The organism is Microvirga terrae, assembly GCF_013307435.2.
In the GTDB taxonomy this organism is placed as follows: Bacteria; Pseudomonadota; Alphaproteobacteria; order Rhizobiales; family Beijerinckiaceae; genus Microvirga; species Microvirga terrae.
This window is the reverse complement of sequence record NZ_CP102845.1, coordinates 1,577,937-1,634,001: the sequence shown is the minus strand read 5'-3', so window position 1 is coordinate 1,634,001 and position 56,065 is coordinate 1,577,937. Positions and strand designations below refer to the sequence as shown.

Annotated in this window: 51 protein-coding genes and 1 other RNA gene (2 of these 52 only partly in view); 20 read left to right on the top strand and 32 right to left on the bottom strand. The window is 65.5% G+C overall.

Features of this window, described 5'->3' with window-relative positions; all coding sequences use genetic code 11:
* On the top strand, positions 1–77 hold the end of the coding sequence (locus HPT29_RS07715; protein ID WP_173948358.1) for a hypothetical protein. Its footprint begins 79 nt before the window's first position; 77 of the gene's 156 nt are visible here — the last part of the coding sequence; its start codon lies off the left edge, out of view; its stop codon occupies positions 75–77.
* Positions 78–392: 315 nt separating this feature from the next.
* Positions 393–533: a hypothetical protein gene (locus HPT29_RS07710; RefSeq protein ID WP_173948357.1), complete on the top strand. Its 141-nt coding sequence runs from the start codon at positions 393–395 to the stop codon at positions 531–533.
* 24 nt (positions 534–557) lie between these two features.
* On the opposite strand, the gene HPT29_RS07705 is transcribed toward HPT29_RS07710, so the two are convergent.
* Together HPT29_RS07705 and ilvC are read right to left on the bottom strand one after the other, a co-directional pair.
* Positions 558–2,309 (bottom strand): patatin-like phospholipase family protein, encoded by a 1,752-nt coding sequence (locus HPT29_RS07705; protein WP_173948356.1) that lies wholly within the window; start codon positions 2,307–2,309, stop codon positions 558–560.
* A gap of 123 nt (positions 2,310–2,432) precedes the next feature.
* Entirely contained in the window at positions 2,433–3,452 is a 1,020-nt protein-coding gene (ilvC, locus tag HPT29_RS07700; protein ID WP_173948355.1) for a ketol-acid reductoisomerase, read from the bottom strand.
* A gap of 280 nt (positions 3,453–3,732) precedes the next feature.
* On the opposite strand from ilvC, the gene HPT29_RS07695 reads away from it, so the two are divergent.
* The gene (locus tag HPT29_RS07695) at positions 3,733–4,278 is read left to right on the top strand and encodes a DUF924 family protein (RefSeq protein ID WP_173948354.1); all 546 of its coding nucleotides are present in this window, start codon (positions 3,733–3,735) and stop codon (positions 4,276–4,278) included.
* A 4-nt stretch (positions 4,279–4,282) separates the two neighbouring features.
* Here HPT29_RS07695 and ilvN read toward each other — a convergent pair whose 3' ends face one another.
* Genes ilvN through HPT29_RS07680 form a run of 3 tightly spaced genes read right to left on the bottom strand, consistent with a single transcriptional unit; the run spans position 4,283 to position 7,327 of the window.
* A complete protein-coding gene (gene ilvN, locus HPT29_RS07690; protein WP_173948353.1) occupies positions 4,283–4,828 on the bottom strand; it encodes an acetolactate synthase small subunit in 546 nt (181 codons plus the stop codon).
* Between the two features lie 28 nt (positions 4,829–4,856).
* Positions 4,857–5,537, bottom strand: coding sequence for a glutathione S-transferase family protein (locus tag HPT29_RS07685; RefSeq protein ID WP_173948352.1), 681 nt, complete (start codon positions 5,535–5,537; stop codon positions 4,857–4,859).
* Between the two features lie 17 nt (positions 5,538–5,554).
* Positions 5,555–7,327: an acetolactate synthase 3 large subunit gene (locus HPT29_RS07680; protein WP_173948351.1), complete on the bottom strand. Its 1,773-nt coding sequence runs from the start codon at positions 7,325–7,327 to the stop codon at positions 5,555–5,557.
* Positions 7,328–7,602: 275 nt separating this feature from the next.
* Between HPT29_RS07680 and HPT29_RS07675 the strand changes: the two genes are divergently transcribed.
* Positions 7,603–8,430: an RMD1 family protein gene (locus HPT29_RS07675; protein ID WP_173948350.1), complete on the top strand. Its 828-nt coding sequence runs from the start codon at positions 7,603–7,605 to the stop codon at positions 8,428–8,430.
* On the opposite strand, the gene miaA is transcribed toward HPT29_RS07675, so the two are convergent.
* The gene (gene miaA, locus HPT29_RS07670; RefSeq protein ID WP_432807279.1) at positions 8,390–9,340 is read right to left on the bottom strand and encodes a tRNA (adenosine(37)-N6)-dimethylallyltransferase MiaA; all 951 of its coding nucleotides are present in this window, start codon (positions 9,338–9,340) and stop codon (positions 8,390–8,392) included. The two genes, HPT29_RS07675 and miaA, sit on opposite strands and share 41 nt — an antisense overlap.
* Before the next feature lie 14 nt (positions 9,341–9,354).
* Here miaA and serB point away from each other — a divergent pair, with 14 nt between their 5' ends.
* The gene (gene serB / locus HPT29_RS07665; protein WP_173948349.1) at positions 9,355–10,260 is read left to right on the top strand and encodes a phosphoserine phosphatase SerB; all 906 of its coding nucleotides are present in this window, start codon (positions 9,355–9,357) and stop codon (positions 10,258–10,260) included.
* A gap of 94 nt (positions 10,261–10,354) precedes the next feature.
* Complete coding sequence (locus HPT29_RS28610; protein WP_173948348.1) at positions 10,355–12,757, top strand: cadherin domain-containing protein; 2,403 nt, start codon at positions 10,355–10,357, stop codon at positions 12,755–12,757.
* A gap of 186 nt (positions 12,758–12,943) precedes the next feature.
* On the opposite strand, the gene HPT29_RS07650 is transcribed toward HPT29_RS28610, so the two are convergent.
* The 10 genes from HPT29_RS07650 to HPT29_RS07605 all read right to left on the bottom strand — a co-directional run bounded on the left by HPT29_RS07650 (position 12,944) and on the right by HPT29_RS07605 (position 22,357).
* Positions 12,944–13,765 (bottom strand): alpha/beta fold hydrolase, encoded by an 822-nt coding sequence (locus tag HPT29_RS07650; protein WP_173948347.1) that lies wholly within the window; start codon positions 13,763–13,765, stop codon positions 12,944–12,946.
* A gap of 222 nt (positions 13,766–13,987) precedes the next feature.
* Positions 13,988–15,931 carry an acetate--CoA ligase gene (gene acs / locus HPT29_RS07645; RefSeq protein ID WP_173948346.1) on the bottom strand — a complete coding sequence of 648 codons (1,944 nt, stop codon included), beginning with the start codon at positions 15,929–15,931 and terminating at the stop codon, positions 13,988–13,990.
* Positions 15,932–16,111: 180 nt separating this feature from the next.
* Positions 16,112–17,626: a DegQ family serine endoprotease gene (locus HPT29_RS07640; RefSeq protein WP_173948345.1), complete on the bottom strand. Its 1,515-nt coding sequence runs from the start codon at positions 17,624–17,626 to the stop codon at positions 16,112–16,114.
* 189 nt (positions 17,627–17,815) lie between these two features.
* A complete protein-coding gene (locus HPT29_RS07635) occupies positions 17,816–18,007 on the bottom strand; it encodes a DUF2065 domain-containing protein (protein ID WP_173948344.1) in 192 nt (63 codons plus the stop codon).
* A 6-nt stretch (positions 18,008–18,013) separates the two neighbouring features.
* Positions 18,014–18,946: a protease modulator HflC gene (gene hflC, locus HPT29_RS07630; RefSeq protein WP_173948343.1), complete on the bottom strand. Its 933-nt coding sequence runs from the start codon at positions 18,944–18,946 to the stop codon at positions 18,014–18,016.
* Positions 18,943–20,085, bottom strand: coding sequence for an FtsH protease activity modulator HflK (hflK, locus tag HPT29_RS07625; RefSeq protein WP_173948342.1), 1,143 nt, complete (start codon positions 20,083–20,085; stop codon positions 18,943–18,945). The genes hflC and hflK overlap by 4 nt, the downstream gene beginning before the upstream one ends.
* Positions 20,086–20,221: 136 nt before the next feature.
* Complete coding sequence (locus HPT29_RS07620) at positions 20,222–20,734, bottom strand: dihydrofolate reductase (RefSeq protein WP_173948341.1); 513 nt, start codon at positions 20,732–20,734, stop codon at positions 20,222–20,224.
* Positions 20,731–21,213: a GNAT family N-acetyltransferase gene (locus HPT29_RS07615; protein WP_173948340.1), complete on the bottom strand. Its 483-nt coding sequence runs from the start codon at positions 21,211–21,213 to the stop codon at positions 20,731–20,733. The genes HPT29_RS07620 and HPT29_RS07615 overlap by 4 nt, the downstream gene beginning before the upstream one ends.
* A gap of 37 nt (positions 21,214–21,250) precedes the next feature.
* Positions 21,251–21,556 carry a DUF2293 domain-containing protein gene (locus HPT29_RS07610; RefSeq protein ID WP_173948339.1) on the bottom strand — a complete coding sequence of 102 codons (306 nt, stop codon included), beginning with the start codon at positions 21,554–21,556 and terminating at the stop codon, positions 21,251–21,253.
* Positions 21,557–21,562: 6 nt separating this feature from the next.
* Positions 21,563–22,357, bottom strand: coding sequence for a thymidylate synthase (locus HPT29_RS07605; RefSeq protein ID WP_173948338.1), 795 nt, complete (start codon positions 22,355–22,357; stop codon positions 21,563–21,565).
* A 483-nt stretch (positions 22,358–22,840) separates the two neighbouring features.
* On the opposite strand from HPT29_RS07605, the gene ssrA reads away from it, so the two are divergent.
* Positions 22,841–23,197: a transfer-messenger RNA gene (ssrA, locus tag HPT29_RS07600) on the top strand.
* Positions 23,198–23,220: 23 nt separating this feature from the next.
* Complete coding sequence (locus HPT29_RS07595) at positions 23,221–23,823, top strand: SspB family protein (RefSeq protein WP_173948337.1); 603 nt, start codon at positions 23,221–23,223, stop codon at positions 23,821–23,823.
* An 18-nt stretch (positions 23,824–23,841) separates the two neighbouring features.
* Here the strand turns inward: HPT29_RS07595 and HPT29_RS07590 are convergent, their stop codons facing one another.
* The gene (locus tag HPT29_RS07590; RefSeq protein ID WP_173948336.1) at positions 23,842–25,260 is read right to left on the bottom strand and encodes a cytochrome P450; all 1,419 of its coding nucleotides are present in this window, start codon (positions 25,258–25,260) and stop codon (positions 23,842–23,844) included.
* An 88-nt stretch (positions 25,261–25,348) separates the two neighbouring features.
* On the opposite strand from HPT29_RS07590, the gene fumC reads away from it, so the two are divergent.
* The 3 genes from fumC to HPT29_RS07575 are packed head-to-tail and all read left to right on the top strand — an operon-like array spanning position 25,349 to position 27,198.
* Positions 25,349–26,743 carry a class II fumarate hydratase gene (gene fumC, locus HPT29_RS07585; protein ID WP_173948335.1) on the top strand — a complete coding sequence of 465 codons (1,395 nt, stop codon included), beginning with the start codon at positions 25,349–25,351 and terminating at the stop codon, positions 26,741–26,743.
* A gap of 14 nt (positions 26,744–26,757) precedes the next feature.
* Complete coding sequence (locus HPT29_RS07580) at positions 26,758–26,946, top strand: DUF4169 family protein (protein ID WP_173948334.1); 189 nt, start codon at positions 26,758–26,760, stop codon at positions 26,944–26,946.
* The gene (locus HPT29_RS07575) at positions 26,947–27,198 is read left to right on the top strand and encodes a ribbon-helix-helix domain-containing protein (protein ID WP_173948333.1); all 252 of its coding nucleotides are present in this window, start codon (positions 26,947–26,949) and stop codon (positions 27,196–27,198) included.
* A gap of 978 nt (positions 27,199–28,176) precedes the next feature.
* On the opposite strand, the gene HPT29_RS07570 is transcribed toward HPT29_RS07575, so the two are convergent.
* On the bottom strand, positions 28,177–31,740 hold the full coding sequence (locus HPT29_RS07570) for an AsmA family protein (RefSeq protein WP_173947406.1): 3,564 nt from the start codon (positions 31,738–31,740) through the stop codon (positions 28,177–28,179).
* An 82-nt stretch (positions 31,741–31,822) separates the two neighbouring features.
* On the bottom strand, positions 31,823–33,238 hold the full coding sequence (locus HPT29_RS07565; RefSeq protein ID WP_173947405.1) for an FAD-binding oxidoreductase: 1,416 nt from the start codon (positions 33,236–33,238) through the stop codon (positions 31,823–31,825).
* A 183-nt stretch (positions 33,239–33,421) separates the two neighbouring features.
* Here HPT29_RS07565 and HPT29_RS07560 point away from each other — a divergent pair, with 183 nt between their 5' ends.
* Positions 33,422–33,964 (top strand): thioesterase family protein, encoded by a 543-nt coding sequence (locus HPT29_RS07560; RefSeq protein WP_173947404.1) that lies wholly within the window; start codon positions 33,422–33,424, stop codon positions 33,962–33,964.
* Here HPT29_RS07560 and HPT29_RS07555 read toward each other — a convergent pair.
* Positions 33,961–34,236 carry a hypothetical protein gene (locus HPT29_RS07555; RefSeq protein WP_173947403.1) on the bottom strand — a complete coding sequence of 92 codons (276 nt, stop codon included), beginning with the start codon at positions 34,234–34,236 and terminating at the stop codon, positions 33,961–33,963. The two genes, HPT29_RS07560 and HPT29_RS07555, sit on opposite strands and share 4 nt — an antisense overlap.
* Before the next feature lie 148 nt (positions 34,237–34,384).
* Between HPT29_RS07555 and HPT29_RS07550 the strand changes: the two genes are divergently transcribed.
* On the top strand, positions 34,385–36,760 hold the full coding sequence (locus tag HPT29_RS07550) for an ATP-dependent helicase (RefSeq protein WP_173947402.1): 2,376 nt from the start codon (positions 34,385–34,387) through the stop codon (positions 36,758–36,760).
* Positions 36,761–36,888: 128 nt separating this feature from the next.
* Here the strand turns inward: HPT29_RS07550 and HPT29_RS07545 are convergent, their stop codons facing one another.
* On the bottom strand, positions 36,889–37,770 hold the full coding sequence (locus HPT29_RS07545) for a manganese catalase (RefSeq protein ID WP_173947401.1): 882 nt from the start codon (positions 37,768–37,770) through the stop codon (positions 36,889–36,891).
* Between the two features lie 203 nt (positions 37,771–37,973).
* Between HPT29_RS07545 and HPT29_RS07540 the strand changes: the two genes are divergently transcribed.
* Positions 37,974–39,248 (top strand): SAM-dependent methyltransferase, encoded by a 1,275-nt coding sequence (locus HPT29_RS07540; RefSeq protein ID WP_173947400.1) that lies wholly within the window; start codon positions 37,974–37,976, stop codon positions 39,246–39,248.
* A 28-nt stretch (positions 39,249–39,276) separates the two neighbouring features.
* Here the strand turns inward: HPT29_RS07540 and HPT29_RS07535 are convergent, their stop codons facing one another.
* The gene (locus tag HPT29_RS07535; RefSeq protein WP_259060511.1) at positions 39,277–40,527 is read right to left on the bottom strand and encodes a Gfo/Idh/MocA family protein; all 1,251 of its coding nucleotides are present in this window, start codon (positions 40,525–40,527) and stop codon (positions 39,277–39,279) included.
* A gap of 22 nt (positions 40,528–40,549) precedes the next feature.
* Positions 40,550–41,425 carry an SDR family NAD(P)-dependent oxidoreductase gene (locus tag HPT29_RS07530; protein ID WP_173947399.1) on the bottom strand — a complete coding sequence of 292 codons (876 nt, stop codon included), beginning with the start codon at positions 41,423–41,425 and terminating at the stop codon, positions 40,550–40,552.
* Between the two features lie 155 nt (positions 41,426–41,580).
* Between HPT29_RS07530 and HPT29_RS07525 the strand changes: the two genes are divergently transcribed.
* Positions 41,581–42,501 carry a 50S ribosomal protein L11 methyltransferase gene (locus tag HPT29_RS07525; protein ID WP_173947398.1) on the top strand — a complete coding sequence of 307 codons (921 nt, stop codon included), beginning with the start codon at positions 41,581–41,583 and terminating at the stop codon, positions 42,499–42,501.
* 140 nt (positions 42,502–42,641) lie between these two features.
* On the opposite strand, the gene HPT29_RS07520 is transcribed toward HPT29_RS07525, so the two are convergent.
* Positions 42,642–42,854, bottom strand: a complete 213-nt coding sequence (locus HPT29_RS07520; RefSeq protein WP_173947397.1) for a hypothetical protein — start codon at positions 42,852–42,854, stop codon at positions 42,642–42,644.
* Between the two features lie 303 nt (positions 42,855–43,157).
* Between HPT29_RS07520 and HPT29_RS07515 the strand changes: the two genes are divergently transcribed.
* Complete coding sequence (locus tag HPT29_RS07515; protein ID WP_173947396.1) at positions 43,158–44,978, top strand: aminopeptidase P family protein; 1,821 nt, start codon at positions 43,158–43,160, stop codon at positions 44,976–44,978.
* On the opposite strand, the gene HPT29_RS07510 is transcribed toward HPT29_RS07515, so the two are convergent.
* From HPT29_RS07510 to HPT29_RS07490, 5 genes are all read right to left on the bottom strand, one after another.
* The gene (locus HPT29_RS07510; RefSeq protein WP_173947395.1) at positions 44,975–45,274 is read right to left on the bottom strand and encodes an AzlD family protein; all 300 of its coding nucleotides are present in this window, start codon (positions 45,272–45,274) and stop codon (positions 44,975–44,977) included. The two genes, HPT29_RS07515 and HPT29_RS07510, sit on opposite strands and share 4 nt — an antisense overlap.
* On the bottom strand, positions 45,271–45,981 hold the full coding sequence (locus HPT29_RS07505; protein WP_173947394.1) for an AzlC family ABC transporter permease: 711 nt from the start codon (positions 45,979–45,981) through the stop codon (positions 45,271–45,273). The genes HPT29_RS07510 and HPT29_RS07505 overlap by 4 nt, the downstream gene beginning before the upstream one ends.
* Before the next feature lie 68 nt (positions 45,982–46,049).
* On the bottom strand, positions 46,050–46,916 hold the full coding sequence (locus HPT29_RS07500; RefSeq protein ID WP_173947393.1) for an AraC family transcriptional regulator: 867 nt from the start codon (positions 46,914–46,916) through the stop codon (positions 46,050–46,052).
* Positions 46,917–46,962: 46 nt separating this feature from the next.
* Positions 46,963–49,122 (bottom strand): NAD-dependent DNA ligase LigA, encoded by a 2,160-nt coding sequence (gene ligA / locus HPT29_RS07495; protein WP_173947392.1) that lies wholly within the window; start codon positions 49,120–49,122, stop codon positions 46,963–46,965.
* A 239-nt stretch (positions 49,123–49,361) separates the two neighbouring features.
* Complete coding sequence (locus HPT29_RS07490) at positions 49,362–49,838, bottom strand: MarR family winged helix-turn-helix transcriptional regulator (protein ID WP_173947391.1); 477 nt, start codon at positions 49,836–49,838, stop codon at positions 49,362–49,364.
* 101 nt (positions 49,839–49,939) lie between these two features.
* Between HPT29_RS07490 and HPT29_RS07485 the strand changes: the two genes are divergently transcribed.
* The 4 genes from HPT29_RS07485 to HPT29_RS07470 are packed head-to-tail and all read left to right on the top strand — an operon-like array spanning position 49,940 to position 52,504.
* A complete protein-coding gene (locus HPT29_RS07485) occupies positions 49,940–50,293 on the top strand; it encodes a DUF1428 domain-containing protein (protein WP_173947390.1) in 354 nt (117 codons plus the stop codon).
* An 8-nt stretch (positions 50,294–50,301) separates the two neighbouring features.
* Complete coding sequence (locus tag HPT29_RS07480; RefSeq protein ID WP_173947389.1) at positions 50,302–51,078, top strand: VOC family protein; 777 nt, start codon at positions 50,302–50,304, stop codon at positions 51,076–51,078.
* Positions 51,079–51,095: 17 nt separating this feature from the next.
* A complete protein-coding gene (locus tag HPT29_RS07475) occupies positions 51,096–51,752 on the top strand; it encodes a glutathione S-transferase family protein (protein ID WP_173947388.1) in 657 nt (218 codons plus the stop codon).
* 47 nt (positions 51,753–51,799) lie between these two features.
* Positions 51,800–52,504: a DUF899 family protein gene (locus HPT29_RS07470; RefSeq protein WP_173947387.1), complete on the top strand. Its 705-nt coding sequence runs from the start codon at positions 51,800–51,802 to the stop codon at positions 52,502–52,504.
* Positions 52,505–52,520: 16 nt separating this feature from the next.
* Here HPT29_RS07470 and recN read toward each other — a convergent pair whose 3' ends face one another.
* The 3 genes from recN to lpxC form a co-directional block, all read right to left on the bottom strand.
* Positions 52,521–54,197 (bottom strand): DNA repair protein RecN, encoded by a 1,677-nt coding sequence (gene recN, locus HPT29_RS07465; protein ID WP_173947386.1) that lies wholly within the window; start codon positions 54,195–54,197, stop codon positions 52,521–52,523.
* Between the two features lie 12 nt (positions 54,198–54,209).
* A complete protein-coding gene (locus HPT29_RS07460; RefSeq protein ID WP_173947385.1) occupies positions 54,210–55,106 on the bottom strand; it encodes an outer membrane protein assembly factor BamD in 897 nt (298 codons plus the stop codon).
* A 193-nt stretch (positions 55,107–55,299) separates the two neighbouring features.
* A protein-coding gene (gene lpxC, locus HPT29_RS07455; protein WP_173947384.1) for a UDP-3-O-acyl-N-acetylglucosamine deacetylase crosses the window boundary here: on the bottom strand, positions 55,300–56,065 show its 3' portion. Its footprint extends 179 nt past the window's final position; the window shows 766 of its 945 coding nt (coding positions 180–945); its start codon lies beyond the right edge, outside the window; it ends in the stop codon at positions 55,300–55,302.

Here is a 56,065-nt window from a genome sequence, read left to right as displayed (position 1 = left end):
GGACCGTGAAGAACCGGAACGATCCCGGGAAGCAGGACAACAACAAGGCTCAGAACACGAAGAGCAACCAGCAGTAACAGTAGCGGCTCGCTCGAGGGCGAGCCGCCACCCCCCTCTATTCCAGGAGGTGGCAGCGCTCTTCCATGATGTTAATAGTATTGCTGTAACATCACGGTTTCCTCGTTGTGAGCCTTCCTTCTCCCGCCTCTTACGAAGAGGTCAGCCCCGCTGCGCCCTCGCTGGAGGCGGCTGATCCGCTAGGAACAGAACTGCCAGCCATCTGGTGGCCGTCGGTCTCAGCCGTTGCGTCCCTGGTTTTCTCAGTCCTCTGGCTCATGGAGAGTTGGGAGCAAGCCGAGCCGCTGAGAGGTCCGACCAAGGCAAATCAGCTGATGCAGAGCCTTGCCGCGCTGCTCGCGACCCTCGTCTGCTCCTACGCCGTTTACCGGTTCTGGAAGCACCGCCATGAGACGCTCGGCATCGTTCTGGGCCTTTCGGTGGTGGCAGGTGCCATGGTGCTGCATCACCTATAAGCCGCGTGGTCTCGCCCGCCGTTCTCAGGTCATCCTGAATGCATCGAGATCTCCCGCGTCGATGCGCTCCTTCGTATGCCGGTAGCCGATCTCGACCACTCTCTCGAACTGCTCCCACCCACGGAGCGGCACGTCGGCAAGAGGCGGATGGATCACGAGTGTGGCATGGGCACGCGCTTTCAAGGTTTGGGCATCGCTCGAGATGGTGGCCGAGCGATAGAGCAGATTGACGATATCAGGAGCATCGGCCGGCAGTCCGAGAAGTCTGCGCAGGAGCGGCGCTTTCTTCTCCTCGTCGCCCGCGGAGGTGAAGGCCACATCCCGCGCCACATCGATGCCGAGCACAGGTCCCCTCTGGAAATCGGCCATGATGTCGGCCGGCAGGTTATTCATCATGGCGCCGTCGACGAGCACCCCTTCGGGCTCGACCATGGGCGGCAGCAGCCCGGGAATGGCGAGGCTCGCCCGCAAGGCCCGCCAGAGCGTACCCTGACGATGAACATGGGTCGTTCCGGTCGTCAGATTCGACGAGACGCAGAAGAAGGGTAGCCAGAGATCCTCGATGTTTCGCTGCCCGAAATGTTGGCTCAGCCGGGCATCGACCTTGAGACCACGGATCAAGGCGATCAGCGGCAGGGTGTAGTCGTTGAGCGGCGGGCTTCGGACGAAGGCCTCCATCATGATCTCGCGCGCCTCGTCAAGGTTGATCTGAAGAGCGCAGACGGCCGCCATGACTGCACCGATGCTGGTTCCGCCGGCGAGATCGATCGGAAAGCCGCACTCCTGCAGAGCCTGGATCGCGCCGAGATGAGCAAAGCCGCGCGCTCCGCCCCCGGCCAGGACCAGGCCGACGGCCCTGCCGCTCGACGTGCGGATGAGCCGCTGGAGATCGCTCCGGCTCCTTTCCCGCACATGAAGGCGCTGGTCGACGGGAAGCCCTTGAAGCGATGGATGCGCCGGTTTCGGCCGGGTGGCATCTGGCTTCTGCAGCAGGACGAGGTCGTGCCGACGCCACCCCGATGCGGCCGCCCTGAGCGCCTCAGCCTCACAGGTCAGCGGCTCGCCTGGCCGCGCCAGGAGCACGACATGGTCGGCATGGCGGATGCAGCGCTCCATCCAGGCCCCGGATGGCTCGGGCGAGACGTAGATCACCCTCTCGCGGCTCGCCTCGAAGCGGTACAGCCAGTTCTCGTCCTCCTCGTCGGGCATTGCCGCGACCAGATCGACCCCGGCCCCGTGGCTCTGTCGCATCTCGGCCAGGAACGCCTGGGCAAAGTCCGAAACCGCCACGCCATGCGTGACCGGAACAATGGCGAAGGTTGTGGGCGTGAACGTCCTGGGCTTGCTGCGGGTCGCCGCGCGAAGCCGCTCGGCCAGCAGCTTCGAGAGATAGAGCATGACGGCGGGCCAGCGCTCGATGAGATCCTCGAAATCCGTCCGGGCCAGGGTCAGGAGGACCGAGTCCCGCAAGGCCGTGACGGTCGCCGAGCGCGGCGCATGGGAGATGAGGGCCATCTCGCCGATGGTCTCCGGCGGCGCAATGCGTGCGATGCGCTGCTGCTCGCCGTGACTGCCCTGCACCGACACCCCAAGGGCCCCGGACACGAGCATGTAGAGCGCATCGGCCGGATCGCCCTCCTCGAAGAGGACCTCACCGCCAGGGAGCACGATGCGCTGGAGTTTGGACTGAAGTTCGAGACGGGCAGCCGGGTCAATTCCAGCCCACAGAGGCAGGTCAAAGTCCGCCAGTTCTTCAAGCAAGTTCGTCGCGCCCATGGAATTCCGTAACGTTATCGTTCCGGTGCCACTAGCGGGAATCCGCCGCCCTGACAAATCCGCTTTTGGCGTAGCGCGAAGTCGCTCAGGCGGCGCGGGAGAACCGCGCCGCCCGGAAACGGCTCAGTTCCGGCTCTTGTCGACCAGGGCCTTTTCCTTGATCCACGGCATCATGTCTCGCAGGCGGCCGCCGACATCCTCGATCGGGTGCGCGGCGTTGCGGGCCCGGGTCGCCTTGAAGGAGGTCTGGTTGACCTTGTTCTCGAGCATCCAGTCGCGGGTGAACTTCCCGCTCTGGATATCCTCCAGGACCCGCTTCATCTCGGCTTTGGTCTCGGCCGTGATGATGCGCGGGCCGGTCACGTACTCGCCGTACTCGGCCGTGTTGGAAATCGAGTAGTTCATGTTGGCGATGCCGCCCTCGTAGATCAGGTCGACGATCAGCTTCACCTCGTGGAGACACTCGAAATAGGCCATCTCGGGGGCGTAGCCCGCTTCGACCAGGGTCTCGAAGCCCGCCTTGATCAGCTCGACGAGACCGCCGCAGAGCACCACCTGCTCGCCGAAGAGATCTGTCTCGCACTCCTCCTTGAAGGTCGTCTCGATGATGCCGGCGCGGCCGCCGCCATTGGCGGAGGCGTAGGAGAGCGCGATGTCATGAGCATTGCCCGTGGCGTCCTGATGGATCGCGATCAGGGTCGGCACGCCGCCACCGCGCTGGTATTCGGAACGCACCGTATGGCCCGGCCCCTTCGGGGCGACCATGAGCACGTCCAGATCCTTGCGGGGCTCGATGAGGTTGAAGTGGACGTTGAGGCCGTGAGCGAAGAGCAGCGCCGCGCCCTGCTTCATGTTGTCGTGAAGCTCGTTGCGGTAGATGTCGGCCTGGAGCTCGTCGGGGGTCAGCATCATGACCACGTCGGCCCACTTGGCGGCCTCGGCAACGTCCATGACCTTGAGCCCGGCCTTCTCGGCCTTGGCCACGGAGGGCGAGCCCTTACGCAGGGCCACGACGATGTCCTTCACGCCGGAATCGCGCAGGTTCAGGGTATGGGCGTGGCCCTGGCTGCCGTAGCCGACGATGGCAACCTTCTTGCCCTTGATCAGATTGATGTCCGCGTCGCGATCGTAATAGACACGCATGGTCCTCGGGTCCCTTAGTTCAAAGGGGGGCTTTTCCCCCGTCCTCGTAGCCGCCGCGCGATCCTTGGGATCTGCGCAACATTTGTTTTGTCAGGCGCCGCTTTTAGCGAATAAAACTGCGCTGACAAGGTGTTGTTTGTAGCAAAACTGCCGACCCTGCCTGCACCCAGCGCAAGGCCGGCCTTTTCTGTCAACAAACGATCCGAGCCTGGAGAGTTCAAAAGGCTCTCCAATGCTCTAGATTGGCCTTGATCCCTGTTGCCGAGAAGGACAACGCCGCATGCAGCGTCTTGCCACTCCCGCCGAAGTCATCTTGTTCTGGCGCGAGGCCGGTCCTGACAAATGGTTTTCGAAGGACGAAGCCTTCGACCAGGTCTGCCGCGACCGTTTCCTGCCCACCTATGAGGCTGCCGCCCGGGGCGATCTCAACGAGTGGGAACTCACCCCGGAGGGCGCGCTCGCCGTCATTCTCCTCCTCGACCAGTTTCCCCGGAACATGTTCCGGGGAAAGCGCGAAACCTACAAAGCCGACCCGGTGGCCCTGATGGCCGCTGACCGCGCCATCGAGCGCGGATTCGACCATCGGGTGGAACCTGAGTTCCGCCGGTTTTTCTACCTTCCCTTCATGCACTCCGAGTCCCTCAGGCATCAGGAGCGCTCGGTGGCCCTGAACGAAGCCCTCGGCGAGGACTCCATCAAGTGGGCGCGCCACCATCACGGCATCATTGCCCGCTTCGGCCGTTTCCCTCACCGCAATGCCATTCTCGGCCGCGAGACGACGCCCGAGGAGGAAGCGTTCCTGCAGGAGAACGACTTCAGGGGGTGAGGCCTCAGCTAATCCCTTCCGCGCCCCGCGCCATGGCGGCGACGCCGGTGCGGGAGACCTCGACCAGTCCGACTGCGGTCATCAGCTTGATGAAGCGCTCGACCTCGTCGGTCGTGCCGGTCAGCTCGTACACGAACGAGGTCAGGGTTGCGTCCATCGTACGGGCGCCGAACGCCGAGGCGAGACGCATCGCCTCCACCCGGTGATCGCCCTTGCCGACAACCTTGACGAGACAAAGCTCGCGCTCGACGGCCTCGCCGGTGAGCGTGAGGTCCACGACCCGGTGAACGGGCACGAGGCGCTCGAGTTGGCTCTTGATCTGCTGAATGATGCTGTCGGTGCCCGTGGTCACGATGGTGATGCGCGAGATATGCGCCTCGTGCTCCGTCTCGGTGACGGTCAGGCTCTCGATGTTATAGCCGCGACCGGAGAACAGGCCGGCAATGCGCGCAAGCACGCCGGGTTCGTTGTCGACCACGATGGCGAGCGTATGCCGGCTCGAGGGTTCGACGCGGGTCGCATCGGGATAATGAGTTTTCATCTGCAGCATGGTTTGGTTTCCCGAATTCTGATTGGCCTCAAGCCGCCCTGCGGTAGTTTTCGATGGCTTCCTCGTCGATCTCGTCGGCCGTGACGACCCATTCCTCCGTCATGGCGGCAGCGCGCCATTCCTGAAAGGCCGGTAGCGACAGGATCGCGTCCACATAAGCCTGCGTGGTGGCATCGAGCGCGATGGAGTAGGTGTCGAGACGCGTCACGAGCGGCGCATACATGGCATCGGCCGCCGAGAATGCGCCGAACAGGAACAGGCCGCCGGCACCAAAACGCTCGCGCGACTGACGGACGATCTCGCTGAAACGCGCGACATCACGAGCGACGGCCTCGCTCCGATCCTTCCTGGCGAACTTCTTGCCGAGATTCATCGGGCATGCGGAGCGCAGGGCCGAAAAACCTGCATGCATTTCGGCTGCGATCGAGCGCGCCATGGCGCGGGCCTTCCGATCGTCCGGCCACACCGGCGCGCCGAAGGCGTCACCCACATATTCCATGATGGCAATGGACTCCCATACGGTCACATCGCCGTCGATCAGGATCGGCACCTTGCCGGCGGGCGAATGCTTCAGGACCTGCGCCTTCGTGTCCGGCAGGTCGAGCGGGATGGTGATCTCGTCGAAGGTAACCCCGAGCTGCTTCATCAGCAGCCAGGGCCGTAGCGACCAGGACGAGTAGCACTTGTTGGCGATGACGAGAGTTGGCATGGTTCCGACTTCCCGCATCACACCAGCATCTTGCCCTTCTCGTCGATCACGGAGCCGATATCGGCTCCGGTCTCGCCGAGATAGTCGTTGAGCAGCATCTCGTTATGCGCCTTGCCCGAAGGAATCATCGGGAAGCAGTTCTCGGTCTTGTCGACGATGCAGTCGAAGATGACCGGGCGGTTCACGTTGATCATCTCTAGGATCTTGGCGTCGAGGTCGCCGGGCTTGTCGCAGCGGATGCCGACGCCCCCATAGGCCTCCGCGAGCTTCACGAAATCGGGCAGCGATTCCGAGTAGCTGTGGGAGTATCGCCCGCCGTGCAGCAGCTCCTGCCACTGACGCACCATTCCCATGTACTCGTTGTTGAGGATGAAGACCTTGACCGGCAGGTTGTACTGCAAAGCCGTCGACATCTCCTGCAGCATCATCTGGATCGAGGCTTCGCCGGCAATGTCGATCACGAGAGCATCGGGATGCGCCAGCTGAGCGCCGACCGCCGCCGGCAATCCGTACCCCATCGTGCCGTGGCCGCCCGAGGTCATCCAGCGGTTCGGCTCCTCAAACTTGAAGTATTGCGCCGCCCACATCTGGTGCTGGCCCACTTCCGTCGTGACGTAGGTCTCGCGATCCCTGGTCAATTCATACAGGCGCTGGATCGCGTATTGCGGCTTGATGGTTTCAGTCGAGTTGCGGAAGGCCAGACAGTTGCGGGCGCGCCAGCCGTCGATCTTTCCCCACCATTCCGTGAGAGCGGCCTTGTCCGGCTGATGGGCATTCTGCCGCCACAGGCGCAGCATGTCCTCCAGAACATGCGCGCAATCGCCGACGATCGGGATATCAACCTTCACGGTCTTGTTGATGGAGGACGGATCGATGTCCACGTGAATGCGCTTGGAGAAGGGTGAGAAAGCATCGAGGCGGCCCGTGATGCGATCGTCGAACCGTGCACCGATATTGATCATCACGTCGCATTCGTGCATCGCGAGATTGGCTTCGTAAGTGCCGTGCATGCCGAGCATGCCGAGCCACCGGCGGTCGGAGGCCGGAAAGGCGCCAAGCCCCATCAGCGTCGAGGTGATGGGAAAGCCCGTGAGTTGCACGAGCTCACGCAGAAGCGCGGAAGCGTGAGGACCCGAATTGACCACGCCGCCGCCCGTATAGAACACCGGACGCTTGGCCTTGGCCATCAGCTCCACGGCCGCGCGGATATGGTCCAGGTCACCCTTGACGGTCGGCCGATAGGTCTTGTGCTGGTTGCTCAAGGGGCGCACGTAAGAGCCGGTCTTGAACTGAATGTCCTTCGGCAGGTCGACCACGACCGGTCCCGGCCGTCCGTTCTGGGCCACGTAGAAGGCCTCATGGAGGACGCGCGGCAGATCCTCGATGTTTTTGACGAGATAGTTGTGCTTCGTGCAGTGGCGGGTGATGCCGACCGTATCGCATTCCTGGAAGGCATCGGAGCCGATGAGATGTGTCGGAACCTGGCCGGTGATGCAGACCAGGGGGATCGAGTCCATCATGGCGTCCGCCAGACCCGTGATTGCGTTGGTCGCACCGGGACCGGACGTCACCAGCACGACGCCGGGCTTGCCGGACGAGCGGGCATAGCCTTCGGCCGCATGCACCGCCCCCTGCTCATGGCGCACGAGGACGTGGCGAACCCTGTCCTGGTGAAAGAGCGCATCGTAAATGGGAAGCACCGCACCGCCCGGATAACCGAAGATATGCTCAACTCCCTGATCCTGCAGGGCTCGGATCACCATTTCGGCTCCGGTCATCGTCTCGCTCATCTCACTCGCTCCCTGGGGTCTTTCGCATCACTGTCTTGGAATTTGGGCAATAAAAAAGGCCCCTGAGGGGGCCTGTGCGCCATCGCCGGACCTGCGGGTCAATCCCGCTCCGTCGATGGCGCTCGTACTACGAGAATAAGCTTGCGCATGGGGGCAGCTCTCGGTTCAAAAGTTGCGCCGACGCTAAACGATCCGTTTCATTCGGTCAAGCGGGAGGGACTTGCTTTGAAGCGGCTTAGCTTTTGCTCCAGGCCCCCTATTTTAGTTGTATGACCATGTCCGATCCTATCCCATCGACCGGCGCGCCCACGCCGAACCTGCGCCTCACCGCCCGCGCCCTGCTCCTGGGCGACCGCCTCGACGTGGCCGGGCTCGAGCGGAGCGACGTGCTCTCCACCACGCCCCTCGCGTTCCGGGCCGGACAGGACGGCTTCGTGGCCCTCTTCCGCTACGGCGTCGCTGTGCTAGTTGGACTGACGCCCCTGGAGGAGGACGAGGTCATCCGCAGCCTGCGTCAGCGCATCCGGGGCGAGTTCGCCCGGCACGAGGAAGAGACCGCGATCATCGAGATCACACCGGACCGCGACGACCAGATCCCGCCGGGCGGGCCGATCTACATCAAGCAGCTCTCGACCGAGCGCCTGATCGTGATTGCCGATGCCCTGTCCAAGAGCGCGACCCTCGCCCGGGACGAGCGGGAGGCCACGGCCGCCTTCGAGCTGGTGGAGCCCTCGGTCCAGCACCTCGCCGAGCGGGGCCGACGGCCCAGGGACCGCCGTCGGATCCTCAAGCAGGTCGGCCAAGCGCTCCTGGTCCGGCAGCGCATGTCGGGCGGCGTGGCCGTGGAGGAAAAGCCGGATGTCCTCTGGGACCGCCCGGACCTGGAGCGCCTCTATGCCCGTCTGGAGGACGAATACGAGTTGAAGGAGCGCGCCACGGCGCTCCACCGTAAGCTCGAAGTGCTGGGCGACACCGCCCAGGCCCTGACCGACATCATCGATACGGAACGGTCCTTGCGTCTCGAACTGATCATCGTTCTCCTGATCGTGTTCGAGATCGTCATTACCTTCTATCAGATGGCGACCGGCGCTCCGGGGCATTGATCCGGGCCATCACGGCCTCGAAGCCCCGCTCCGGCTCGACCCATTGCCAATCGGGCAACTGGTGGCGGAACCAGGTGAACTGACGCTTGGCATAGCGCCGCGTGTCGCCCTGACCCCTGGCGACGGCCTCGTCGAGCGGGATTTCGCCGCGCAGATGGGCGAGGAGGCCCGGAACGCCGTGAGCGCGCATGGCCGGCAGCATGGGGTCGAGGTTCCGCTCGCCCAGGGCCTCCACTTCATCCAGCGCGCCCTGGTCCATCATGGCGAGGAAACGCGTGTCGATGCGCCGACGCAGCTCGTCCCGGTCGGGGGCAAGAAAGAGTTTGACGATCGGCATGCCGGCCAGTGGCCCCGGCTGGCGGTCTCCGTGGAACGACACGAGCGGCCGACCAGTCGCAGCGAAGACCTCGAGCGCCCGCTGGACGCGCAGGCGGTCGGAGGGGTGCAAGGTCCGGGCCGTCTCGGGGTCACGGCCCGACAGGAGGCTATGAAGCTCGGGTGTATCCAGTCCTTCGCTGTCCCGGCGCACCTGCTCGCGCACGGCGTCGGGCACGGCGGGCATGTCGGACAGGCCTTCGGTCAGCGCCTTGAAGTAGAGCCCGGTCCCGCCCACGACGATCGGCAGCTTCCGACCCTTGAGCTCCTGGAGAGCCGCAACGGCGTCGGCCACGTAGCGCCCGACGGAAAAGTTCACGCCAGCATCCACATGACCATAGAGCCGATGGGGAGCCTGAGTCTCCTCCTCCGGCGTGGGCCGGGCCGTGATCACCCGAAGATCCCCGTAGACCTGCATGGAATCGGCGTTGATCACCACGCCGTCGAGCTCTTGGGCCAGTCTGATGCCCAATGCGGACTTGCCTGAAGCGGTCGGCCCTGCGATGAGAACCGCGCCGACCTTCAACCCACTCACAGCCAGGTCTCCCAATGGCGTCTTCCCCGAATGCCCTCGTTGCGACCCTGATCGCCGATCCGTCCCGGCCCGCTCTGACGGACAAGGTCCTGGCGCTCGCCGCAACGTCGCTCGGACAAGAGACGGAACGCTCCGTCCTGGCAAGGGGAATCGCCGCGGATCTGATTGTTCCGGCTCCAGCGGAGGCCAGAGCCGTCGAGGCCGCCCTGCGCCGCGCTCTCGACGACCGGCCCGTCGATATCGTGGTGCAGCCCTTGGCGACTCGCCGCAAGCGCCTGTTCCTGGCGGATATGGATTCCACCATGATCGGCCAGGAATGCATCGACGAGCTGGCCGATTACGTCGGGTTGAAAAGGGAAGTCTCCGAAATCACCGAACGCGCCATGCGCGGCGAGATCGCCTTCGAGCCGGCCCTGCGCGAGCGGGTTGCTCTGTTGAAGAACCTTCCAGTCGGGGTGGTCGACGAGATCATCGAGAAACGCATCACCCTGACGCCCGGCGGCCGGGCGCTCGTCCAGACCATGCGCGCCAACGGGGCCTATACCTGTCTCGTCTCCGGCGGCTTCACCCTGTTCACCGGTCCGATCGGGGCCAAGATCGGCTTCAACGAACACCGCTCCAACCGCCTCATCGTGGAGGGCGAGAGGCTCGCCGGCACTGTCGAGGAGCCGATCCTGGGCCGGGAGGCGAAGCTCGCGACGCTCATCGAGCTGCGCACCCGCTTCGGCCTGGCGCCGCACGAGGCCATGGCGGTGGGGGACGGCGCCAACGACCTCGCCATGCTGGAGGAAGCCGGGCTCGGCATCGCCTTCCACGCCAAGCCAGCCGTTGCGGCAGCGGCCCATGCACGGATTGATCATGCGGACCTGACCGCCCTGCTTTACGTGCAAGGGTATCGGGAAGGCGAAATCGCCGTGTAAGCACTCCCCCAAGAACCCAGCCAAGATTCCATTTGACTAATGTAATTAAGTACCATTAATAGGCAGATGATCCTATCGCATAGGGAGCACTGCCGTGCCGTATCCAACCAACCATGCACCGGTCATTGGTCGCCTGACCGCCGATTACGTCATCGAGCATGCGATCGACCATTACATCATCGGCGTGGTTCAAGCGAAGGATGAGGATGGCGATCCCCTCACTTATGAGCTGATCGACGACGCGGGCGGACGCTTCTATCTGACCGGCGACGATCTACGGGTGAAGGATGGCAGCCGGCTCGATCACGAAACTAATCCTTTCCACACGGTGAAAGTTCGTGTCACGGATATCCATGGTTGGTCCGTCGAGCAGGAGTTCACGATTCGGGTTCTCGACGGCAATGGAAATCCTCCGCCGCCTCCGCAGAACCACGCTCCGAATGACCTCGTCGTGTGGGCCGAGGACGTGCCGGAGAATGCGCTCGGCGGTTACTTCGTCGGTCAGGTCCTCGGCTACGACCCGGACGGGGATCAGCTCAGCTATCGTATCGTCAATCAGGACAGTCCTTTCGTTCTGAAAGGCAACCAGATCTTTCTGCGCGAGGGCGCCGTTCTCGATTACGAAACACGCCCGGTTCAGATCGTGACGATTGAAGCGTCTGACGGACGTGGTGGAACGCTGACTCGGAGCTTCGACATCAAAGTCAAGGATATGCCTGAGACTCCGCCGCAGAACCATGCGCCGGAGGTTGTCCTGATCGGCGGCTACGTTCCGGAGAAGGTGCCATCCGGAAGTTATGTCGGCAACATCGATGTCGTGGATCCGGACGGCGACCTCGTTCAACTGGAGCTCGTCGACGATGCGGACGGTCGGTTCACTCTCGATGGTCACCGGCTGCTCGTTCTCAACGGATCCAAGCTCGATTACGAAACGGCCATGGCTCACGACATCTGGGTGCGCGCGACGGACCACCGGGGAGGCATGACGCTCGAACGGCTTACGATCACCGTCATCGATGTGAACGAGGATCAGAATCCACCTCCTGAAAATCAGGCCCCGACCATGCTGATGCTGGACGGGGTTCAGGTTCTGGAAAACGCCCCCACGGGCGCTGTCGTCGGCTATCTGCATGGCGTCGATCCGGACGGTGATCCACTGACCTTCAGCCTGCTCGACGATGCCGACGGCCGGTTCAAGATCGAGTACAACCGGATTGTCGTCGCGGACGGAACGAAGCTCGACTACGAGACGGCCCGTGAGCATCCGATCCGCGTTCAGGTCAGCGACGGACGAGGCGGCGTCAAGGAAGCGATCTTTACCATCCATGTCCGCGACAGGCCCGATACGCCGCCGAACAGCCACGCCCCGATCATCGAGGATCTGATGGGATCCGTGATGGTGGAGAACGCCCAGAACGGCACGATCGTCGTGACCGTGAGCGCCTATGATCCGGACGGGGATCCCCTCTTCTACGAACTCCTCGACAACAGCGATGGCCGTTTCAGGATCGAAAACAACGTGATCGTCGTGGCGGACGGCAGCCGCCTCGACTATGAGGCGAGCCACTCTCATAGCGTGCGGGTTCGCGTGACGGACAGCCATGGTCTTTCAGACACACGGACCTTCGCCATCGCCGTCAAGGATGTGAACGAGAATCCGCCGCCACCGGACAACCATGCTCCGATCGACATCATTCTGTCTGACGACACGGTTGTCGAGAATAGCGACAACGGCACGATCGTAGGCCTTCTGATCGGCAAGGATGAAGACGCCGGAGAACGCCTGACCTATTCGCTCCTTGACGATGCCGGTGGCCGCTTCGAGATCGTTGGCGATGAACTGGTAGTCAAGAACGGCGCAAAGCTGGATTATGAGATCCAAGCATCTCATGTCGTGACCATGCGCGTGACCGACTCGCACGGTCTCAGCCTCGTGAAGTCGTTCGTCATTCACGTCGAGGACGAGGACGACGAGTCCACGCAGGGATCCGATGGCAACGATACGATCGTAGGCGGCGCGGGTGACGACGTCTTCTTCGGAGGTCTTGGGGACGACATTCTGACCGGCGGCGCCGGTAACGACTCCCTAAGTGGGGGTGATGGCAACGACCGGCTGTTCGGTGGGAAAGGCAAGGATGTCATCGCCGGCGGCCTGGGTGCCGATACTCTGACGGGCGGAGCCGGAAAGGACGTCTTTGTTTTCGACACGAAGCCCGGCGCAGGAAACGTCGATCGTATCACGGACTTCTCGGTGAAGGACGACACGATCCATCTGGCGCGCACGATCTTCAAAGCCGCCGGTCCCAAAGGCATCCTGTCCAAGGGCGCGTTCTGGATCGGCTCGGAAGCGCATGCCGCCGCAGATCGCATCATCTACAATGCTGACAACGGCAAGCTCTACTATGATGCGGACGGGAGCGGGTCAAAGGCCGCGGTTCAGATTGCCCTGTTGAAGGCAGACCTCGACCTGAAAGCGAAGGACTTCATGATCATCTGATCATGCTCCCGGAATGGATCGTGCCTTGTGAGAGCGAGCCTCGCCGGCTCGCTCTCACATCCTTGCGTATTCGAACCGCTCCACCTATGAGCAGCCCGACGAGGAATCGTCTCCCGTCCTCTCCACCGAGGAGAACGGAAAGGCGGTTTCCGACGAGCCGCGGAAGCGACGCCGCGATGGAGCGGATCAGCCCTTGATGAAAGTCAGAACGTCGTTGTTGAACCGGTCGGCCTCGAGCTGTGCCAGACCATGGGCCCCACCGGGATAAACCTTCAAGGTCGCATTGGACACGATCTTTGACGAGAGCATCGCTGACGCGACGATCGGAACGATCTGATCATCATCCCCATGGACGATGAGCGTCGGCACATCGAACTTCTTCAGGTCCTCGGTCAGGTCGGTTTCCGAGAATTGCTTGATGCAATCGTAGGCAGGCTTGATGCCGGCCAGCATGCCCTGCAGCCAGAAGTTCATGCGGATGCCCTCCGAGATCTTGGCACCCTCGCGATTGTAGCCATAGAACGGCAGGCTGAGATCGTGGAAGAACTGCGAGCGGTTCTCGTAGGTGTTCTTGCGGATGTCGTCGAAGACCTCGATCGGCAGGCCCTTCGGATTGGCCTCCGTCTTCAGCATCAGGGGCGGGATAGCCCCGACCAGCACGATCTTGGCGACCCGCTGGGTCCCGTGTCGGCCGATATAACGGGTGACCTCGCCGCCGCCGGTCGAGTGCCCGATCAGAATGATGTCCCGCAGGTTGAGCTCCTCGATGACGGCTGCGAGATCGTCCGCATACGTATCCATGTCGTTGCCGGTCCAGGTCTGGGTCGAGCGCCCGTGCCCACGCCGGTCATGCGCGACGACACGATAGCCGCGTTCGCCGAAGAACATCATCTGCGCATCCCAGGCATCCGCATCGAGCGGCCACCCGTGCGAGAAGACGATGGGCTGTCCGGAGCCCCAGTCCTTGTAGAAGATTTCGGTGCCGTCCCTCGTCTTGATCGTGCTCATGGCCTGCTCCTGACGCCCCACCGAATTGGGGTGCTCGTTCAGAACGCACGGCAGCATGCCGGCGACTGTGGCCCCTCGTCGTTTGCAACACACCGGATGCGGGATACTGAAACTGGAACGGGAAGACTCAACTCGACCGCCGGGGGGATGGAACGTCTCCGGCGATTCTTCACATAAGTTATCCTGACAAGGTGGGCCCTTTATGACAAGGAAGGACGCCGCTTAGCTTTTAGGCAATTGTACCCGTCGTACGATCTCCGCCACCACGGTCGGATCGGCGACCGTCGAGGTATCGCCGTGGTTCTCGTAATCGCCGGCGGCAATACGCGTGAGGATCCGGCGCAGGATCTTTCCGGAACGGTTCTTGGGCAATTGCGGTGCCCATTCGATTCTGTCCGGTGTCGCAATCGGGCCGATTCGCGTGCGCACGACCTGGACGAGGTCGCGACGGAGGTTGTCGCTTTCGGCGACTCCGTCCTTGAGAGTGACGAAGGCGAAGATGCCCTGCCCCTTGATCTCGTGCGGCATGCCCACCACGGCGGCCTCGGCCACGGACGGGTGAGACGCCAGGGCGGACTCGACCTCGACTGTGCCGAGCCGGTGGCCTGAGACGTTGATCACATCATCCAGGCGGCCGGTGATCCAGTAATAGCCGTCCTCATCGCGCCGGGCGCCGTCGCCGGTGAAGTAATAGCCCGGGAAGGTGCTGAAATAGGTTTTCAGGAAACGTTCTCGGTCGCCCAGGATTGTGCGGGCCTGTCCGGGCCAGGAATCGGCAAAGCAGAGATTGCCCGCCCCCTCGCCTTCGACGATCGTCCCGTCGCCGGCGAGCAGCACAGGCCGTACGCCGAAGAAGGGCTTCGCCGCCGAGCCCGGCTTCAGGTCCATGGCGCCCGGCAGCGGGCACAGGAGAACGGCACCGGTCTCCGTCTGCCAATAGGTATCGATGATCGGGCAGCGCCCTCCTCCAACGACCTCGTGGTACCAGATCCAGGCTTCCGGATTGATCGGCTCGCCCACCGAGCCCATGATCCGCAGGGACGACAGGTCGTGCCTGCGTACTGGGCCTTCACCGTCGCGCATGAGGGAGCGGATCGCAGTCGGCGCGGTGTAGAAGATATTGACCTTATAGGTCTCGATGATCTGCCACCATCGAGACGCGTCCGGCCAGGTCGGGACGCCCTCGAACAGCACGATGGTGGCGCCGTTCGCGAGCGGCCCGTAGATCAGGTAGGTATGCGCCGTCACCCAGCCCACATCCGCCGTGCAGAAGTGGACGTCGCCGGGGTGGTAGTCGAACATCGCCCTGAAGCTCGCGGCTGCATGGACGAGATAGCCGCCGGTGGTGTGGAGCATGCCCTTCGGCTTGCCCGTCGAGCCGGAGGTATAGAGCACGAAGAGCGGATCCTCGGCGCCGACCTCGACCGGGGGAGAATCCACCGACGCTTCGGCAAGAGCCTCATCGTACCAGCGGTCGCGGCCGGCCGTCATGGGAACCTCGCACCCGGTTCGGCGCACCACGAGTACATGCTCGACGACGGGAAGGCTTTCGAGCGCCACGTCCACATTCTTCTTGAGCGGGACATGCTTGCCGGCACGCAAGCCTTCGTCGGCCGTGATCAGAACCCGCGAGCGGCAATCCTCGATGCGTCCGGCCAGCGCCTGCGCCGAGAACCCGCTGAACACCACGGAGTGTACGGCGCCGATCCGGGCGCAGGCCAGCATGGCGGCGATGGCCTCCGGCACCACGGGAAGGTAGACGCTGACGAAATCACCCTTCCTGACCCCGAGCGCCTTCAGGGCGTTAGCGAGGCGGGAGACCTCCTGCTTCAGGTCGTTCCAGGTGACCGTCCGGCTGTCACCCGGGGTATCTCCCTCCCACAGGATGGCGGCGTCACCGCCGCGGTCACGGGCGTGGCGGTCGAGACAATTGAAGGACGCGTTCAGCCTGCCGTCGGCGAACCACTCGATGGCGACCTCGTCGGGCGAGTAACGCGTGTTCTTCACGCTCGTGAAGGGTTTCGCCCAGTCGAGAATCTGCGCCTGTTCGCGCCAGAAGCCCTCCGGATCGTCGAGGGAGCGCCGGTACAGCTCCTGATATGCTTGCGCATCCACATGGGCGGTCGACTTCAGGGCGGCGGGAACGGGGAAGACGGGCTGGCTCATCGGAGGCTTGGTCTCTGGAACTCTGGCCCGGCAAGAGCAGGGGCAAGCGGAAAGTCGCCGTCAGATGCTCCGGTCAGACCGCTTAGTCAACCGTTTTGTTCTTTATTAAGAACAAATCTGTCATGCAAAATGAAAAAGGCGGCCTCCAGGGCCGCCTTTTCGAAAGTCGGATGAGCCGTCTTATTCGATCGACAGAGCGACGAAGCGCACTTCGCCCTGGGCGTTCGCCACCAGGAGCAGGGCGGACTTGCGGCCCTGGGTCTTGAGGTCGTCGATCTTCTTGGTCACGTCGGCCGGGCTTGTCACCGGCTCCTGATTGACCTCGACGATGACCTCGCCGGCCTGGATGCGCTTGTCGGACGCATTCGAGTTCGGATCGACCCGGGTGATGACCACGCCCTTCAGGTCGTCCTTCAGGCTGAACCGGCGGCGCAACTCGTCCGTCATGCCGGACATGTTGAGGCCGAGCGCCTGACGGGTCGCGGTCGGCGGCTCGGTCGAGGGCTGCTGCAGGCTGGCCTGCTTCTCGGTATCCTCGAGCCGGCCCAGGGTGACCTGCTTGGTCATCTCCTGGCCCTTGCGGACGATGGCCACGTCGACGGCCTTGCCAACCGGCGTCGAGGCGACGATCCGCGGCAGGTCGCGGGAATCCTTGACCTCCTTGCCGTCGAAGCGAACGATCACGTCGCCGACCTCAAGGCCAGCCGGCTTGGCGGGTCCCTTGTCGTCGATGCCCGCGATGAGGGCGCCGCGTGCCGTGCCCAGGTTCAACGCTTCAGCGGTCGCATCATCCACGTTCTGGATGCGCACGCCGAGCCAGCCGCGGCGGGTCTCCCCAAACTGGCGCAGCTGATCGATGACCGGAACGGCCGTGGAGGCGGGCACCGCGAAGCCGATACCGACCGAGCCGCCGGTCGGCGAGAGAATGGCCGTGTTGATGCCGATGACCTCGCCGTTCATGTTGAAGAGCGGGCCGCCGGAATTGCCCTTGTTGATGGAGGCGTCGGTCTGGATGTAGTTGTCGTAAGGACCGGACTCGATGTTGCGGCCACGGGCCGATACGATGCCGGCCGTCACCGAACCGCCGAGGCCGAAGGGATTGCCGATGGCCATCACCCAGTCGCCGGCGCGGATGGACTCCGAGTCGCCGAACTTCACCGCCTTCAGGGGCTTGTCGGACTTCACCTTCAGAACGGCAAGATCCACCTTGGAATCCTTGCCGACGATCTCGGCCTTCAGCCGCGTGCCGTCCGGGAAGATCACGCTGATATCGTTGGCATCGCCGATCACATGGTTGTTCGTCACCACGATGCCCGACGGATCGATCACGAATCCGGAGCCGAGCGAGTTCGAGCTGCGCGGCCGCGAGGGACTGCTCTCTCCATTGCCCCCCTGTCCACGGCGGTTGAAGAATTCCTCGAAGAGATCCTCGAAGGGGGTTCCGGGCGGCAGCTGAGGCAAGGTCCGGTTGCGGGCTTCGACCGTGGTCGAGGCCGAGATGTTGACCACGGCCGGAGTGACCTCATCGGCGAGATCAGCAAAGGATTCGGGCGCCGAGCGCGCATAGGCGGGCAGCGGCATGGCGGCCGTCGCGACAATCGTGAAGACCGCGAAGCAGGACGCGGCCAACCGGCGCAGGGGGCGCTGGGGCAGCGCTGTCGTGGAAGGCGCCAGCGCATTCGTGGCTGTGTTCATCGAAAACCCTCTCTCGGAGAATAGCCATATAGATTGGTACTTGGCCCCGCCATTCAAGCGGATATTGCGGCGGAAGCTTGGCCTCAAGCCTCGGACCCGAAAGTGGAATCCACTTTCGGGATCAATCCGATGCCCAACGGGAAGCGAGACGCATCGTTTCGCCGGCCCCAGAGGCCTCAGCATGCGCGTTCAGCTGAATTGCCGCACCAGCCAGATCACCCCGAGCCCGATGATCGCCGATATGATCCCGACGATCCGCATCTGATCGCTCGGGCTATGGGCCGCCTCGTACATGGCCCGGCGCATGCCGTCAGGAAAGGCTGCAAACAAGATGCCCTCGACCGCGAGAGCGAGGCCGAGGGCTGCAATCAAGTCCATCATCAGGGATCATTGGGCTGGAGCCGGCTGGGCCGGCACGGGAGCGGTCTGCGTGGCGCCTCCGCCGTTCCGTCGACCGGCTGGGTCGTTGAAATAGCGGAAGAAGTCGGAATCGGGGCTCAACACGAGCCGGGTATCGCCCGACTTCAGACCCGCCTCATAGGCCTGCATCGAGCGGTAGAAGGAGAAGAACTCCGGATCCTGCCCGAAGGCCTCCGCCAGGATGCGGTTGCGGTCCGCATCACCCTGGCCGCGCAGCTCCTCGGCCCTCTGATTGGCCTCGGCCCGGATGATCGTCGCCTCGCGCTCGGCCTTGGCCCGGATGGTCTGGGCCTGCTGCTGACCGTTGGCGCGCAGGTCCGCCGCCTCGCGTTCGCGCTCGGTGCGCATGCGCTGGTAGACGGCCTGGCTGTTCGCCGCGGGCAGATCGACGCGGGTGAGGCGCACGTCGATCATCTCGATGCCAAGGCTCGCCGCCTGCCGGTTCACGTCCGCTTGGATGCGGTTCATGAGATCCGCGCGCTCGGTGCGCACGATGGCGTCCCGGGAAGCGCTCGCCAGGGTGTTGCGCATGGCCGAGTTGGTAAAGCTCTGCAGGCGCTGGTTGGCCAGCGCGATGTTGCCGACGGCCTGGTAGAAGCGCAGCGGGTCGACGATCCGGTAGCGCGTGAAGGCGTCGACCTCCAGGTTCTGCCGGTCGGCCGACAGCACGGTCTGCACCGGCAGGTCGAGATCGAGCACGCGCTTCTCGAAATAGGTCACCGTGTCGACCAGCGGCAGCTTGAACTTCAGGCCCGGCTCCGAAATGGCGGATTGGACCGCACCGAAGCGCAGCACAAGGGCATACTGGGTCTGCTGCACGATAAAGGTCGCGCTGTAGAGAACGATGGCCACGAGGACCAGGCCGATCAGGGCGACCGTGCGAAGAGTCGAACCGTTCATCGCGTGGCTCCCTGCTGGGTGGCGGTATTGCCCTGCTGCTGCGGGCGCTGGGGTTGCTGGGTAAGAGGCAGGAAGGGCACGACGCCCTGGCCGTTCTGGTCGACGATGATCTTCTCGATCCCGCCGAAGACGCGCTCCATGGTCTCGAGGAAGATGCGCTCGCGGCTGACGTCCGGAGCCTTGCGGTACTCTTCATAGACCTGGCGGAAGCGCGCCGCCTGACCGGTCGCATCGGCGACCGACTGCTCACGATAAGCCTCGGCCTGCTGCACCGTGCGGGAGGCCTCACCTCGCGCTTCGGGAACGACCCGGCTGGCGAAGGCTCCGGCCTCGTTCTGGACGCGCACCGCATCCTGCTGGGCGGCGTTCACGTCGAAGAAGGCCTGGCGCACCTCGGACGGAGGCTGGACGGCCTGAAGCTGGACCACGTTGATCAGGACGCCGGCGCCATAGGCGTCGAGGGCCTCCTGCATGATCTGGCGCACTTCCTGGGCGACGCTGGCCTGCTCGGTGGTCAGGATCGCCTGGATGTTGCGCCGGCCGATGACCTCGCGCATGGCGCTCTCGGCCACGGACTTGATGGTTCCGTCGGGATTCTGAAGGTTGAAGACGTAGTCCTGCGGACGGGCGGGATTGATCTGCCAGACCGCGTCGAAATCGATGTCGACGATGTTCTCGTCGGCGGTCAGCATCAGGCTTTCCTCGATCACGTCACGGGCGCGCCCCTGCCCGGTCGGCGTGGAGCGGTAGCCCACCTCGACCCGCTGCTGGGCGGTGACGTTCGGCTTGAGCACCCGGCCGATCGGATAGGGAAAGTTGTAGCGCAGACCTTCGCCGGAAGTCCGTGTATACTTCCCGAAGATCATGTTGATGCCGACCTCGTTGGGCCGCACCGTGTAGAATCCGGTGAGCAGCCAAACGGCGATCACGCCGAGAACGAGGATGATCAGCCCCCTGCCCCCCATGGAGCCGCCGGGGATGAAGTCTTTCAGGCGATCCTGGCTGCGGCGCAGGATGTCTTCCAGGTCCGGGGGCGTTCCATTGCCTTGCGGCCCCGAGCCCCAAGGGCTCTTGCCGCCTCCCGATCCGCCGCGTTGCCCCCAGGGGCCGCCGCCGCCGCTTTGGTTACTCCAAGGCATAGGACGCCTTTCCTCACTTATTATTGGTCTGCCGACACAGCCGTTGAGATCTCGAGACGGTTGTGGGTGTTGCCTCTTCCGCCTGTCAAGCCTGCGACTTGGGGATTGCAGGGCACTTCGTCAACCTTGGACAAGGTCAGGGACGCCTTTCGAGATCAATAAAGGTAAACGGATGCTCGTCGTCAGGTGCCTTCTGGTGATCCTCCCGCCTCGTCTCGCGGAACCGTGATCGGTCGAAATCGGGGAAGAGGGCGTCGCCTTCCGGGGCGGCATGCACCCTCGTCAGGAATATGCTCTGCACGTGCGGCAGGGCCAGCGCATAGATCTCAGCGCCCCCGACCACGGCGATGGACCCGGCTTCCATCCTGACGGCAAGCTCGGCGCCTTTGTCGACCGCCGCCTCCCACGTGTGGACCACGTGCACGCCGTCGGCGGAGAAGCCGGGATCGCGGGTCAGCACGATCGTCTCGCGCCCTGGCAGGGGCTTGCCGATGGACTGGAAAGTTTTCCGACCCATGATCATCGGCTTGCCCATGGTGAGCCTCCGGAAGCGCGCGAGATCGGTCTTGATGCGCCAGAGGAGATGATTGTCCCGCCCGATCACACCGTTCTCGGCGACCGCGACGACAAGGATGAGGGGAAGGGTCATGGCTCCTCCGCCAGACGTCTCAAGGCATCGCCCGTCACCCGCTGCACGGTCCATTCGTCCATGGGAACGGCCCCGATGGAGCGATAGACCCGCAGGGCCGGCTCGTTCCAGTCCAGGACCCACCATTCGAGGCGCGCCAGGCCCTCGTCGACGCAGCGGCGGGCGAGACGCCTCAGCAGCGCGCTCCCGATACCACGGGACCGGAAGGCAGGGCGGACGAAGAGATCCTCTAGATAGATCCCGTGCCGGCCACGAAAGGTCGAGAAGTTGTAGAACCAGATTGCGAAGCCGGCCGGCTCCCCGTCCCATTCGGCGATCTCCGCGAAGACCCGCGGGTCGGGACCGAACAGAGCTTTCGCGATATCCGCCTGCGTCGCGTCGACCTCGTGGGCCAGCCGCTCGTATTCGGCAAGGTCGCGGATGAAGCTGAAGATCGCCGGAGCATCGCGCTCTTCGGCCTTGCGGATGACGAGACTCATGCGGCTGTTGTGTCGCAAGTGATCGCTGCTGTCGAGCTTATTCGGCTTCGTCGTCCGCCTGAACACGGCGCGGAGAGCCCCATTCCTCCAGAATGGCGTTCATGTCGTCGAGGACGAAGAAGCGGGCGCTCTCCTGATCGTAGCCGTCGTTCAGCAGGTCGTCGTAGTCGGTGAGCCTGTGCCGGATATACGCCGTGAGGGACAGCCAGGCGGCCGTCTCGGGAGCGGCGCCGTGCAGGCCGCGGCTGCCCAGGGCATGGTCGGTCACGGCCTCGAACTCGTGCCGCGGAATGCGCGGGGCCAGGATGCGGACCGCGCTTTCGATGGCCTCGCGGCGGCTCATGCCGCGTCAGACCGCGACGGGCGCCTTGATGGCCGGATGCGGGTCGTAATCCTCGATCGCAATGTCATCATAGGCGAAATCGAAGAGCGAGCGCACCGAGGGATTGAGGCGCAGCTTCGGCAGAGGCCTCGGCTCGCGGGAGAGTTGGAGGCGGGCCTGCTCCAGATGGTTCAGATAGAGATGCGTATCCCCGAAGGAATGGACGAAGTCGCCGGGCTGCAGGCCCGTGGCCTGCGCCATCATGTGCGTGAGCAGCGCGTAGGACGCGATGTTGAACGGAACGCCCAGGAACACGTCCGCCGAACGCTGGTAGAGCTGGCAGGAGAGCCGCCCCTCCGCCACGTAGAACTGGAACAGGCAGTGGCAGGGTGCGAGCGCCATCTTGTCCAGATCCGCCGGGTTCCAGGCGGAGACGATCAGGCGGCGACTGTCGGGATTGCGGCGGATCTCGTCGAGCACCCAGCGGATCTGGTCGACGGTTCCGCCGTCCGGCTTGGCCCAGGAGCGCCACTGCTTGCCGTAGACGGGGCCGAGATCGCCGTTCTCGTCGGCCCATTCATCCCAGATCGAGACGCCGTTCTCCTTGAGATAGCGGATGTTGGTGTCGCCCTTCAGGAACCACAGCAGTTCGTGGACGATGGAGCGCAGATGCAGCTTCTTCGTGGTGACGAGCGGAAAACCCTGGCTGAGATCGAAGCGCATCTGGTGGCCGAAGACCGAGATCGTCCCGGTTCCGGTCCGGTCGTCCTTGCGGACGCCCTCGTCCATGATGCGGCGGATGAGATCGAGATAGGCTTGCATGGGGTGCTCCTCGCCCGATCATAGGGCAAGGAGATTACTCGTCCGAGTCGGATTTTTCGCCGTTAGAGATATCACAGTGGATTACGAATTAGCTTTCTCCAACTGCATTGTCTGACAGCAATTAGCGGTGCAGGATATGTAGAAATGAGGAAGGTCAGAGTTTGGACCTCTGACCCAGCGAGGTTTGGTGCCTCACACCCTCGTTCTAATATGAGCGTCAGGTTTGGAAGCTGACGATCTGGGTTAGTTCATAGGATTGGACCCCTATGAACCTCTCGCAGCAGAGCCGGAGAGACGGGGTGTCGCCGGCAAGCAAATCACCCTGTCTCATCTCTGCTTTAACCATAATAAGGCAGCAGCGCGCGGCCGCCGAGTCGGGACTTCGCCATTCCTGTGAATCGGTTAACCCCGTGAACGCCACGAGGGAACAGGCGGCCGCGCCGGTGTCTCTGTCACATTTTCATGGACGACTCGGCCGTTCCCTCTCTTTCAAAATCGGATCGCGCCACCTATATTGGGGTTGTCGGTCGCGAGACCGACTATGGCGATAAACGGCTATCGGAATAAACCCATCGGACCCGGGGGCGGTACCCGGCGCCTCCACCAAAGCCTAGGCTCAGCTTGGGTTTCGGCGGGGGCGAAATAGGATCGACGAGGGCGTAAAGGGTGGACTTTCGCTCGGCATGGTTCCGCCGTTATCGGGCCGAATCTATAGTTGCCAACGACAACTATGCTCCGGTTGCAGTGGCTGCGTAAGCGGTCCCTAAAGCCGAATCAAAGCCCTTGCGGGTAGCACCGTAAGGCGGGGTCCGGAGGCACCTGGCAACAGAAGCCTCCACTTTTGTTTCTGCAAGGGCTCGCTTATGGCCGGTGGTAAAGACCTGATCCGCTACGATCTTCTGGTGCAGGACGCGTTGAAGGGCGTCGTGCGCAAGGTTTTGATCGATGCCAAGGACGGGCTGCCGGGCGAGCATCACTTCTACATCTCCTTCCAGACGGATTTCCCCGGCGTTCGCCTTTCGAACCGCCTGCGTGAGAAATACCCTCAGGAGATGACCATCGTCCTCCAGCACCAGTTCTGGGATCTCATCGTCACGGAGCATACCTTCGAGGTCGGGCTGTCCTTCTCGGGCATCCCGGAGCGGCTGCTTATTCCCTTCGATGCCTTGACGGGCTTCTTCGATCCGTCGGTCCAGTTCGGCCTCAAGTTCGACAGCCAGGACGAGGATGAAGAGGACGACACCGAAGAGGCTCCCGCCGCGCCGCAGCCCATCCGCGGCAGTTCATCCGAGCCGGTCGAGTTGAAGCAGCCCCGCAAGCCCCTGTCTGCGGCGGACACGAAGCCAACCCCCGAGGCGGCCCCTGCGGCGAAAGCCGAGACCGACGACAAGGCCGAGATGCCCGAGGCCGGCGCGCCGGGCAGCGCCGAGGTCGTCAGTCTCGACGCGTTTCGCAAGAAGAACTGAACGTCCGACCTCCCCGCGTCATCGGGCCGTTGCCGGCGCCTCCCTTGGAGCGCGCCGCGTGAGGCGCATCGGCAGCCCGCCCCGCGGTCTCAGGGTGATCCGCTGCACGGGCGCGACCTCATGCCCCTCCACCAGATCGAGCCGCACCGAGCGCGCGATGGTCGCCAGGACGATCACGGCCTCCTGCAGGGAGAAGCTCGCCCCGATGCAGACCCTCGGCCCGGCGCCGAACGGCAGATAGGCGAAGCGGTCGATCCGGCTGCGGTTCTCGGGCAGGAAGCGTTCCGGCCGGAAGGCGTCCGGCTCGTCCCAGAGCGTCTTATGACGATGCAGCACGTACGGGGCGACCACCACCATCGAGCCCGCCGGGATCTCCAGGTCTCCGATCCGATCGTCGTTGATCGCCGTGCGGCTCATGTAGGGCGCCGGCGGATAGAGGCGCACGGCCTCGTCGATCACCGCCCGGGTGTAGACGAGCCCGTCCAGATGATGAGGCTCCACAGGTCCCTCCCGCAGAACCGCGTCGACCTCCTGCTCGAGGCGGATCCGCGCCCGCTCGTCCTGGGACAGCAGATAGAGCGACCAGGTCAGGGCGTTGGCCGTGGTCTCGTGTCCGGCACCGATGAAGGTGACGATGTTGGTGCGCACCTCGATGTCGCTCAGCCCCTTGCCGGTCTCGGGGTCCGCCGCCTCCAGGAGCAGGGTCAGCAGGTCGCGGGGCGCCGGCTCGCCGCGGGCGAGCAGGGCTTTCCGCGCATCGATCAGCGCGTTGACCGTCTCCTCGAAGAACCGGATCGACGGCCGTGCCCGCAGGCGGCCGATCCGGGGCACCCAATCGGGAAACCCGAAGATGTCGAGCGGATCGACCTTGCCCAGGCTGTTGAAGTAGCGCGTGATGGCGCGGCCCAGCGCATCGGGGTCCTTCGGTACCCCTTGCGTGAAGATCGTCCGCTCCAGAACGTCCAGGGTCACGCGGGTCATGTCCAGGGAGGCATCGACCACGCGCCCCTCCGGGCGCCGCTGCCAGCGACGCACGAGGCGGTCGGCCGCCGCGACCATCGCGGGAAAGAAGCTGCCCACATGGCGTGGTGTGAAGAGCGGCGCGATGGTGCGGCGCTGGAGCCGCCATTCGTCGCCCTCCGCGGTCACGAGCCCTCGGCCCAGGCCGGGCGCCAGGATCCGGATCTGCAGATCGTCCTTCCGGTAGTTGGCGGCGTTGTCCAGGAGGATGTGCCGGACGACCGCGGGATCGTTCACCACGGTCATGCGGCCGAGCGCCCCCTCGCCGGTGATGATCGGCTCCTCGAAATGGGCCTCCATCCAAGTGTTCAGAGGGTTTTCGCGCACTGCCCTCAGGAAGGCCACCATCCCGAGCGGCTCGGTGCGGGGTGCCGGATGAGGCGGGCGGAACAGGGGCGCTTCCAGGATGTCGCTCATGCGATTTTACAAGGCCTCCATGCGCGTTCGCGGTTGCGAGCGCCATCAATTGAGATAAGAACACGCAACTCCATCGAAAGAGGTCAGGATGTCGCCCTCAACCCGCATCGAAACAGATACCTTCGGCCCCATCGACGTTCCCGCCGACAAGTTCTGGGGCGCCCAGACGCAGCGCTCGCTCCAGAACTTCCGCATCGGGACCGACCGGATGCCGCTGCCCCTGGTCCATGCGCTGGCCATCGTGAAGCAGGCGTCCGCCCTCGTGAACAAGGATCTGGGCAAGCTGGAGCCGCGCCTGGCCGATGCCATCGCGGCGGCCGCGGGCGACGTCGTGCAGGGCAAGTACGACGACGAGTTCCCGCTCGTGGTCTATCAGACCGGCTCGGGCACCCAGTCGAACATGAACATGAACGAGGTTCTCTCGAACCTCGCCATCGAGCGCCTCGGCGGCGAGCGCGGCAGCAAGAAGCCGGTTCACCCCAACGACCACGTGAACATGGGCCAGTCGTCAAACGACTCGTTCCCCACGGCCATGCACATCGCGGTCGCCCGCGAGGTCCATGACCGGCTGATCCCTGCCCTCAAGCACCTGCACAAGGCCCTGAACGACAAGGCCGAGGCCTTCAAGGACATCGTCAAGATCGGTCGCACCCACCTGCAGGACGCGACCCCGGTGACGCTCGGCCAGGAATTCTCCGGCTATGCCGCCCAGGTGCAGCTCGGCATCGCGCGTGTCGAGCAGACGCTTCCCGGCATCTACGCCCTCGCGCAGGGCGGCACGGCTGTCGGCACGGGCCTGAACGCCCATCCGGAATTCGCCGACCGCTTCGCCTCGAAGGTGGTGGAACTCACCGCCCTGCCCTTCACATCGGCGCACAACAAGTTCGAGGCGCTCGCGTCCAACGACGCCCTCGTCTACACGCACGGCGCGCTGGCGAGCCTCGCGGCCGGCCTGTTCAAGATCGCCAACGACATCCGTCTCATGGGCTCGGGTCCCCGGTCGGGCATCGGCGAGATCTCGCTGCCCGAGAACGAGCCCGGCTCGTCGATCATGCCCGGCAAGGTCAATCCGACCCAGGCCGAGGCCATGACCATGCTGTGCTGCCAGGTGGCCGGCAACCAGACCACGGTGACCTTCGCCGGCAGCCAGGGCCATTTCGAGCTCAACGTGTTCAAGCCCGTGATCGTCAATGCGGTGCTGCAGTCGATCCGGCTCATCGCGGACGGCGCGGTCAGCTTCACCGACAATTGCGTGGTGGGCATCGAGCCGAACCGGGAGCGCCTCAACGAGCTCATGCAGCGCTCGCTGATGCTCGTGACGGCGCTCGCTCCGTCCATCGGCTACGACAAGGCGGCCGCCATCGCCAAGTCGGCGCACAAGAACGGCACGACCCTGAAGGAAGAGGCTCTCAAGGCCGGCGTCGCGGAAGACCATTTCCACGCCGTCGTGCGCCCCGAGACGATGCTTCAGCCGGGCGAATAGGCTAGACTCGCGCCATGGCAGAGATCATCAATCTGCGCCGGGCGCGCAAGCACAAGGCGCGGGCCGAGAAAGAGGTCCGCGCCGACCAGAACCGCATCGCGTTCGGCCGCACCAAGGCCGAGAAGAACCTGACCAAGGCCGAGCGGGATCTGGCGAAGAGCCGCCTCGATGCGCATCAGCGCGACGACCCCGAGAAGGCGTGAATGGGCTTCGGCATCGTCAAACGATCCGTCTCCATTGCCGGCCACCGGACGAGCATCTCCCTCGAGCAGCCCTTCTGGGAAGGGCTGAGGGAGATCGCCGAACGAGACAGAATGTCCATCCAGTCCCTGATCGGGCGCATCGATGCCGACCGGGGCGACCAGAACCTTTCCTCGGCAATCCGGGTCTTCGTCCTGACGGACCTGCGCCGGCGGCTGGGCACGCACTCGTCGGACGGCGTCACTCAGCCCTAGCGATGGCCCGCGAGGCCTCCGCCGTCGTCACCCGGCGTGTCTCGGCGCTGCCGCTGCTGTGAGACTCTGTACTGATCCGGATCGGGATCGCGGGACCTGGCCCCCTCACGGTCATCACCGGCCTCGTGCCGGTGATCTCAATGTGTGGAGCGCCGCGCCTCACCGGATCGGAATGGCCCACCTTGATCCTCTCCGCGTCATCACCGGGCTTGTCCCGGTGATCCCGCTTCTGTAGGGCGCCGCGCCTTTTCGTATCGGGATGGGCCCGCCCTGATCCCCTCTCCCGGTCATCACCGGGCGTGTCTCGGTGATCTCGATTGCTTGAGGCGCCGCGCTTTTCTGATCGGGATGGCCGGCACAGGGCCGGCCATGACGGGGCAGGGTCGGGTGACGGGGGAGCGTCGCGCTGCGGTGCGGGTTTGCGATCTGTGCTGATGTCAAAGAGCAGCACCAGCGGGCCCGCAGCTTGCGCTGCGAGCCTTCAGGATGATCGAGGGTGGCGCGAGTGGCAGCCCGGCTCGATGTCTGAGGTGATAAGCGAGAGCCAAGCTGCTCGTCGCGCACGGTTCTTTTCAGGCGGACCAGCTGGACGGAGCCCAAGGTCGGCCTCCTGCGCGCCCAGGGGTGCGAAGCCTGTCGCAGGACCGTGCCGGCTCCCACACTTGCGACGCCTCGCGAGCGCGCCCCTCGAAGGAACCGATCTGAACAACGATATAGCTTAGCTTGCACCCGCCGTCAAGAACAAAGGTGGAACATCACCGCACCCACACCTGTCCACCACTCCGACCCTCCGCACGTCATCACCGGCCTTGGGCCGGTGATCTCGATCCGTAAGGCACGGCGCTTCACATGAGCGGGATGGCCGGGACCAGCCCGGCCATGACGTGGTGGGTGTCAGCACAGGCGGAGCGCGCCAAGACGGGCGGAGGGTGGCTCCAGGGCATGGCGCCCCGGCCCATGAGGCTTGCCCAACCGGCCCTATCGCGTGGGCGTCCCGTAGACCGAGGGCGGCGGGCCGATCTGCACTGGCGGGGTCAGGGGCGGCGCGGCGGCCGGCGAGGGGGCGGTCTCCTGCTCCGGCTGGTTCCGCTGCTCCTGTTGCAGCCGCTCCGCATCCCGGCGGGCGCGCTCGGCTTCCGCCCGGGCCCGGGCCTGGCGGAGAGCCTCTTCCTCGGCCGCCTTGGCCCTCTGCCGCTCGGCCTCGCGCTGCGCGTCGATCTGGCGCTGACGTTCGGCCGCGGCGCGCTCGAACGCCTCGATCTTCTCCAGCTCGCGCTTGAGCACGATGGCGGCCAGTCCGTTGCGGAACGGGCCCGCGTCGATCTGACGAACGGGCGCCGAGAGGGAGCCCTGCCAGCTCAATCCGACCGAGGGCGGCGCACCGACCCATTCCGGAGGCGAGGACTTGGCGGTGAGAGCTCCGCGGGCATCGAGCTGCAGGGTCTTCAGATCGTAGGTGACGGCGCCCTGCCAGGTGGCCGACCCGCTCTCGGCCACGAAGGGCGAGAGCCGCAGCATTCCGCCGACGAGGGCGGCCGAGGTCTTGATCGGCGCCGCATTGAAGGGAGCCCGGCCGAGTTCGATCCCGAAAATCGCTTCCGCCTTGCCCTCGGCCAGGGGATCGTTCTCGGCGAGCGCCCGCTTGAGCGCCTTATCGAACACGGTCGGGTCGGCCGCGGGAAGGCGCAGATTGGTGACCTGCCAGTCGCCGGCACCGCCGAGATTGGCCACGAGTTCGGACAGGCTCGTGCCAGCAGCCCCGAATCGGAGCGGACCCGACAGAACGGCCTCGAACGGCGAGGCTCCGGTCAGGGCCCACAGGGGGACCTTCTCCAGGGCGCCTTCGCCTACGATGGTGGCCGTGCCTTCCTGCCGTGTGATAGCGGCCGAACCCGTGATCCGGCCCGACCCGATGGTGGCGTCGAGATTGCGAATGGAGATCCCGTCCGATTGCGCTCCGAGCACGAAGGAGGCGCGGCTGGCCTGAAGGCCGCGGCCCAGCTCGAGGGCCCCGACCCGGACCGTCACCTGCCCGCCGGAGACGAGGCGCCCACTTTGCCCGAAGCGGGCGGTCGACCAGATCGCCGTGGCGCTCTGGTCTCCCGGCACGTTGAGCGACAGGGCGGCCACGAGCCATGGCAGGGACAGCCGCCCGAGGGAGACGTCGCCGCTGATCTCCGACCGGGAGGCCGCGACGAGGCGTGCCTGCACGTTGTCGCTCGAGACCTTGCCGTTGACGTCGAGCAGGGTCGCGCCCCGCTCCCGGCCCAGGGTGACGCGGCCGGTCACGGGTACCGGCGGTGCGACCCCCGCCCCGTCCCCGAGGAGAAGCAGGAAGGGCGTGATGTCGGGCGTCGAGATCTCGACCTCGCCGCTGTCCACCACGTCATCCGCCTCGCTCAGGGCGAAGGGGCGTGTCGTCGCGACCTTGGCGCCGGCAATGTCCCCCGCGAGGGTGACGTTGAACAATCCGGACCCGACCCGGGTGCCCCGGAGGTCGACCCGGGAGGGCCGGTTCAGCCCGGCCATGGTCGCCCGGTTGACCCAGCGCCCCGTATTCTCGGCCGACAACGCGATGGTGAGGCTCTCGGTCCGCCCGTCGAGGGAGTCGACCTGCCCTTCGAACGGCCCTCCGGCCACCCGCCCCTTCGCGGTCGTGCGCAGGCGCAGCTCCGTCGACCCGGGCGCCGGTGCGACGCGCTCCGACGTGACATCGAGATCGAGCGCGCCCTCACGGACGAAGGTGGGGACGAGCTTCGAGATTCCGCCGATCCATACGCTTCCCAAGAGGTCGACCAGAGGATTGGCGCGCTGGGCGGTGACCTTTCCGGTGATCTGCCCCGAACCGTCCGGGGCGATCCGCCCTCGCACCCGGGCATTGGCCCCGGCGAGATCGACGATGTCGAGGGTCTCGACCATGAGCGCCGGCCCGTCCGACAGGATGCGGGCTGAGATCCGGCCGGTGGCGGGGCTCTTGCCTGCACTGACGCCGCGGGCGTCCAGGATGAAGCCGACGTCGAGGTTCTCGGTCGCCTGGAAGACGCTCGACACCTGCGGCAGGTCGTCGAGGTTCAGGCCCTGGATCGCCACCTGGGCCTCCAGCTTGCCGCGCTCGCTGGCCTCCGGCGCCGTATAGCGGGCGTTCCCGGTCAGGACCGATTCGCCCGTCTTGAGGCGCAGACGGTTGAAGGACAGGACGGGGTTCGAGAAGGCGATCTCCGAAGAGGCCTCGACGGGACGTCCGTCGAGCACCCTGAGCAGCGGCGAGTTGAGGCCGATGCGCGCAAGATAGCGCGCCAGACGGTCGGACCCGTTGGAGGCCAGGGCCACCTTGCCGTTGATGCCGCCCCGGGTGGTCAGGCCGAGCTGTCCTTCGATCGCCACCCTGGTCTCGCCAGGAGCATTGAACTCGATCCGGTCGAGAGTCGCCCGGCCCGTGTCGAGAGACAGCCGCAGGACCGCGTTCGACAGATCCTCCTGGCCCAGGCCGATGCTGTCGATCTTGAGATCGAGATCGATCGGCACCCGGATCAGCGGCAGGGACCATCCTTGCAGCCGGCTCTTAAAATCCTGCCCGTTCCCGGACAGGATGAAGCTGTCCGCATCAAGCCGGCGGCCTTCGAGCTTCAGGGAGATGCGGGGATCGTTGAGACCGATCCGACCTTGTCCGGTCATGCGCAGGCTGGCGCCGCCCTCGCCGGCCTCGAGGCTGGCCGGGTTGAGCTCGACGGCGCCAGGCACCGTCTTGAATTCGGTTTCGACCGCGATCGGGATCGGAATGCCCGCGGCTGCGATCTGAGCCGGAGGGCCGAAGAGGACCTTCGCCTTGCCGGCGACCTGCGGGGTCGCGGCCTCGCCGCTTCCTTCGTTCAGCCCCAGCCGGGCGTCGATGTCGAAGCGCGGATAATTGTCGCCTCCACCCGAGAGCTTGACCTGAACGGTCTTGTCCTCGGCCAGTTCTCCCGTGACGAGCCGGAACGGCACCCCGGAGGTCGTCCCCTCGACCCGCCAGGGGCCGATCAGCCTCTGGCCCTCGATGGCGACGTTCTCGGCGAAGGCCTGGTTGGTGCGGCCGGTGCTGGCACTCTGCGTCGTGACCAGAAGCTGGGCCACGGTGAGGTTCTCGATGGCCCACTCGCGGCCGCGGCCGCTGCCCGATACGAGATCGGGCGGCAGGCGCCAGTCACCGTCGCCCGAGACCGGGATGCGGATATCGGCCCGGCCCACCCGCGTCTCCGTGAACCGCACCTCGCCTCGGAGCAGAGGGGTTAGGGCTACCTCGGCCCGGACCCCGTCGGCGGTGAGAACCGGCGAATCCGGCGTCTTGCCGCCGAGCCTCAGGCGCCCGAGGGTCAAGCGGGGCTCGGGCAGGAGCCGGATGCCGATGTCGCCTTCGGTGCGAGCCTCGGTGCCGGATGCGCGCGAGATCATCCGGTCGATCGTGTCGCGATGAGCCTCCCAGTCGACGAAGGGAGGCGCCGCTACGGCGATCGCCAGGATCAGGATCACGATGGATGCGATGATCGTCAGGATATCGCGCAAGAGGCTGCCTTTTCTCCGTTACCGTGACACGTCCTACCCCATGACGCCGAGGACCGGGAGCGCCGTTCCGCGTGTTCCACCGTCAAAGCGCGATGATCTTGCCCGGGTTCATGATGTTGTGAGGATCGATCGCCTGTTTCAAGACGCGCATGAGGGCCAGGGCGGCCGGCCCATGCTCCAGCTCCAGGTACTTCATCTTCTTCTGCCCCACGCCGTGCTCGCCCGTGCAGGTCCCCTCCATGGCCACCGCCCGCCGCACGAGCCGGTCCACGAAAGCCTCGCAGGCCTCGATTTCCGCCGGATCATCGGCGTTCACCAGGGGCTGGACGTGGAAGTTGCCGTCACCCACATGGCCCACGATGGGGGCGATCAGGCCGCTGGCCAGGATGTCCTGCTTGGTGGCATCCACGCATTCGGCGAGGCGCGAGATCGGCACGCAGACATCGGTCGCGACCGATTGGGCCCCGGGTCGCAGGCCCTTGGCGGCCCAATAGGCGTCGTGCCGGGCCTGCCAGAGCCGGGACCGCTCTTCCGACTTCGTGGCCCATTCGAACGGGCCGCCGCTGAACTCGGCTGCGATCTCGCCGAACCGCTCGGCCTGCTCCTGCACCCCGGCCTCGGAACCGTGGAATTCCAGGAGCAGCAGCGGGCTCTCGGGCAGGGAGAGCTTGGCATGGAGGTTGACCGCCCGCACCTGGACCTCGTCGAGCAGCTCGATCCTGGCCACCGGGATGCCGGTCTGGATCGTCATGATCACCGCATCGCAGGCCGCCTTCACGGACGGGAACGGGCAGATGCCGGCCGAGATCGCCTCCGGGATGCCGTGGAGCTTCAGGGTGATCTCGGTGACGATGCCGAGCGTCCCCTCCGAGCCGACAAGGAGGCGGGTCAGGTCGTAGCCCGCCGAGCTCTTCTTGGCGCGGCTTCCCGTCTTGACGATCTCGCCATCGGGAAGCACGGCGGTGAGCGAGAGCACCACGTCCTTCATGGTCCCGTAGCGGACCGCATTGGTGCCGGACGCCCGGGTCGCCACCATGCCGCCGATGGAGGCGTCGGCCCCCGGATCGATGGGGAAGAACAGGCCCTTGTCGCGCAGGAACTCGTTCAGCTCCTTGCGGGTCACGCCCGCCTCGACCACGCAGTCCAGGTCCTCGTCGTGGACGGCGATGATCCGCTTCATCAGGCTGAGATCGATGGAAACGCCCCCGTAGGGCGCGTTGATATGGCCTTCCAGAGACGTGCCGGTCCCATAGGGGATGATCGGAACCTCGTGCTCGGCGCAGAGTTTGACGATCTCCGAAACCTCCTCCGTCGTGCGCGGGTAGACCACGATGTCCGGCGGCTGGTTCTTCACCCAGGTCAGGGTATGTCCGTGCTGCTCGCGCACGGCGGCCGAGGTCACGACCCGGTCGCCGAAACGCCCGGACAGGGCGGATGACAGAGCGGCCACGGAGGCGTCCGTGGCTTTCTGACGGGCGGTCGCTTGGAAGGTATTCATGAAGGCTTCAGATCCGGTTGTGATGCTCGTTCTTCCCATAGCTATCAGAACCGTTGCAAAGGCAACACTCCGGATGAGAAAGATGCCGCACCCCTCCTTCGCAACACGCCTGAATGTGCTAACATTCCTGTCCCGTCAGGAAAGGAATGCCCGCCTGAGCGGCGTCGAGGGACGGCACTGACCATGGACAAGCGCACGCCCGTGTTTTTCTTTGCGCCCTTCGTGTCCTCGACGATGCGGGTCGAACCCGCCTGGATCGACTATAACGGCCACATGAACATGGCCTATTACCACGTGCTCTTCGACCGGGCCGTCGAGGAAGGCTTCAGCCTCGTGGGGCTCGGCCACGATTACCTGGAAAAGCGCCGGGCATCGTTCTTCGCCGCCGAGATCCATACGCTCTACAAGCGCGAGCTGAAGATGCACGACCGCGTGCGCGTCACGCTTCAGCTGGTCGATTTCGACGAGAAGCGCATCCACTATTATCTGGAGATCCGCCACGCCACCGAGGGCTGGGTGGCGGCGTCCATGGAGGGGCTTTCCCTCCACGTGGACATGGAAACCCGGAAGGTCTGCCCCTTCCCCGACGACATCGCGGCCAACCTCGCCGTGATGAAGGCGACCCATGCCCGGCTGACGAAGCCGCAGGCCCTGGGCCGGGTCATCGGCATTCCGCACAAGGCCGAGATTCAGGATGCCCTGTCGGCGTCAGGCACGCGCCACTAGCATATCCTCCCGCGCCCGCAGCCGGCACGCGGCACCGGAGGCAGATAGCGAGGGGCGAAAAGGCGATCCCGGTCGACATTCTGACGGATCTGGTTGCTTTTGCTCTGGATGTCCTGCTCGACGCCCAGGATCTGCTGATCCTGCTGGATCCGCCGGTTGATCGCATCCGTGTTCCGTTCCGCCGGGCTCGTGCGCGGCAGGCGCGTCTGGGCTTCGGCCGGCACGGCCATGACAAGGCTTGAGACGATGGCAAGGGCCACCACGATACGCATGGGACATTCCTCTCCGGGCCTGCCATACCCATATGGCGATGGAAGCTCTTTCCGACAATGGAATCGAAGCCTGGAAGTTCGAGCCTGCGGCAGGATCGACCGGGATTCAGGCTCGACGCCGTTCGCCTTTTGATCCATGGTCCCGCCGATGAATCAGTCCGATCCCAGACCCGACCCGCAGGACAGCCTTGCCCATGAGCCGGCGTCCGGTTCCCTGAGCGCCCGCGCCCGCGCGGCGGTGGCGCCCCAATCGCCCTATCTGAACGGGCTGAACCCGGAGCAGCGCGCCGCCGTCGAGGCCACGGAAGGCCCGGTTCTCGTTCTGGCGGGCGCCGGCACCGGCAAGACCCGCGTGCTCACCACCCGGATCGCGCACCTGATCGCCACCGGCAAGGCCTACCCGTCCCAGATCCTGGCCGTGACCTTCACCAACAAGGCCGCCCGGGAAATGCGCGAGCGCATCACCTCGGTGATCGGTCCGGTCGCCGAGGGCATGCAGTGGCTCGGCACCTTCCACTCGATCGGCACCAAGATCCTGCGTCGCCACGCGGAGCTGGTGGGCCTGCGTTCCGACTTCACGATCCTGGGCACCGACGATCAGCTCCGCCTGATGAAGCAGGTGATCGAGGCGGAAGGGATCGACGAGAAGCGCTGGCCGGCCCGCCAGCTCGCCGCTCATATCGACGGCTGGAAGAACCGGGGCCTCGGGCCCGATCAGGTGCCGGCCGGCGAGGCCGGAGCCTTCGCCAACGGCAAAGGTGGCCGGCTCTACCGGGCCTATCAGGAGCGACTGAAGGTTCTGAACGCCGTCGATTTCGGCGACCTCCTGCTCGAATGCCTCCGCCTGTGGCGCGAGCATCCGGACATCCTGGAGCAGTACCAGAACCGCTTCCGCTACATGCTGGTGGACGAGTACCAGGACACCAACGTCGCCCAGTACCTCTGGCTCAGGCTGCTCGCCCAGGCGCGCAAGAACCTGTGCTGCGTCGGCGACGACGATCAGTCGATCTACGGCTGGCGCGGCGCCGAGGTCGACAACATCCTGCGCTTCGAGCACGACTTTCCCGGCGCCACGGTGATCCGCCTGGAGCGCAACTACCGCTCGACGGGCCACATCCTCTCGGCGGCCTCCGGCCTCATTGCCAAGAACCAGGGCCGCCTCGGCAAGACCCTGCGCACGGAGGACGAGGCCGGCGAGAAGGTGACGATCACCGGCGCCTGGGACTCCGAGGACGAGGCGCGCCTGATCGGCGAGGAGATCGAGGCGCTGCACGCCAAGAAGCACCCGCTCTCCGAGATCGCCATCCTGGTGCGCATCTCGGCCCAGATGCGCGAGATCGAAGACCGGCTGGTGACGCTCGGCGTGCCTTATCGCGTCATCGGCGGCCCGCGCTTCTACGAGCGCGCCGAAATCCGCGATGCGCTGGCCTATCTGCGTGTCGTCAATCAGCCGGCGGACGATCTCGCCTTCGAGCGGATCGTGAACGTACCCAAGCGCGGCCTGGGCGATGCTACCATCCAGGTGCTGCACAACCACGCCCGCGCGGCCCGCGTGCCGCTGGTGGAGGCGGCGCGCTTCATCGTCGAGACGGACGAGCTGAAGCCCAAGCCCCGTGCCACCCTGCGCGACCTTCTGATCTCCTTCGGCCGCTGGTCGAAGCTCTCCGAGACCATGACGCAGTCCGAGGTCGCCCAGACGGTGCTGGAGGAATCCGGCTATACTGACATGTGGCAGAAGGACAAATCGGCCGATGCGGCGGGACGCCTCGAAAACCTCAAGGAGCTCGTGCGCTCCATGGAGGAATTCCCCGACCTGCAGAGCTTCCTCGAGCACGTCTCGCTGGTAATGGAAGCCAACGAAAGCGACACCGCCGAGCGCGTGAGCCTGATGACCCTCCACGCGGCCAAGGGCCTGGAGTTCAACACGGTCTTCCTGCCCGGCTGGGAGGAAGGCCTGTTCCCGAACCAGCGCGCGCTCGACGAGAGCGGCCGCGCCGGTCTCGAGGAGGAGCGCCGCCTCGCCCATGTGGGCCTCACCCGCGCCCGGCGCAGCGCCAAGATCTACTTCGCCTCCAACCGGCGCATCCACGGCCTGTGGAACTCGACCGTTCCGAGCCGCTTCGTCGACGACCTGCCGGAGACCAACGTCGAGATTGTCGAGGCGCCGGCAAACTTCTCGTATGGCGGTTATGGCGGCGGCTCACGCTTCGACCGCATGCAGCCCTTCAGCGGCTCCTCCTACCAGACCCCGGGCTGGCAGCGCGCCCAGGCTCATCGCGCCACGACGGATGATGGCGTCTCTTCCGCGCGCCGCTCCGGCGACCGGAGAGGACCGATGCTGATCGAAGGCGAGCTGGTGGCCAAGTCCACCGGTGGTTCGGGATTTGCCGTGGGTGGACGGGTCCTGCACACGAAGTTCGGCCCTGGCACCATCGAGGCGGTGGACGGCAACAAGCTCACCGTCGCGTTCGACAAGGCCGGACGCAAGATGGTGCTGGACAGCTTCGTCGAAGCCCTGGGCTGACGGGATCTCGTCGTGTCGTCACCGGCTTTGTGCCGGTGATCCCGATCAGAAGCGCAACATCTTTCAGAAGCGAGATGGCCGGGACAAGCCCGGCCATGACATGGGATCGAGTGCGGAACGCGCGATGATCACTCCGCAGCAGCTGGCGGCACCGGTGCAGGCGGCGTGCCATAGACACGCGGGTCGATCGGGTTGAGCTGACCCTCATCCTCCGTATAGGCCGGCGGACGGTCTACATAGGTGAAGGTGCCCTTCCCGTCCGGTGCGGGTCCCTGTGCCCAGCGCCCCGCTTGGCTTTCCATTCCCTCGGAATGGTTCAGGAATTGGTAGGAAACCTCGGTCTTCTCCAGGTCCTGCGGGAAATTCGACGGAACTGGTGTATCTTCAAGCCCATCCTCCTGCAGTTCGCGGATGGCGGCGAGCCACTGGTTCTGATGCATGGTGTCACGGGCGAGCATGAACGAGAGCATGTCGCGCACGCCGGTATCGTTCGTCATGTTGTAGAGACGCGCCACCTGCAGGCGGCCCTGGCTCTCGGCCGTCACGTTGAAGCGAAAATCGGCAAGCAGATTGCCGCTTGCGATGGTGTAGGCCGCATTCCAGGGATTGCCGACGCTGTCGGACGGCCTGGCGCCGAGACCCGCCACGATATACTGCTGAGGGTTCATGCCGGCCACAATGGCGTCCTCCACACGGGCACCGCCCATCACGGCGCCCACCACCGAATTCCTGGCCATATCCTCCTGCTGCTCGATCGGCGAGGTCTCGAGCAGGCGCGCGATCATGGTGGCGAGCATCTCGACATGGCCGATCTCCTCGGTGCCGATATCCATGATCATGTCCTTGTACTTCTGCGGACCGCGGCAGTTCCAGCCCTGGAACAGGTAGGTCATCATCACGCTGATCTCGCCCCATTGGCCGCCGAGGGGCTCCTGCAGCATCTTGGCAAAAAGCGGATCGGGCTTCTCAGGCTTGGCGTGATACGCCATCTGCTTCTGGCGGAAGAACATCGGCTACTCCTGTTCGATGGATGTCATGGCAGCTCTCGGCCCCACGAGAGTCAGGCTTCCAACCGGAGCGACTCATGGTTGTTCCCCAAATAGGCTGTCTTTCCTGTACTTTAGATCCGTTCTGATCTGCAGGTTTTCCCTCTAGCCACCTGCCTGCAACTGTGGAACCATCCGGCCCGTTCGAACAATCATCAGAGGTGCCGATGTTCCCGCTGTCCCACATGCTGAAATCCTTCGTACGCGCAGGAACGTTGAAGGTGATCGACGCGCAGGGGGGCGTGCATGCCTTCGGGGGTGAAAAGCCGGGGCCAAGCGTCACCATGCGACTGACCGACCGATCACTCTATCACAAGCTTTTCCTCAATCCCGAGCTGCATGCGGGTGAAGCCTACATGGACGGGCGCCTTAGCTTCGAGGACGGTTCGAACCTGCGGGACTTCCTCAATCTCTTCTCGATGAACCGCTCGACACTGGCCAGTTACCCGCTGCAGAACGTGCTCAAGCGCGTCTCGCGTACCGTGAAGCGATTTCAGCAGGCGAATCCGGTCGGGAAGGCGCAGCAGAACGTGGCGCATCACTACGACCTCGGAAACGACTTCTACAAGCTCTTCCTCGACAAGGGCATGCAGTATTCCTGCGCGTATTTCGTCAACGACGACGACACGCTGGAAGAGGCGCAGCAGAACAAGCTGCGTCTCATCGCGTCCAAGCTGCAGCTCAGGCCCGGCCTGAAGATCCTCGACATCGGCAGCGGCTGGGGCGATCTCGCGCTTTATCTCGCCGCTATGGAGAACGTGGACGTCACGGGCGTCACTCTGTCGAAGGAGCAGTATGAACTCTCCAACGAGAAGGCACGGCGCGCCGGCCTGTCGGATCGAGTGCGCTTCGAGCTGCTCGACTATCGCAAGGTCGACAGGAGGTTCGACCGCATCGTGTCGGTGGGCATGTTCGAGCACGTGGGAGTGCACCATTACGGCGAGTTCTTCGCCAAGATCAACGCTCTGCTCAACGATGACGGACTGATGGTGCTGCACTCCATCGGCAAGATGAGCCCTCCCGGAACGGCAAGTCCGTGGCTCAGGAAATACATCTTTCCGGGCGCCTACTCGCCCGCCCTGTCGGAGGTGTTTCCCGTTGTCGAGCAGAACCAGCTCTGGGTGACGGATCTGGAATTCCTGCGCCTTCACTACGCGAAGACGCTCAATCATTGGCATCGGCGCTTCGAAGCCAACCGGGAGAAGATCGCCGCCATGTACGACGAGCGCTTCTGCCGGATGTTCGAGTTCTATCTCATCAGCGCCGAGACCATGTTCACGACCGGCAGCCAGCTCGTGTTCCACATGCAGCTGGCCCGCAAACGCGATGCCGCGCCGATCGTGCGCGATTACATCACGGACACCCAGCGCGCGTACAAGGCCGAGGAAGCCGGGAAACTGCAAGTGCTGCAGCCTGTAGAGAAGGTTTTGCAGGCCGGCTGATCGCCCGTGCCGACGGCAGGATCGCGGCTTATCGGGCGGTCGATCCTGTCGTCTCCAGGGACACGGGCCGGCCCTCCTGGGCGGCCCGATAGACGGCCTGCATGATGCGGATGTCGCGCAGACCCTCCTCGCCGGGGGTCTTGGGCTCCCGCTTCTCCAGCACCGCCTTTGCCATGTGATCCATCTCGGCGGCAAACTGGTTGCCTTCCGGACTCTGCACCCGCCGCTCCTCCTTCTCGGTCTTCACCATCATCTGGTGGCGCTCGTATTCGGTGGCGGGATCGAGCACCAGCGAAGCCTTCGAACCGAAGACCTGGATGCGCTTGACCGGCGAAGTGGAGTAGGACGATGTCAGGCTGGCCAGCGCTCCCGACGGGAAGCGGAGTTGGAACGCCACGAGCTCCTCGATCTCTCTGAAGCGCGGATCGCTCGTGTCGCTGGAGATATGGGCAGAGACCTCCACCGGCTCCTCGCCCGTGATGTAGCGGGCCGCCTGCAGCGAGTAGATGCCGATGTCATAGAGCGATCCGCCACCCGCGAGCGCTTTCACCATGCGCCACTGATCGGCCGGCACCTTGGGATCGAGAATGCGCCCGTGATCGCTGGTGACGAGACGGATCTTGCCCAGCTCGCCTTCCCGCGCCATGCGGATCGCTTCCATGTTGTACGGCTCGTATTGGGCCCGGTAGGCGATCATGAGCTTGCGGTCCGCCTCGCGGCCGGCGCGGATCATGGTCTCGCATTCCTCGGCCGTCACTGCCATGGGCTTTTCGCACAGCACATGCTTGCCCGCCTTGAAGGCCCGCACCGTATATTCCGCGTGCAGGGCGTTGGGCAGGATGATGTAGACGATGTCGATCTCGTCGTTGTCGGCGATGCGGTCGAAGCTCTGATAGTCGTAGATGTTCTTCTGCTGGACTCCGTAGCGCTCGGCCACCTGAAGCGCCTTGTCCCGGTTTCCCGAGACCAAGGCCACGAGCTTCGACGACTTGCTTTCCGCGAAGGACGGGATGATCTGGTTCAGGGCGAACTGCCCAAGCCCCACGATGGCATAGCCCAGGCGCTTGCCGGGTGCTTCCGGCATGGCCTTTTCCATCTCCGGCATGGGCCGCCCCGTCGGCCGGTCCGGCGGCAGGGTCGACCCGCCGCCCCCGCTCGCACCGCTGCTCTGCGCAAAGCTCGGCCCTGCGGCCGCCAGTGCGGAGCCTAAGAGAAGTCCTCCGCCCGTGCCGCGCAGGAAGAGCCGGCGGGACAGGCCCGTTTCGAAAAGCATGGTCATGATCGGCTCCGGAAGCGAGGGCTCAGGTCAGGGTCTCGTAGTCCTTGTTCTTAAGGCCGTCATGGGAATGGCGCGTCGGCAGCTTGCCTTTCGGCTGCTTCTTGAAATGCGACGAGGCCTTGGCACCAACCGGTCCCTTCGAGATCGTGATGCCGCCATCGACCATGTAGAGCGCGCCCGTGACGAAGCTCGCCTCGTCGGAGGCGAGGAAGCAGAACACGTTCGCAACCTCCTCCGGGGTGCCGCGCCGGCCCATGGGAGTAGCCTGCGTGATCATCGTGGCGAGTTCCGCGTCCATGGGGCCCGTGGATTTGTGCGTCCAGGCGGTGTCGATGGGACCGGGGCAGACGCAGTTGGCACGCACACCGTAAGGGACCTGCTCGGCCGCCACGCCGCGGATGAAGGAATGAATGAAGGCCTTCGTGCCGCCATAGGGCGTGTTCTTCGGATGACCGATCATGCCGGCCTCCGAGCCCGTGGCGATGATGTTGCCATGGCTTTCCTGCAGATGCGGCAAGGCGAACCTGGTCATGAGGAAGACCGAGCGAACGTTCGACCGGAAGGTCTCGTCGAACTTGTCGATGGGATAATCCTGGGTCTCGGCGATCGCCAGGAAGACGCCCGCGTTGTTGACCAGGACATCGATGCGCCCATAGGCACTCACGCAGGCTTCGACGGCCGCTTGCGCGTGACGCTCCTCGGCGATGTCGCCGAGATATACCTCGGCAAACCCGCCTGCCCCATTGATCGTACGGGCCACATCGTCCACCGGATCATCCGGCAGGCCGACGAGGAGAAGGCGCGCGCCCTCCTGGGCGAACTTGAGGGCGATGGCCTCGCCGATGCCGGTGCCGGCACCCGTCACGATGGCAACCTTGTCGAAAAGACGTCCCGGCATGGTGGATCTCCTGGAGAGGGAACAAGCGCGGCCGTCAGCCAAGGGCTGCCGCGGCATCGGGTGAGGGCACAACGGGACGTCACTTCGACGGTTCCCGGAAATGCTCGATCTCACGGACAGGTGACCTGCGGGGCAAGGGGTGCTAAGGCGAGGCCATGCTCGAAGGTCTTCATCCCAACCGCCCCACCCACGTCTTCCGCATCACCACGGACGAGCGCTCCGCCCGCGCCATGACCGACATGATCGGGGAGATTTTCGATCCGGCCGAAACGGCCGTCGCGTCCTTCGAGACGGAGGATGGCGGTCCATGGATGCTGGAAGCCTATTTCGCCCATCAGCCCGACGAGGCTGCGATCCGGGACCTGCTGCGGCCCATCGTCGGCACGGAAGCGGACAAGGGCGTCTTCCTTCCGATCGAGCAGAAGGATTGGGTGAAGGCCTCGCTCGAAGGTCTCAAGCCTGTCCGTGCGGGCCGCATCTTCGTCCATGGCTCGCATGATCGGCACGAACGGCGCCCGAGCGACATCGCCATCGAAATCGAAGCCGGGCTCGCCTTCGGCACGGGCCATCACGGCACCACCAAGGGCTGCCTGCTCGCGTTCGTGGATGAGTTGAAGACGCGCACGCCCCGCCACGTGCTCGATGTCGGGACCGGCACGGGGATCCTGGCCTTTGCGGCGGCGAAAATTCTGAAGCGGCCCGTGGTGGCCGGCGACATCGATCCAGAAGCCGTGCGCGTGGCACGCGAGAACGCGCGGCTGAACGGGATCGGGGCGTTCATGAAGCTCTACGTCGGACCGGGCATCCGCCACCCGGACGCCGACCGCACGGGCCATTTCGATCTGGTCTTCGCCAACATCCTGGCAAAGCCCCTGCGCATGCTGGCGCCGTCGCTGGCGCGCGTGGCAAGCCCGGACGGAACGATCATCCTGTCGGGCCTGCTCGCCCGGGACGTTCCCGGAGTGCTGTCGACCTATGCCCATCAGGGCTGGTATCTGCGCCGCCGCTACGATCTCGAGGGCTGGGCGGCGCTGGTGCTGAAGCGGGGCAACGCTCGTCCGCTGCCCCGCCCGTAAGCGCTACTACTCGGCCAGAACGCCCGGATAGCGCTTGGCGAGTTCGCGACGGAGCTCGAAGGTCTCGGCCCAGATGTCGCGGATGGCTTTCATGGCGGTGATGATGATCATTGTATTGTCTCTCTTCTAAAGTGCTTCGATCAGATCTTGGCGGGGAGCGGCTCGCCTTGGTCGAGGAACAGGGCTGAATGGTCCTGCCGGCGGCTCAGGTCCTGGATGTACGCCTCATGGCGGCGCAGTTGCTGCGCGGCGCTTCGGGCGCGGCTTTCGGCGATGCGTGTCACGACCCGCGAGAGCACGGTCGGCTTCTCGGACGTGCCGAGGAGAATGGTGGACAAGACAGCTGCGATCATGGGCTCATCTCCCAACAGATTGGTGCTGAGACCCTTCAGCGTTTCTCTGTTGTCGTTGCTAGGAAGATAAGGCCGGTCCGACTTTAGTTGTAGTCACAGGATCACATGAGCGTCATGCATCCGCTGCAGGACATCACTAATTTCGCTCGCATTCCAGGCATCACACGCATAATCCTTGGGCAGGCTGCCCTAGGCTGCGGCAACGATCCCGCTCCTGCCCGGCGCTCGAAAACGGTTTCCCCGTCGGGGTCGATGCACTAGCGTGTCGCCCTCTTCATTCGCGACCCTTCGGTGCTGCTTTCCATGGCTCAGTTCCAGTTCTTCGACGACACCACCTCCCCGGCCCAAGGCCCTCAGCACATCGCCAAGCTGCGGGCCGAGCTGGCCCGGCGCGGGTTCGATGGATTCATCGTTCCCCGCGCCGACGAGCACCAGGGCGAGTACGTGCCGAAGAGCGCAGAGCGCCTGGCATGGCTGACCGGCTTCACGGGCTCCGCCGGGACGGCCGTGATCCTTCGGGATGAAGCAGCCCTCGTGGTGGACGGGCGCTACACCGTGCAGGCGGCCGAGCAGGTCGACACCTCCGTCATCACGCCCGTCCAGCTCGCCGATGCCACGCCTGAGGACTGGATCGCCGGTCATCTTCCGCAGGGCGGCACCCTCGCCTACGACCCCTGGCTGCACACGAGCGACGGTCTGAAGAAGCTCGAGCAGGCGGTGAGCCGCGCCGGCGGCAAGCTCTGTCCGGTCGACCTCAATCTGGTCGACGTGATCTGGATCGACCGCCCGGCCCCGCCGCAGGCGCCCGTCCGGCCGCACCCGCTCGACTACGCAGGCGAGGCTGCGCCCGCCAAGCTGGAACGGATCCGCAGGAAGATGGCAGAGGCGAAAATCGACGCGCTCGTCATCTCCGATCCGCACAACCTCGCCTGGGCGTTCAACCTGCGCGGCGGCGACGTGGGGCATACGCCCCTGCCCCTCGGCTATGCCGTCCTGCCCAAGGAAGGACGCGCGAGCCTCTTCTTCGATCCGGCGAAGGTGACGAACGAGGCCGGCGCCGCCGTGGGCGATCTTGCCGATTTCGCTCCCATCGCCACGTTCCAGACCGCGCTCGATTCCCTGGGCCAGTCAGGCGGCAAGATCCGCATCGATTCCGCCACCGGGGCCGTCGCCCTGATCCGGCGCATCGAGGCGGCCGGCGGCACGGTCGATGTCGGGGCGGATCCGATCGCTCTCATGAAGGCGGTCAAGAACGAGGCCGAGATCGCGGGATCCCATGCCGCGCATCTGCGCGACGGCGTGGCCGTGGCGCGCTTCCTGGCCTGGCTCGACCGCGAGGCGCCGTCGGGCACGCTCACGGAGATCGATGCGGTCGAGGCGCTGGAAGCCTTTCGAGTCGAGACCGGCGCCTTGCAGAACGTCTCCTTTCCGAGCATCTCGGGCGCGGGCCCCAATGCCGCCCTGCCCCATTATCGTGTCACCCGTTCGAGCAACCGCCCCCTGGAGCGCGATCAGATCTTCCTGATCGATTCCGGCGCACAGTACGAGGACGGCACCACGGACATCACCCGCACGGTCATCGTGGGCGAGCCGAGCGCCGAGATGAAGGACCGGTTCACCCGGGTGCTGAAAGGGCATATCGCCATCGCGCAGGCCGTGTTTCCGAAGGGAACGACGGGCGCCCAGATCGACGCCTTCGCCCGCAAGCCCCTGTGGGACGCGGGCCTCGACTTCGATCACGGCACCGGGCACGGCATCGGCAGCTATCTCTCGGTTCACGAGGGCCCGCAGCGCATCGCCAAGACCGGGCACACGCCGCTCGAAGTCGGCATGATGCTGTCCAACGAGCCCGGCTTCTACAAGACGGGCGCTTACGGCATCCGCATCGAAAACCTCATCCTCGTGGAGCCGCGCACGATTCCCGGGGGCGACCGCGAGATGATGGGCTTCGAGACGCTCACGTTCACGCCCATCGACCTGCGCCTCGTCGAGCCGGCCATCATGACGGCCGACGAGATCGCCTGGCTCAACGCCTATCACGCCGCGGTGCGCGAGAAGATCGGGCCCGGGCTCGATGCGGAGACGCGGGCGTGGCTGGACAACGCGACGCGGCCGGTCGGCTAGATCAGGTTCCGCAGCACCACGACGGACACCACGCCGACCGCCACCGTGCCGAGGAGCGGAAGCCGGAACGCCGCCAAAGCCGTGATGGCGGCAGCAACGGCTTCCGCCCATCCGGTGGTGAGGGCGGTCGGCGCGATGACCGCGACCAGGACGGCCGGCGGGATGGCGTCGAACGCCGCCTTGGCGCGGCCGGTGAGCACGAGGCGATCGGCCACGAACAGGCCGGCGATGCGGGTGACGTAGGTCACGACCGCCATGGCCAGGATGGCGAACAGGGTCGTCGTATCGAGGCTCATGGGCGCGCCTCCGCGGGAGCGGCCAGATAGGCGGCCACGATGCCGGCGAGCGCCCCCGAGGCCACATGCCAGGGCGCGCCGATGAAGTGGTGGACCAGGGCCGCGACGCCGGCGCTGGCCGCCACCGTGACCAGGGTCACGCGGCTGCGTCCGAAACCGGCCACGAGACCGATGAACAGGGCCGTGAAGGCGAAGTCCGCCCCGATCCGCTCCGGGTCGCCGAGGAACGAGCCGAGGACCGCTCCGAGGCCGGAGAAGAAGGTCCAGTTCGCCCACAGCACGCCGCCCATGGCGACCCAATAGGCGGCCGTGACCGGCCGGTCGAGAGCACGGCGCTCCGAAAGCGCCCAGGCCTCGTCGGTCAGGAAGAAGAACGACAGGAATCTCTGGACCCGCGACATCTCCACCTTGGGCGACAGCGACGCGCCCATCAGCACGTGGCGAGCATTGATCAGCAGCGTCGCGAAGGCGAGCGTCAGGATGGGCGCGGGATGGATCCAGGTCTCGATGGCGGCGAACTGCGCTCCCCCGGCGAAGACGAGGGCCGACATCACCGTGACCTCCAGCGGCGACAGCCCTTTGGCGGTCGCCACCGCGCCGAAGAGCAGGCTGATGGGGATGGCCGCCACGGCGACGGGCGCGATGTCGCGCAGGCCCGCCCGGATTTCGCGGCGGTAGGTCGGGGCAAAGGGACTGGCTTGATCCATGAGCATACTCGTTTGTCCCGCACCTTATGCGCGCCGAATCGAGACCCGTCTTGGATGAAAGTGCGGTCTCAGGCGGCCCGGTAGGCGCCTGGCGTCACGCCCATGCGGGCTTTGAAGACGCGGTTGAGGTGACTCTGGTCGAAGAACCCGCAGGCGGCCGCCACGTCGCCCGGCATAGCGCCCTGGCTCAGCAGCCGCGTGGCCGCGCGGAAGCGCCGGTCGAGCAGATAGGCGTGTGGCGTCAGGCCGGTCTCCTTGGCGAAGGCGCGGATGAAATGGCTGCGCGAAAGACCGGCCAGTCTGGCGAGATCGGCGAGGTCCGCCTCCTCGCTCATATGGGCGTCCAGATAGTCCCGCGCCCGCAGGATGCCCTTCGAGCCATAGCGAAGAGCCGGCAGGGCATCGAGATCGGCCCAGCGGGCGATCAGGCGGCTCAGGAACCCGATGAGCCGGGTATCCTGCTCCATCTCGGATGACCAGCGCTCGTCCTGACACAGGCAGGCATGGAGCCGGACCTGAGCCTGGAACAGCTCAGGATCCGCGATCACGGAATGCGGGAACCAGGGCGTGCGGGAGAGCGGCCGCCCGGTCACGTCCTCGGCGATCTCCTGCATCAGCTCGGCCGACGGGTAGAAGGTCCGGTACTCGAACCCTCCACCGTAGGGCTCCCCGTCATGGATCTCGTCCGGGCACACGACCGCCACGGAGCCCGCCGGGGCGTAGTGCTGCTCGCCCCGGTGGAAGAAGGTCTCGCAGCCGGCCAGAACCGCCGCGATGGCATAGGTGTCGTGGCTGTGGCGAGCATAGGCGTGACGGCGGAAGGTCGCGCGCAGGCAATCAAGGTCGCGGTAGCGCGGCACTCGCCAGAAATGCGTCACGTCGCCCGCTCCGACCAGGTCCGGATCGAGCGAGACCTCGGGGGTGATCACCGTCATGGGGCCACCATGCCACATCATTGCGTCGAAGTCTTGGACAGAAGTCTCACCCCCGGCCGACGAGGGCGAACCAGCCGTCCTCGTCCATGACCTGGAGTCCGAGCTCGGCCGCCTTGGCGAGCTTCGAGCCGGCTCCGGGACCGGCCACCACGATGTCGGTCTTCTTGGACACGGAGCCCGCCACCTTGGCGCCGAGGCGCTCGGCCATAGCCTTGGCCTCCTCGCGGGTCATCTGCTCGAGGGAGCCGGTGAACACCACGGTCTTGCCCGCCACGGGGGAGTTCGCCATGGCCGGCGCTTCCATGGCCTCGACGGTCACCTGATCGAGCAGCGCATCGAGCATCTCCTCGTTGTGCCGTTCCTTGAAGAACTCAACGACCGCCTCTGCCACCACCGGCCCGATGCCGCCGATGGCGGTGAGTTCCGCATGCGCGTCCGATGCGGGATCGGCTGCGGCTTTCGCGGTCTCGCGCAGGTGCTCGAAGGTGCCGAAATGGCGCGCGAGCAGCCGCGCCGAGGTTTCGCCGATATGCGGGATGCCGAGGGCGAAGATGAAGCGGTTCAGTGCGATCGTGCGGCGCGCCTCGATGGCAGCGAACAGATTCTTCGCGCTCGTCTCGCCCCAGCCTTCCCGGTTCTCCAGCCGCTTGAGGCTGCGGGCATTCCGGGCCTGCAGGGTGAAGATGTCCTGCGGGCGCTGGACGAGCCCTTCCTCGTAGAACTCGTCGATGCGCTGCTCGCCCATGCCCTCGATGTCGAAGGCATTGCGCGAAACGAAGTGCTTGAGGCGCTCGCGGGCCTGCGCCGGGCAGATGAGGCCGCCGGTGCAGCGGCGCACCGCATCCTCCTTAGCCGTGCGAGGATTGACCTCGCGCACCGCATGGCTGCCGCAGGCCGGGCATGTGGTCGGGAAGGCATAGGGCTGCGCGTCGGCGGGGCGTTTCTCCAGCACCACGTCGAGTACCTTGGGGATCACGTCGCCGGCCCGGTTGATGACGACCGTGTCGCCGATGCGGATGTCGATCCCGTTGCGGATCTTCTCGCCGTTGCCGCCGATGCCCTTGATGTAATCCTCGTTGTGCAGGGTCGCGTTCGACACCACGACGCCGCCGACGGTGACGGGCTTCAGGCGCGCGATGGGATTGAGCGACCCCGTGCGGCCCACGTTGATCTCGATATCCTCGAGCACCGTCACAGCCTTCTGGGCCGGGAACTTGTGCGCGAGCGCCCAGCGCGGCGAGCGGGACACGAAGCCGAGACGCTGCTGCAGGCTCAGCTCGTCGACCTTGTAGACGACGCCGTCGATGTCGTAGCCGAGATTGGCGCGGTCGGTCTCGATGGCGTGGTAGTGATCGAGCATCTCGGCGACGCTGGGGCAGCGGCGGGTGAGCGGATTGACCGTGAGGCCGAAGCTGCGGAAGCACTCCATCATGCCGTGTTGCGTCGTCGCCGGCATGGCGCTCACCTCGCCCCAGGCATAGGCGAAGAACCGCAACGGGCGCGAGGCGGTGATCGACGCATCGAGCTGACGCAGGCTGCCCGCCGCCGCGTTGCGCGGATTGGCGAAGAGCGCTCTGCCGGCCGCCTCCTGGCGCGCGTTGATGGCGGCGAAATCCTCGTGCGAGAGATAGACCTCGCCGCGCACCTCGAAGATGTCAGGAACCTCAGAGCCCTTGAGCCGGTGCGGAATGTCGCCCACCGTACGGGCGTTGTTCGTCACGTCCTCGCCCACCTGGCCGTCGCCCCGGGTGGCGGCGGACACGAGCCTGCCGTTCTCGTAACGCAGGCTCAAGGACAGACCGTCGATCTTCGGCTCCGCCGTGAAGGCGAGCGGCGCATCGGGCTTCCATTGCAGGAAGCGGCGGATGCGTTCGACGAACTCCTCCACCTCCTCGTCGGCGAAGCCGTTGGCGAGCGACAGCATCGGCACCCGGTGACGGATCTTGCCGAATTTCTCCGACACCTTGGAGCCGACCTTCTGGGTCAGGCTCTCGGGGGTCTTCAGTTCCGGGAACTGATCCTCCAGGGCCTCGTAGCGCTTGCGCAGAGCGTCGTATTCGGCATCCGAGACGGTCGGGGCGTCCTCCTCGTAATAGCGCCGGTCGTGCTCCTTGATCTCGGCGCCGAGCGACTCGTGCTCGGTGCGCGCGTCATCGGGCGTCAGATGGTCGACTGGGGTCTCGGAGGCGGTGCTGCGTGGGGGCATGATCGAATCGTATGTGAGGGTGCTTGAACCATAGCGCTCGGCGGCCGAGTCTCCAGAGGCAGGGGGCCGACAGTGCACCGGATTCGGACCTTCTCCACCTTTCCGCCCCGTCGTCGCCGGCCTTGCGCCGGGAACCCCGATCAGAAAGGCACACCGCTCTTCCGATCGGGACGGCCGAGACAAGCCCGGCGATGACACGACAGGGCGCCGCTCCGGGAGTGCGACCCGGACGGCCATCCTCAGCCTTGGATCGTCCCGGTCGGCGTCGGGCGCGACAAGCCCCTCAGGGCGCCGCGCAGGGCGTCGGGATCGAGGGCCGGCAGCCCCTCCTCGATGGCGCCGTGAAGGTCGCGCCAGATCGGAACGGCCGAGGCCAGAACCCCCCGGCCCTTGTCGGTGAGGCGCAGAAGACGGTTGCGACGGTCGTCGGGGTCGCGGGCGACGGCCACGAGGCCGTCCCGCTCCAGAGGCTTCAGGGCGGCCGTCAGGGTGGTCCGGTCCATGGCGAGCAGCTGCGCCACCGGGGCGATGGAGGGCGGCGCGGGACGATTGAGTGCATTCAGCAGCGAGAACTGCCCCGAGGTCAGTCCGACCGGCCGCAGAGCCTCGTCGAACAGGCGCGACAGCGTGCGGGCGGCGCGCTGGACGTGAAGGCACAGGCAGGCGTCACGGATCAGGTGAGTGGTCTCGAAGGGCACGTCACGGGGGTTTGACATGGCCCAATTATGTTGATATCAACTCATTTGTCAAGGAAAACAGGCGCGGGAAGCGCCGCGACATCCGGCTCCGATTCCAGGAGTCTCAAGGGAGATACGCAATGAAGTATGTCGATGGCTTCGTGCTCGCCGTGCCGGCGGACAAGAAGGAAGAATACCGCCGCCATGCCGCCGAGGCCGCCCCCCTGTTCAAGGAGTTCGGCGCCACCCGGATGGTGGAGTGCTGGGGCGATGACGTCCCGGACGGCAAGCTGACCGACTTCCGCCGCTCGGTGCAGGCCAAGGACGACGAGACCGTGGTGTTCAGCTGGATCGAGTATCCGTCGAAGGAGGTCCGGGACGCCGCCAACCACAAGATCATGACCGATCCGCGCATGCAGGCCATGGGCGAGCAGATGCCGTTCGACGGCAAGCGCATGATCTTCGGCGGCTTCATGCCGATTCTGGATGTGTAAGGTGTCACATGGCCAATCAGCACGGCGACTTCATCTGGTATGAACTTCTCACCCGCGATGCCGACGCGGCCGCGCGCTTCTATGGCGCGGTGGTCGGGTGGCAGGAGCGGCCCGCGGAGGGCTCCGACCGCGGCTACCGGGTTTTCGGGATCCGGGGCGTGGATGTGGGCGGTTTGATGCCCTTTCCGGCAGGCGCCGAGAGCGCGGGGATGCGCCCCACCTGGCTCGGCTACGTGGCCGTTGACGACGTCGATGAGACGGCGTCCGAGATCGTGCGGGCCGGAGGCACCCAGCACATGCCGCCGACCGACATTCCCGGCGTGGGCCGGTTCGCCATGCTCGCGGACCCGCAGGGCGTCATGCTCTACGTGATGCGCGGCGCCATGGACGGAACGAGCACCGCTTTCGACCAGAGCCGGCCCGGCCATTGCCACTGGAACGAGCTCTCCACGAGCGATCCCGCGGCGGCTCTCGCCTTCTACACGGCCCGGTTCGGCTGGACGAAGGGCGGCGCCATGCCGATGGGCGAGATGGGCGACTACCAGTTCATCGACCATGGCGGCCGGACGATCGGGGCCGTCATGAGGCGTACGCCGGATGGGCCGCCGCCGGCCTGGACCTTCTATTTCGGCGTCGAGGACATCGACGGCGCGGCGAAAGCCGTCTCGGGTAACGGCGGCACGATCCACTACGGACCCGCCGAGGTTCCGGGCGGCATGTTCATCGTCGTGGCCACCGACCCGCAGGGGGGGCTGTTCGGCCTCGTCGGCCCGCGCAGGGCGTGATTCCAGGAGGCAACGCCATGACCATCCATGTATCGGCTTTCAAATGGGTGCCGCCCTTCGCGCAGGGCTATGTCCGCGATCTTCGTGTGCGCTGGGCCCTCGAGGAGGCCGGGCTCCCCTACGAGGCGACCCTGATCGACCCGGCCGTCCAGGCCACCACGGCCTATCGGGAATGGCAGCCTTTCGGCCAGGTTCCGGCCTACCGGGACGATGCGGTCGAGATCTTCGAATCCGGCGCGATCGTGCTGCATCTCGCGATGCGGTCCGAGGCGCTCGCACCGGCGGACGAAGCGGGTCGCGCCCGGGTCATGACCTGGGTGATCGCCGCCTTGAACTCGGTGGAGCCGTTCGTGCAGAACCTGGTTCAGCTCGACGTCTTCCATGCGGGCGAGGCCTGGACCAAGGAGCGCCGGCCGCAGGCGGAGGCCATGCTCTCCAAGCGATTGGCCTCTCTCAGCACCTGGCTCGGCGAGCGGGATTATCTCGAAGACCGCTTCACGGCGGGCGACCTGATGATGGCCATGGTCCTGCGCGAGCTGGTCGAGACCGGGCTTTTGGAGCGCTATGCCAATCTCGGCGCCTATGTCCGCCGGTGCACCGAACGGCCGGCCTTCAGGAAGGCCCTCGAGGCGCAACTGCAGCCGTTCCGGGAGAACGCGCCCGCGACCGCCTGACCGGAGCATCCCGACAACCCTGAATGGACCTCGAGACGGAGCCTTCCATGCCCCATACGCTCATACCCGCGGCCGAGCTCGCGCGCCGCTCGCCGGTCCGCTTTCCGAACGAAAGCCCCGAGTACCGCGCCGCACGCACGGCCCTGCTGGCGGAGGAGATCGAACTGCGCCGCCACCTGGAGCGTGTCGCCGCCCAGCGCCGCGCCCTGCCGCCCGGCGGCGAGGTGACCGGCGATTACCGCTTCGAGGGGGAGGACGGCCCGGCGGGCTTCGCCGACCTCTTCGGTGACAAGCCGACGCTTGCCGTCTACAGCTACATGTTCGGGCCGCAGCGTGAACGCCCCTGCCCCATGTGCACCAACCTGCTCGGAGCCGTCGAAGGCAATGGCGCCGACATTCAGCAGCGCATGGCGTTCGCGGTCGTGGCGCGCTCGCCGATCGGGCGGCTCGTCGCCTGGAAGGAGGAGCGCGGCTGGAAGAACCTGAAGCTTTATACCGACCTCAACGGCCACTATTCCCGCGATTATTTCGGCGTTCTGGAGGACGGTTCGGAAATCCCGGGCTTCAACGTCTTTACCCGCCGCGACGGGACGATCCGGCATTTCTGGAGCGGCGAGATGACCGGCGATTCTGCCGATCCCGGCCAGGATCCCCGCGGCGCCCCGGATCTCGCGCCCCTGTGGAACGTGCTCGACATGACCCCCGAGGGACGCGGCACGGACTGGTATCCGAAGCTGACCTACGGGGCTTGAAACCCTGTGTCCGCCCTCAATGGGCGGCCGCCTCGAGCAGCCGCGCCGCGGCCGCGCGGGCCTCCTCGGTGATCGTCGCGCCGGCGAGCATGCGGGCGATCTCCTCCCGCCGCGGCGTCGCCTCGAGCGGGATCACCCGGGTGGCGACCCGATCCTCGGCTCCCCGCACTCCCTCCTTGGCGATGAGGAAGTGGCTGCCGGCCTTGGCGGCGACCTGGGGCGCGTGGGTGACGGCCATGACCTGCACCTTGCGCGCGAGCCGCGCGAGCCGCTGGCCGATGGCGTCCGCCACCGCGCCGCCGACGCCGGTGTCGATCTCGTCGAAGACCAGGGTCGGAGCCGAGCCCTTATCCGCCAGCACCACCTTCAGGGCCAGCATGAAGCGGGACAATTCGCCCCCCGACGCCACCTTCATCAGGGGACCGGGGCGGGTGCCGGGATTGGTCTGGGCCCAGAATTCGATGCGCTCGAAGCCGCTCGGATCCCGGCTGGTCTCGTCGATCTGGATGTCGGTGATGAACCGGGCACGCTCCAGCTTGAGGGGCGGCAGCTCGGCCTGAACGGCGGCATCGAGCGCCTGAGCGGCCTTCTTCCGGCCTGCAGAGAGCGCTTTGGCGCTCTTCACGTAAGCGTCGTCGGCCTCCTTCAGGGCCTTCTCCAGGCCCGCCAGCTGCTCCTCGCCCGCGTCGATGGCGGCCACGTCGTCCTCGAAGCGCGTGCGCAGGGCGGCGAGCTCGTCGGCCGGAACGTCGTATTTGCGCGCGGCAGCCCGAAGGGCGAAGAGACGCTCCTCCGCCTGCTCCAGCTCGCGCGGGTCGTATTCGGTGGCTCGGATCGCGTCCTCCAGGGCCGCCCTCGCCTCGTCGATGGCGACGAGCGCGGCGTCGAGCGCCTTGACGCTGGGTTCCACCAGGGCCGGCGCCTGGGTGCCCCGGCGCTCGAGCTTGCGCACGGCGGCCGAAAGCTCGTTGACCGGCGACGTGTTACCGGCGACGACCTCATAGGCCTCGTTGAGATCCTGGGCGACCTTCTCCGACTGCATCATCACGACCCGCCGCTCGGCCAGGGCCTCCTCCTCGCCGGCCTGCGGATTGAGGGTGGTCAGCTCCTCGACCGCATGGCGCAGGAAATCGGCCTCCTTGCGGGCCTTCTCGATGCGGCCGCGGTGCTCGTGCAGGGCGTGGCGCGCCTCGCGGGCGCGGCGCGAGGCCTCGGCCACGGTCTGGACCTCGCCCGCAAGGCCGCCGAAGGCGTCGAGGATCGCCCGGTGCGTGGCGGGATCGACGAGGGCGCGGTCGTCGTGCTGGCCATGGATCTCGACCAGGGTCGCGCCGATGGCCTTGAGCACCTGCACGCTCACGGGCTGGTCGTTGACGAAGGCACGGGTGCGCCCATCGGCCACCTGCACGCGGCGCAGGATCAGATCGCCGTCGACATCGATGTCGGCATCGGCCGCGATGCGGCGGGCCGGGTGGTCGAGCGGGCAGTCGAACACCGCCGTGACCTGACCCTGGCTCTCGCCATGGCGCACGAGGCTGCCGTCGCCGCGGCCGCCGAGGGCTAGGGCGAAGGCATCGAGCAGGATCGACTTGCCAGCGCCCGTCTCACCCGTGAGGACGCTCAGGCCCTCATGAAAGTGAAGCTCAAGCCTGTCGATGAGGACGATATCGCGGATCGCCAGCTGGATGAGCATGGAGGGTGAGGCTTAGCCCGTACGCTGACTGACCTGGGGAACGCCGCGGAACGCCTTGCTGATCCAGGACTGGGAATCCTCGCGCGGCTCGACGCCGCCTTTGGTCAGCAGAGCATGGGCGTCCTTGTACCAAGGACTGTCAGGGAAGTTGTGGCCGAGAACGGCGGCTGCGGTCTGCGCCTCGTTGACGATGCCCATGGCCATGTAGGCCTCGGTGAGGCGCTCGAGCGCCTCTTCCACGTGGCGGGTCGTCTGGTAGCGCGAAACGACGGTGCGGAAGCGGTTGATGGCACCCGCATAGTTGCGCTTCTGCAGGTAGAAGCGCCCGACCTCCAGCTCCTTGCCGGCGAGCTGGTCGCTGGCGACCTGGAGCTTCTTCCGGGCATCGGCCGTGTATTCGGAACTCGGATAGCGCTGGATCAGCTCCTGCAGGGCCAGAATGGCGCGCTCGGACTTCTCCTGATCGCGGGTGATGTCCGGGATCTGATCGTAATAGGACGACGCCATCAGATACTGGGCGTAGGCCGCATCCGACGTGTTGGGATAGCTCTGGAGGTAGCGCTTGGACGCCGTGATGGATTCCTCATAGAAGCCGCCCTCGTAATTGGCGTAGGCCTCCATGATCAGGCCCTTGCGGGACCATTCGGAATAGGGAAACTGCTTGTCGAGGCTGCTGAACTTCTTCACCGCGCCGTTGAAATCGCCCTTCTGCACCCGGGCCAGACCATCGTTGTAGATCTCTTCCGCCGGGGCACCCGTGACGATCTCGGGCTTGTAGGTCTCGCTCTTGTCGAACGGATTGAGCGACGAAAGGGATTCGCAGCCCGCGAGCCCCAAGGCGCAGACGCCAAGGATCAGAGCGCGGGCGGACGCGCCTTTCATACCTGCATAAGCCTTCGCGAACGACATGCCTCGCGGTCCTCCAAAAACCGTGCCCGATGTTTTAACGATGCACCGAGCGTTCTTTAGCCCAAGCATGGGGCCAGAGCCAAGCCCATACGTGATGGTTTACCCAACAGGAATTAAGAAAGCCTGCACGAAATCATGCGGCCAATGGGCGCTTGCTGCCTGGAGCAGGGAGACGGAGCCGCCGGACGGCGACTCAGTGCATCTCGGGAGCGAGAACCGAGGCCGCCATGCTGCCGATCTCGGCATAGCCCGTCTCGCGGCGCGGAACGGCGTCCACGATGGCGTAGTTGGAGCGGCTCGAGAACAGGGCCTCGAGCACCGAGAAGTTCATGCGGTGACCGCCGCAATAGGACCGGTAGGTGCCGAGCAGGGGCAGTCCGGCCAGGGACAGGTCGCCGACCGCGTCGAGCAGCTTGTGACGGACGAACTCGTCCGCGTAGCGCAGGCCCTCGGGGTTCATGATGCCGTCGTCGCCGATGGCGACCGTGTTCTCCAGGGAGGCACCGAGCGCGAAGCCGGCGCTCCAGAGCTTCTCCACGTCCCGCATGAAGCCGAAGGTGCGGGCGCGGGAGATCTCGCGGCGGAAGACCGAGGGTGAAAGGTCGACGGCCTTGCGCTGGCGGCCGATCACCGGGGTGGGGAAATCGATCTCCACGTCCAGGCGGAAGGCGCGGTCGTTGGGAAGAAGCTCGGCAAAGGCTTTGCCCTGCGTCACGCGCACGGGCTTGAGCACCTTGAGGTAGCGGCGCGTCGCGCCCTGAACCGCGATGCCGACCTGGTCGATCGCATCGATGAACGGGGCCGAGCTGCCATCCAGGATCGGAACCTCCGGCCCGTCGATCTCGACGAGCACGTTGTCGATGCCGAGGCCGGACAGAGCCGCCATCAGATGCTCGATGGTGGCGACCGCGCCCGTGTCGCGGTCGCCGATCACCGTGCAAAGCTCGGTGGCGGTCACC

Excerpts from the sequence above, each read along its gene's own strand:
- HPT29_RS07710 (WP_173948357.1), top strand. The coding sequence starts at position 393 with ATGCAGAGCCTTGCCGCGCTGCTCGCGACCCTCGTCTGCTCCTACGCC.
- HPT29_RS07705 (WP_173948356.1), bottom strand. The coding sequence starts at position 2,309 with ATGGGCGCGACGAACTTGCTTGAAGAACTGGCGGACTTTGACCTGCCT.
- ilvC (WP_173948355.1), bottom strand. The coding sequence starts at position 3,452 with ATGCGTGTCTATTACGATCGCGACGCGGACATCAATCTGATCAAGGGC.
- HPT29_RS07695 (WP_173948354.1), top strand. The coding sequence starts at position 3,733 with ATGCAGCGTCTTGCCACTCCCGCCGAAGTCATCTTGTTCTGGCGCGAG.
- ilvN (WP_173948353.1), bottom strand. The coding sequence starts at position 4,828 with ATGCTGCAGATGAAAACTCATTATCCCGATGCGACCCGCGTCGAACCC.
- HPT29_RS07685 (WP_173948352.1), bottom strand. The coding sequence starts at position 5,537 with ATGCCAACTCTCGTCATCGCCAACAAGTGCTACTCGTCCTGGTCGCTA.
- HPT29_RS07680 (WP_173948351.1), bottom strand. The coding sequence starts at position 7,327 with ATGAGCGAGACGATGACCGGAGCCGAAATGGTGATCCGAGCCCTGCAG.
- HPT29_RS07675 (WP_173948350.1), top strand. The coding sequence starts at position 7,603 with ATGTCCGATCCTATCCCATCGACCGGCGCGCCCACGCCGAACCTGCGC.
- serB (WP_173948349.1), top strand. The coding sequence starts at position 9,355 with ATGGCGTCTTCCCCGAATGCCCTCGTTGCGACCCTGATCGCCGATCCG.
- HPT29_RS07650 (WP_173948347.1), bottom strand. The coding sequence starts at position 13,765 with ATGAGCACGATCAAGACGAGGGACGGCACCGAAATCTTCTACAAGGAC.
- acs (WP_173948346.1), bottom strand. The coding sequence starts at position 15,931 with ATGAGCCAGCCCGTCTTCCCCGTTCCCGCCGCCCTGAAGTCGACCGCC.
- HPT29_RS07640 (WP_173948345.1), bottom strand. The coding sequence starts at position 17,626 with ATGAACACAGCCACGAATGCGCTGGCGCCTTCCACGACAGCGCTGCCC.
- HPT29_RS07635 (WP_173948344.1), bottom strand. The coding sequence starts at position 18,007 with ATGATGGACTTGATTGCAGCCCTCGGCCTCGCTCTCGCGGTCGAGGGC.
- hflC (WP_173948343.1), bottom strand. The coding sequence starts at position 18,946 with ATGAACGGTTCGACTCTTCGCACGGTCGCCCTGATCGGCCTGGTCCTC.
- hflK (WP_173948342.1), bottom strand. The coding sequence starts at position 20,085 with ATGCCTTGGAGTAACCAAAGCGGCGGCGGCGGCCCCTGGGGGCAACGC.
- HPT29_RS07620 (WP_173948341.1), bottom strand. The coding sequence starts at position 20,734 with ATGACCCTTCCCCTCATCCTTGTCGTCGCGGTCGCCGAGAACGGTGTG.
- HPT29_RS07615 (WP_173948340.1), bottom strand. The coding sequence starts at position 21,213 with ATGAGTCTCGTCATCCGCAAGGCCGAAGAGCGCGATGCTCCGGCGATC.
- HPT29_RS07610 (WP_173948339.1), bottom strand. The coding sequence starts at position 21,556 with ATGAGCCGCCGCGAGGCCATCGAAAGCGCGGTCCGCATCCTGGCCCCG.
- HPT29_RS07605 (WP_173948338.1), bottom strand. The coding sequence starts at position 22,357 with ATGCAAGCCTATCTCGATCTCATCCGCCGCATCATGGACGAGGGCGTC.
- HPT29_RS07595 (WP_173948337.1), top strand. The coding sequence starts at position 23,221 with ATGGCCGGTGGTAAAGACCTGATCCGCTACGATCTTCTGGTGCAGGAC.
- HPT29_RS07590 (WP_173948336.1), bottom strand. The coding sequence starts at position 25,260 with ATGAGCGACATCCTGGAAGCGCCCCTGTTCCGCCCGCCTCATCCGGCA.
- fumC (WP_173948335.1), top strand. The coding sequence starts at position 25,349 with ATGTCGCCCTCAACCCGCATCGAAACAGATACCTTCGGCCCCATCGAC.
- HPT29_RS07580 (WP_173948334.1), top strand. The coding sequence starts at position 26,758 with ATGGCAGAGATCATCAATCTGCGCCGGGCGCGCAAGCACAAGGCGCGG.
- HPT29_RS07575 (WP_173948333.1), top strand. The coding sequence starts at position 26,947 with ATGGGCTTCGGCATCGTCAAACGATCCGTCTCCATTGCCGGCCACCGG.
- HPT29_RS07565 (WP_173947405.1), bottom strand. The coding sequence starts at position 33,238 with ATGAATACCTTCCAAGCGACCGCCCGTCAGAAAGCCACGGACGCCTCC.
- HPT29_RS07560 (WP_173947404.1), top strand. The coding sequence starts at position 33,422 with ATGGACAAGCGCACGCCCGTGTTTTTCTTTGCGCCCTTCGTGTCCTCG.
- HPT29_RS07555 (WP_173947403.1), bottom strand. The coding sequence starts at position 34,236 with ATGCGTATCGTGGTGGCCCTTGCCATCGTCTCAAGCCTTGTCATGGCC.
- HPT29_RS07550 (WP_173947402.1), top strand. The coding sequence starts at position 34,385 with ATGAATCAGTCCGATCCCAGACCCGACCCGCAGGACAGCCTTGCCCAT.
- HPT29_RS07545 (WP_173947401.1), bottom strand. The coding sequence starts at position 37,770 with ATGTTCTTCCGCCAGAAGCAGATGGCGTATCACGCCAAGCCTGAGAAG.
- HPT29_RS07540 (WP_173947400.1), top strand. The coding sequence starts at position 37,974 with ATGTTCCCGCTGTCCCACATGCTGAAATCCTTCGTACGCGCAGGAACG.
- HPT29_RS07535 (WP_259060511.1), bottom strand. The coding sequence starts at position 40,527 with ATGACCATGCTTTTCGAAACGGGCCTGTCCCGCCGGCTCTTCCTGCGC.
- HPT29_RS07530 (WP_173947399.1), bottom strand. The coding sequence starts at position 41,425 with ATGCCGGGACGTCTTTTCGACAAGGTTGCCATCGTGACGGGTGCCGGC.
- HPT29_RS07525 (WP_173947398.1), top strand. The coding sequence starts at position 41,581 with ATGCTCGAAGGTCTTCATCCCAACCGCCCCACCCACGTCTTCCGCATC.
- HPT29_RS07520 (WP_173947397.1), bottom strand. The coding sequence starts at position 42,854 with ATGATCGCAGCTGTCTTGTCCACCATTCTCCTCGGCACGTCCGAGAAG.
- HPT29_RS07515 (WP_173947396.1), top strand. The coding sequence starts at position 43,158 with ATGGCTCAGTTCCAGTTCTTCGACGACACCACCTCCCCGGCCCAAGGC.
- HPT29_RS07510 (WP_173947395.1), bottom strand. The coding sequence starts at position 45,274 with ATGAGCCTCGATACGACGACCCTGTTCGCCATCCTGGCCATGGCGGTC.
- HPT29_RS07505 (WP_173947394.1), bottom strand. The coding sequence starts at position 45,981 with ATGGATCAAGCCAGTCCCTTTGCCCCGACCTACCGCCGCGAAATCCGG.
- HPT29_RS07500 (WP_173947393.1), bottom strand. The coding sequence starts at position 46,916 with ATGACGGTGATCACCCCCGAGGTCTCGCTCGATCCGGACCTGGTCGGA.
- ligA (WP_173947392.1), bottom strand. The coding sequence starts at position 49,122 with ATGCCCCCACGCAGCACCGCCTCCGAGACCCCAGTCGACCATCTGACG.
- HPT29_RS07490 (WP_173947391.1), bottom strand. The coding sequence starts at position 49,838 with ATGTCAAACCCCCGTGACGTGCCCTTCGAGACCACTCACCTGATCCGT.
- HPT29_RS07485 (WP_173947390.1), top strand. The coding sequence starts at position 49,940 with ATGAAGTATGTCGATGGCTTCGTGCTCGCCGTGCCGGCGGACAAGAAG.
- HPT29_RS07480 (WP_173947389.1), top strand. The coding sequence starts at position 50,302 with ATGGCCAATCAGCACGGCGACTTCATCTGGTATGAACTTCTCACCCGC.
- HPT29_RS07475 (WP_173947388.1), top strand. The coding sequence starts at position 51,096 with ATGACCATCCATGTATCGGCTTTCAAATGGGTGCCGCCCTTCGCGCAG.
- HPT29_RS07470 (WP_173947387.1), top strand. The coding sequence starts at position 51,800 with ATGCCCCATACGCTCATACCCGCGGCCGAGCTCGCGCGCCGCTCGCCG.
- recN (WP_173947386.1), bottom strand. The coding sequence starts at position 54,197 with ATGCTCATCCAGCTGGCGATCCGCGATATCGTCCTCATCGACAGGCTT.
- HPT29_RS07460 (WP_173947385.1), bottom strand. The coding sequence starts at position 55,106 with ATGTCGTTCGCGAAGGCTTATGCAGGTATGAAAGGCGCGTCCGCCCGC.